The organism is Paenibacillus roseus (assembly GCF_016424485.1).
GTDB classification, from domain to species: domain Bacteria; phylum Bacillota; class Bacilli; order Paenibacillales; family Paenibacillaceae; genus Paenibacillus_D; species Paenibacillus_D roseus.
Genome location: NZ_JAELUP010000052.1, coordinates 1 through 42054, shown reverse-complemented (window position 1 = coordinate 42054; position 42054 = coordinate 1). Strand labels below are relative to the sequence as shown.

The window sequence follows — 42054 nt, the reverse complement described above, 5'->3', positions numbered from 1 at the left end:
TTTGTCAACGTTATTGTCTCCTGTCCCATAGTGACATTATCTCAGAACAGTTATGGGATGACATTATCACAGACGAATAACACAATTTGTAAAAAAAGGTTGACAGCTACTTGAAATGGGCTTATTATCATCACAGGGTGAACAATTATTCACTTGGTGTGAACGACCAGATAACTGGAGTCACAGTAATCGTTACGTTGAATACGGTTATTGTGATTTTTTTTGCTTAAATACCTCATAAAACCTATGAGAAAACTTAGAATAAGGGCGGATGACAGTGGAATTGTTTTGGTTCATACCGACATACGGTGACGGCCGATACATTGGAACTGACAAAGGGGCGCGCATAACAACAACCAGCTATTACAAGCAAGTAGCGATGGCAGCAGAGGATCTTGGGTACAGCGGCGTGTTGCTGCCAACGGGAAGATCCTGCGAGGATTCGTGGGTGATGGCTTCTATGCTGGCCTCGGCCACCCGACGGCTGAAATTTCTGGTCGCGGTCAGGCCAGGACTCATGACCCCGACGCTCGCTGCCAGAATGTGCTCCTCCTTTGACCGGCATTCCGCAGGACGTCTGCTGATTAATGTAGTTGCCGGCGGCGATCCCGCCGAACTGGAAGCGGAAGGGCTGTTCCTCAGTCATGATGAGCGCTATGCGCTGACGGAGGAATTTCTGCATATTTGGCAGCGGCTGCTCCATCAGGAGGAGGTCACCTTTGAGGGACAATATTTGAAGGTGAAGAAAGCACACAATTTCTACCCTGTGCAGCAATTGCCTCATCCGCCTGTCTTTTTTGGAGGCTCTTCCCCGGCAGCTATGGAGGTGGCTGGGCAATACGCCGACGTATTTCTAACCTGGGGAGAACCTCCCGAACAAGTCAAGGAAAAGCTTGCAGCAATGCGGGCTGCAGCGGCCGCGCGCGGCAGGACGCTTCGCTTCGGAATACGGCTGCATATTATCGTCCGCGAAACAGCGGAGGAAGCTTGGCAGGCCGCAAGCAATCTGATTCGCCATCTCGATGACGAGACGATAGCCAAAGCGCAGCAAATCTATGCGAGGATGGACTCGCACGGTCAGCAGCGAATGACAGCATTGCACGGCGGCAAGCGGAGCGAGCTTGAGATTTCGCCGAATCTGTGGGCTGGAATCGGGCTGGTTAGGGGAGGCGCGGGAACCGCCTTGGTTGGAGACCCGGCGACGGTAGCCAAGCGGCTGGAGGAATATCGTCAACTGGGCATTGAGACATTCATCTTGTCCGGCTATCCGCATTTGGAAGAGGCTTATCGCGTAGCGGAACTGTTGTTTCCGCTGCTGCCGCTCTCTGTCAAGCAGGAGCAAAGCAGCGCGTCCCAAGGAGAAATTGTTGCCTACCATTATAAGCCGATATAAGCCGGCGGCAGTAGACGAACAGGAAGAAATCGAACCACATTCATTTCGATGAGGGAGGCTGCTGGAATCATGAACAGGAAGGCTGTGCTTCCGCGCATCGTCTCACTGGCGGCTGTCCTGCTTGCGCTGACGGCATGGTGGATCGTAACCGCGAACGGCTGGGTGAAGCCGCTGTTTCTGCCCTCTCCCCCCGATGTATGGCGGGCATTTACGGATATGGTGACATCCGGCTACAAGGGCAGCCCGCTGGCGCTACATATTTGGGACAGCATGTATCGACTTGGCGCGGCTTTTGCGCTAGCGCTCTTAACCGCGGTGCCGCTCGGCATTCTAAGCGGCTCCAACAAATGGGTGCAAGCGGCGCTCTATCCTTTTATTGAATTCTATCGTCCGCTGCCCCCGCTCGCCTACTACACCGTTCTGGTATTGTGGCTGGGCATTGAGGATGCCTCCAAGATTATGCTTCTCTTTCTGGCAGCTTTTGCCCCGCTCTATATTGCAGTCGTCTCTGGTGTCAAGCGCGTGCCGTCTGATCGCATCAACGGCGCCCGTTCGCTTGGAGCCAGCAAGTGGAAGATATATGTTCACATCATTCTACCCTCCTGCCTGCCGGAAATATTTATTGGCATTCGAACGGCAGTTGGAGTCGCCTATACGACTCTTGCCGCAGCCGAGATGGTTGCCGCAGTCACCGGAATTGGCTGGATGGTGCTGGATGCAAGCAAATTTTTACGCAGCGACATTGTTTTTGCAGGGATTATTATGATGGGCTTAATTGCCATCCTGATTGACATCGCTATCCGCTCACTGGAGCGCAAGATCGTACCGTGGAGCGGCAAGGAATGACCAGGATTGCAACGAGTAAATAGTCATTTAAGGGAGAGGATCATAATGAAGCTGAAGCACAATGATTCCAGACGGCGTTCTCGGATTGGACTTTCTATTGTGGCGATCATGATGGCGCTGCTGTTTTCCGCTTGCTCCGGCAATTCTGCTCCGGCAAGCGATAGCAACGCCAATCGTGCTGGGGGGCAGCAGACAGCAAACAACGGGGGCGAGCAGAACAAAACGGCGAACAAGGAAACTGAAGGAGAGAAACCGACACAGACAAGTTCAAGCGGGGGTACTGAGGCAGAGCTTCCCAAGGAAGTACGAATCGGATTTCAGGTTATTCCCAATGCTGAACTGTTAGCGAAAACATTGGGTCTTGTGGAGAAAAAGTTTCCTGATGTGAAAATTAATTGGGTTCAGTTCGATTCCGGTCGGGATGTCAATACAGCTATCGCCTCCGGCGGCATCGACTTAGGTCTTGCCGGTTCGGTGCCAGTAGCAATCGGTATTGCAAACAAGCTGGAGTATCAGGTTTACTTCCTCCATGATATTATTGGTGACAATGAGGCGCTTGCAGTTAAAGAGGCGGCTGGCGTGAAAGATGTCAGCGGGTTAAAAGGCAAGAAGGTCGCTGCGCCGTTCGGCTCGACCACGCATTTCAGCCTTCTGTCCGCACTGAAAGAGGCCGGACTTGAAGCTTCCGATGTGAAAGTGTTGGATTTGCAGCCTCCGGATATTTTGGCCGCCTGGCAGCGGGGCGACATTGACGCAGCTTTCGTGTGGCAGCCTACGCTTGCGAAGCTGATCGAAAATAAAGGAACGATACTGACAACGGCCAAGAAGCTGGCGGAGAAAGGTATTATTACCGCTGACGTCGGGGTTGTCAGCACCGCTTTTGCCAACAAGTACCCGCAATTTCTGAAACAGTATGTCGGAGTGCTGGATGAGGCGATTGCCTTCTACCGTTCCGAGCCTGAGAAAGCCGCGCAATCCATTGGTGATTTTATTAATCAGTCGGCGCAGGATAGTCTGGCGCAAATGAATGAACTGGTGTGGCTGACATCCGAAGAGCAGCGCAGCGAGCAGTATTTGGGCAACGGTGTGGGCAGTGTATTCGCCAAAGTGTTGAAAGAAACCGGCGATTTTCTGGTGACGCAACAATCCATTCCAAGTGCCCCGGATCTGGCCGCCTTTGAAGCGGGAATTCGCACTGACGCGCTTCAGCCTTAGAATAGCGTACAGGATGGGAAAGGAGCGGGGTGATCAAGATGGCGGCTATCCAAGTCGAGACAATCGAGCAAAGCAAAGAGCATCTATCGTTGCCAACAACGGAGTCTAGCAGCACTACTCCCGGAAAAGAGGTCGTGAGCCTGTCTGCTGTTGGCCTTAGCTACGGGGACGGAAAGCAACAGCGAGAAATTCTACGGGATGTCCATCTTCAAATCGTGGAAGGCGAATTCGTCTGTGTGTTGGGCGCGTCAGGAAGCGGTAAAACCTCTCTGCTGCGCATGATTGCAGGCTATGAGCAGCCGACCGCCGGGCAAATCAAGCTGTTCGGCCGTCCGCATCTTGGCCCTGACCGCCAGGTCGGCGTTGTGTTCCAGCATGCCAACCTGTTTCCTTGGCTGAATGTTCGCGGCAATGTAGAGTTTGGGCTGAGAATGCAGGGAATAAGGAAGGTGCTGCGCAGAGAGAGAGCCGCTGATGCTATTGAGCGGGTCGGGCTGGCCCATGCCGCCAAACTGATGCCGCATCAGCTCTCGGGCGGCATGAAGCAGCGGGTCGCGATCGCGCGGTCGATGGTGACTGAACCGGAGTTGATGCTGATGGATGAACCGTTCGCCGCTCTGGATGCCATTACTCGGGAAGCGCTGCAGGTTCAAGTGCGGGAGCTGTGGCAACAAAGCGGGAAAACGGCTTTGTTCATTACCCATGATGTCGATGAGGCGCTATTTCTGGGCGATCGGATCATCGTAATGGGGGGCTCCCCCGGCGGTATTGCGACCGAAATGCGCAGCCCCCTCGGGCACCGTACCGTTAACTTGTCCGAAACTCGAAGCGCTAATGGCTATGCCAAGGTGCGCGACCAACTTATTCAGCTATTGAAGCAGGAGTCGTGACAAATTGTGCTAACGGCCTCGCCAATCCAAATACTGAGCCTGTAATTTGCTGCCCCGGTCGGGCGTCGCAAATTACAGGCTCGAATGGTTTTCATAACTTAAAACTAAACATGTTCCAGCTCCAGTACCAAATCCCGGCCGATCCTGCTGAGAACAGTCGGATCGGCTGCTTCCTTGTACAGTTCCTCCAGTTGGCTGCGCAGTTCCTTGGCATCTGCAAGCAACGCAATGGACTGCTGCATGGACGACTTGTAGCGCGCACTGACTTCTGCCAACGCTTCAAGATGCTTCTCGTCGGTCCCCTCCGGGATGGCAAGCCCGTAAACATCCAGGATGCTGTCTCCCTCGCGAACAGGAAAATGCTCGTGCGGCGCAGTACTGTCGAAGATCGCGAGGCTCAGTTCCGGGAAAATCAGCATATCCAGGCTGTTCGGGTCAAAACCGCAATGGTATACCTCAACATCGATTCCTCTGCCAGCTGCAGCTGCTGCAAGTTTTTTGAATAGCGTGGACTTACCGGAGCCCGGACGTCCTTTGACAAAGACACGGGTGCGCTGCTCATCGGTCAAATTCAAAACATAATCGACAGCGCCCTTCCAGGTAGCCGCACCCAGAAATCTGTGAGAAACCTTAGCTGTCTTCTCTTTGACAGGAGGCGTCAAATGGCGGTTGGTCCATTCTGCCGCGAGGCTGTTCATGATATCGCGATCAAGGGCCTCGATATAGAAGACCTCCCATTCATCATGAATTTGCAGCGTCCGCTGGAAAAGCGCATAAGCCGCTGCATACGTTCGCTCGATCTCCCGTTCGAGCGCGGTTATCGCCTCCCTGGTGGCTGCGGACAACGTATCCTCCCGCAGCGCCTGACTCAAATCTATCGTCCGAACAGTCGCCCCCTGTGAAGCGCTTTTGCCGTCCCAAGCCTCCCCGTCTACAATGGCAAGCTGGTAATCAGGCAAAATGATGCCCTCCAATAATTCGCTGTCCAGCGGCTGATGAATCCAGTGAATTCGCCACTCCTTCTCGTTCCATGCCTCCGCTACCTGCTGCAGCGCCTCCGAGGTTCCACCCGGGTACCCTTCCAGCACATACACGGTTTTCGCATCTTCATAGACGGATTCATTCAGACTGTACAAGCCTTCAGCTGTGTTGCCGCGGGCAAAAAAATGCAGGCGCTTTGTCATACTCATCCGCTCCTTCCCTTGTCACAGGTCACTTTATACCATACACCCTATGCAAAATTGGGCGGGTGTGTGTTTGACCGCCGCATCCCATCGTGCTCCGATCATCGATTATTGCCGAATGGGTTGCTGATGCTGGTGCAAGGACAGCGGATAGCGCGAACACAGAAGGTTTAACATAGCGGGAATTCGAGGCCGTCAAGGGCCGGCAGGGCTGCCTGGACGGCGAGTACGCCGGGACAAAATCAGTCCATAAGCAGCCGCGACAAATCCTCATAATGACGTGCAATATGATGCGGCTTATGCTCCGATTCCGGGTCCACTCCGCGATGATTGAACCAGATTACGCGCCACCCTGCCCCAAGCCCCCCGACGACATCGTTGCGCCAGGAATCACCGATATACACACTGTTTGCGGGAGTTGTGCCTGTGCGTTCATTGACATGGTTAAAAATCCGAATATCGGGCTTATCCCATCCCACATTCCCGGAGACAAACTGATAGGCGGGTGGGATCAGACGATCCAAATCCATAGCGCGAATTTTGTTCATCTGGTGCTCGCCCGCCCCATTCGTAATCAAGCCGACAGTATGCCCCGCCATTGCCAGCTTCTCCAGCAGTTCTCTTGCTCCCGGGAACATCGTAATTTCATATTGGCAGCCGATATAGGCGGCCTGCATCTGCGCAGCCTGCTCGATGCTCAGCTCCATGTCGAACTCGGCAAGCGCCAGTTGGAAGCGCTGCTTGCGCATCTGCTCTGTCGCACTGCCCGCTTCCATTGCTCCTGCCCCGCCAAGCGACAGCGACAGCTTGTCGCTGTAGTAGCGCAGCCGATGGTAGGCCGCCTCATAGGGAAAGCTCCCCGTCGTATTTGCAACCACTTCAACCGCTTGGCGAAATGGCGTTAAATGATCATACAACGTATCATCTACATCAAAAAAGATGCCCTTGGCTTGTATCCGTTCATTCATGCTGCCGTCACTCCTGTCATCCATCCTGCTGTCTATCTTAGCATCAGCACACTCCTATGAACATCCCTTTTACACAACTGAACTATCATTAATAGTAACAATTAATAGGGCTTGAATGAATAAAAGCCGGGAACCGAATACCAGGTTCCCGGCTGCTGCTTTATATATAAACTTCGGAGTCGGAGTGCGCCGCTTATTTCAGCAGCCGGAACGCCAACGTCTCAACATCCCGGCTGTTCGGTCCTACAAAAACTTGAAAATCTCCCGCATCGCTTTCGTAGCTCAAATCAGAATGGTAGTAACGCAGTCGCTCCTCCTGAAGCGTGAACGTGACGCTTTTCCCCTCTCCCGGCTTGAGGCTAATTTTCTCAAAGGCCTTCAATTCCTTGAGCGGACGCACCACCTCGCCCACAAGGTCTCGCATATAAAGCTGGACGACTTCTTCCCCTGCCCGCTTTCCGTCATTTGCAACTTCCACCGTAACTGTCAGTTGGCCGCCTGGCTGCAGCACATCTGCAGATAGTTTCGCCTTGCCATAAGTGAATGTCGTGTAGCTTAACCCGTAGCCAAACGGCAACAGCGGCGCATTCGGAATGTCCAGATACTTGGACACATAGCGCTGGTCTGCATTCTCTGCCTTAAGCGGACGGCCTGTATTATAATTATTGTAGTACACTGGAATTTGCCCAACCGAATGCGGGAAGGACATGGTAAGACGACCCGATGGATTCACATCTCCGAACAGCACGTCCGCAATTGCGCCACCACCCTCCGTACCCGGATACCACGCCTCCAGCACTGCGTCTGCCTGATCAATGACGCCATGCAAATCAAGCGGCCTACCGTTGAATAGTACAACGGCAATCGGCTTGCCGAACTGTTTGAGACGGGCGATCAGATCCAGCTGTACCTGCGGCAGCCGGATATCCGCCCTGCTCCCTGCCTCCCCGCTCATCTCGGACCGCTCGCCGAGCGCCAGCACGATCACCTCGGCTGACTGCGCCGCCTGGAGGGCTTCTGCCAGCTGCTCCTCCGTACCCGTCTCGATATTGCAGCCTTGGGCCACTGAAATACGCGCTGGCGCTGTCTTCTCGGATATGCCCTCAAAGAGCTGAACAGCCTCTTCCCTGGAACCCCAGATAGACCAAGGGCCAAGAATATCCCCGCTCTGGGCGAATGGCCCTATAAGGGCAATCCGCTGCCCCGGATGCAGCGGCAGCACCTGTTCGTTTTTCAACAGGACGCTTGACTTGGCAGCAATTTCGCGGGCGGCCCGGCGATGCTCGTCGCAAAGGATAACTTCCTTCTCCCGCTGCTCGTCCGCGCCGCGGTACGGATTTTCGAACAGGCCGAGCTTTTCCTTCAGAAGCAGTACCCGCAAAACGCTCTCATCAATCAGAGCCTCGTCAATTTCACCCGATTCTACTAATTGTTTCAGGTTATTCACATAGCAGGAGGACATCATCTCCATATCCACCCCGGCCTGAATTGCTTTCCGGGCAGCTTGTTCTCCGCCTTCTGCCGCGCCGTGCGGAATCATCTCATGCACTGCGCCCCAATCGGAAATCAGCATGCCTTCAAAACCCCATTCTTCGCGAAGCAGCTTGCGCATCAGCCACTTATTGCCGGTAGCGGGAACACCGTCAACAACATTGAAGGCAGTCATCACCATTTCACAGCCTTCTTCCAGCGCTGCCTTGTAAGCGGGCAAATAGGATTCTCGAAGCTGTCTTTCCGACATGTTCACGGTATTATAGTCCCGCCCGCCTTCTGCCGCCCCGTACGCAGCAAAATGCTTCACGCAAGCCGCAAGCCGGTCTGTGTCGCTGCTCAAATTCTCCCCTTGAAAACCGCGGACAAACGCCCGGGCGAACTCGCTGTTCAAATAAGGGTCTTCTCCCGTCGACTCCATAACTCTGCCCCATCTCGGATCGCGCACCAGATCGACCATCGGCGCAAAGGTGACATGAATGCCCGCTACTGCCGACTCCTTCGCGGCAATGGCCGCGCTCCTCTCCGCCAGTTCCATATCCCAGGAACAGCCGATAGCCAATGTCACCGGGAAAATCGTCCGGTATCCGTGGATGATATCCGCCATAAATAGTAGCGGAATGCCCAGGCGGTTATTCGCCATATAGTTCTTTTGCAATTCGATAACCTTCCCGGCTCCGACTGAGCTGAGCACAGAGCCAACGTTGGCCACATTTTCCTCCGTGAGTCCCATCCATTCCATAGGGCCGGTCAGATCAGCTTTGTTATCCGTTAAAAAGTTCGGTGTAATTTGCATCAGCTGGGCAATCTTCTCATCCAGCGTCATTTGCTCCAATAAAGCGGTTACAGAAATGTTTACCATATGAATTCCCCCATCCTTGTCAGCTTCTTCCCTCATTATATCGGGATGCTGCTTTCGCAAATAGTGGAATTCTGGTCAAAAACATCAACAATTTGCCGGAATTGCAGATTCACAGCTTCAACCCGCCGGAATTTTGCTATACTGAGATGGGCTGCTGCTACAGCGCCCTATTTTAAATGATCTGCATATTCAACGTGACTCCAGAGAGGAGCTTTCTTGTGAAAGTCCGATTAATTTACTTTATCTTATTCTATGTGTTCATCTATGCGGGGAATGCGGTGTACGGCACCTTTCTGCCGGTGTATTTTCAGGATATCGGCTTTGACTCGATCCAGATCGGGACAATACTCAGTCTCGGCCCTCTCGTTGCAATTCTGGCCCAGCCGGTATGGGGAGCGCTGGGAGATCGGGCGCGTACGAAGAATATGATTCTGCTCATCCTGCTTGCAGGCAGCGGCATTGTCGCCCTGCTGTACCCGCTCTCTACTGTATTTTTATACCTATTAATGATGATTTGTATCTTCACTTTTTTCCAGACTTCGATCTTCGCGATGAGCGATACGATCACGCTGGAGGTGCTGGACCGGCAGAAGCTGCAAAGCTTTGGCCTCATCCGCATGGGCGGGACGATCGGCTTCGCTGTCATGTCCATTGTGTTTGGCGCCATTGCCCAGAAGCATATTGGCTCCCTGTTTTACGTGTACGCGCTAATCATGGTCATCTGCTTTTTACTCGTACTGAAATTTCCAGTCATTGAGGGCCATCAGTCCAAGGGCAGCGGCAAAGTGTCGATTACCGTGCTGTTCCGCAATAAGCTGCTCATGCTGTACCTGGGCTTCAGCTTCATTCTCCAGATAACGCTCGGCTATTATTACGCGTTCTTCCCGATGTATTTCAATGGTCTGGGTGGCGATAATCTGCTGCTTGGCTGGTCGATGGTAATTTCCTCGCTCAGTGAAGTGCCATTCCTCCTGTTCGCCAATCGTATCTTCCAGCGGGTGAAAATTCACTATATTTTACTGGTCGCAGCCGTGGCAACGGTTATCCGCTGGTATTTGTTCTCCCTGATCGGCTCACCGTATTGGGCGCTCCCGGTGCAGGCGTTGCATGGATTGATCTTTATCGTACTGGCTGTAACGATGGCGCATTATATTAATCAGAATGTGCCAAAGGAACTGAAGGCGAGCGGTCAGACGCTCAACGGTCTGCTGTCGCTCGGCGCCGCACGCATTATCGGCAGCTTCGCCGGGGGAATTGCAACTCACCAGTTCGGCATGCGCAAGGTGTTTATGTATAACTCTATTCTTGTGCTGGCATGTACGCTCGTTTTCGGGTTTATTGTGTGGAGGATGCGGAGACGGGAGGATGCACCAGTCACCGGATAGGAGTCCTGAAGATAAATTCCTGCCCGATCCATCTTCCTCCCGCGCAACCTTGCTTACTGCCGGGCATCCCAGGCATCACGCAGTCCGTCTCCCACAAAGTTAATTGCCAGCACTGTAATCAGAATCATCGCTCCGGGCGGCACCCACAGCCAAGGCTGGTCGGTCAGTACAGTCAGTGATTGGGCATCCGTCAGCATATTGCCCCAACTGGCCGTCGGGGGCTGCACCCCCATGCCGAGAAAGCTGAGACCGGCTTCACTCATAATGGCGGAAGCGATGCCGAAGGTGGCATTTACAATGATAGGCCCGATTGCATTGGGAAACACATGGACGAACAAAATTCTAGGTGTGCTGTAGCCAAGCGCTATGCCGGCCTTCACGTAGTCAAGCTGCTTGATTGCGAGCACGCTTCCCCGCACCAGCCTCGCGACACCTGGCCATGAGAAGAGGGCCAGCACCAGAATTATGGTTGTCATATTCGAACCCAGCACGCTGATCACGACAAGAATAACCATCAGAAAAGGAAACGCCATAAACATATCGGTAACCCGCATGATGACCATATCCACCCACCCGCCAAAATAGGCTGACGCCATCCCCACCAGTGTCCCGAAGGTCACGTACAGCGCCACAGTTACGAATCCAACTAGCAGCGAAACTTGGGTCGCATAGATTAGGCGGCTCAGCACATCCCGTCCGACCTGGTCGGTGCCCAGCCAATGCTCTCCAGACGGAGCCGCAGAAAAGCTGCCCGTCACCATAGCCGGATCAAAGGGAGCGATAAGGGGAGCCAGCAGCGCGACAAGTACGAGCAGCAACGTTACAATCAGGCCGGCAACGGCCAACTTATGCCTGACAAACCGGCTCCAGATTTGTCTGATTACACCCGGCTCGGCAGTATCCTCTAGCTGAATTTCATCTGAGTAAATTTGCTTGACGCCTGGATCATTAAGCTGGTACTGAGGTACGCTCACATCTTTTCCTCCTTTCGTTACCTGTACGTAATACGCGGATCAGCAGCCGAATAGAGAATGTCCGTGAACAGGTTCGTGACCAGCACGATCAGAGCGGCTACGAGATTCAGCCCCATCAGCGTCGGATAATCTCTGGAGAGAATGGACTGAATCGTCAGTTGCCCAATACCCGGCCATTGAAAAATTTGCTCGATCAATACACTTCCTCCCAGCAGCAGCGGAATTTCCATTGCTACCACCGTAATAATCGGTATCAACGCGTTGCGCAGCGCATGTTTATTGGTCACGACAAAAGCATGCAAGCCCTTAGCTTGCGCCGTTCGCAAGTAATCTTGCTTGAGCACATCCAGCATGCTTGCGCGCACATAACGCACCTTCTTGCCCGCCACGACAAAGCCCAGCACGAATACCGGCAAAATCATGTGACTGATCAGGTCCCCTACTCCTCCCGAGCCTCCGAGCGTCGTCATGCCCCCTGTCGGAAGCAGCTTAAGCTGCACCGCAAAGATGTAAATCAGCCCAAGGCCAAGGAAAAATTGCGGGATTGAGGTACCAATGAAGGAAAGACCGGTCATGATGTAGTCAAACCTCGTATTTTGTTTGAGAGCGCTTAATACTCCGACAGGAATAGCGATGGCAAGTCCGACGAAGAGTGAAGCGGAAGCGAGCAGCAAGGTCGGCCCCAGTCGTTCTCGGATCATCTCGGCTACAGGCGCAAAGGTGCTGAACGAATATCCCAATTGGCCTTGCAGCAGATTCGAAAGCCACTGGTAATATTGGAAGAGGAGCGGGGCGTTCAACCCGAGCAGTTCCTTCTTCGCATCCAGCAGCTCCTTGGGGGTATTCGGATCAATGAACATCTCTACCGGATTGCCCGGCGCCAGCTTGATAATCAGAAAATTTATAACTGTGATGCCGAACAGCACAGGGATGGCAATCAGCACACGTCTGATAACATAGGCAAACATATCAGTCCCTCCTCGGGCTCTATGGATGAAGCGGAAAATGACAGGCAACAGCATGGGCTTGCCCTGTCAGCGGCGGCTCCATCTGGCTGCATTTCTCTACCGCGAACGGGCAGCGCGTATGGAATCGGCAGCCTGAAGGCGGACTTACAGGGCTGGGCACATCGCCCTGAATGGTGAGCCGCTTGCTATCGCGCAGCGTCGGGTCGGGCGGAGGATAAGCGTGGAGCAAAATACGCGTATAGGGATGCTTCGGCCGTTCGAACAGCTCGTCTTTGTCGCCGATCTCCACAATCTTGCCCAGATACATGACCGCAATCCGCTTGCTGACGTACCTCACTGCCCCAATGCCATGGGCAATGAACAAATACGTGAGATTCAAGTCTTTCTGCAGATCGGACAGCAAATTCAAAATCTGGGCTTGAATCGAAACATCCAACGCCGATACAGGCTCATCGCAGACGATCAGCTTCGGCTCGAAGGCAAGCGCCCGGGCAATCCCGATCCGCTGCCGCTGTCCGCCGGAGAATTCATGGGGATACCGATCCTTGTACGAGCGGGGGAGTCCTACCCTCTCGAGCAGCAAGTCCACCTTGCCCCTGACCTCATTTGGCGGTGCCAAACGATGTGCCAGGAAAGGCTCGGCCAAAATCTCTCCGATACGCTTGCGCGGATTGAGTGACGAATAGGGGTCTTGGAAAATTATCTGAAGCTTGGTTCTGATCGGCCTAAGTTCTTTCTGTGTGCGGTGAGTAATATCCTCGTTCTGAAATAAAACCCGGCCCTCATGGGGCTCCTCCAGCCGGACGATTGAACGCCCGATCGTTGATTTGCCACAGCCGGATTCGCCCACCAGCCCAAGAGTTTCTCCCTCATAGATGCTGAGGCTGACATCATCCACCGCCTTGATATGCCCGACGGTTCGGGACAGAATGCCTTTTCTGATCGGGTAATAAGCCTTCAAATGCTCAATCTGAAGCAGCGGGACTTTATGCGGTGAATCTTGTACAGACATACTCATACCCTCGCTTCCTTAAGGGGATGCGTGATCGCCGGACCAGAGGCCAGCCAGCATCTCACACGATGATCGGGGCCAGTCTCTATTAAGGGCGGCGTTTCCTTCCGGCAATGCTCCGTAGCCCAGGCGCAGCGATTATGGAAGCGGCACCCCGCAGGCATTCGCTGAATGGACGGCACCGCTCCGGGGATCGCCGCAAGCCGCCGGACATCGCCCGTCACTCTCGGAATCGCTTCGAGCAAGCCTTGCGTGTACGGATGCCTCGGCTCGCGAAACAAGGTAAACACATCCGCTTCCTCGACGATTTGTCCGGCGTACATGACAACCACTCTATCTGCCATCTCTGCCACGACCCCCAAGTCATGGGTAATGAGCATGATTGCTGCGCCGCTTTCCTGCCGAAGTTCCTTCATCAGCTCCAAAATCTGAGCCTGGATGGTAACATCCAGCGCTGTTGTAGGCTCATCGGCAATGAGCAGCTTGGGCTTGCAGGCCAGTGCCATGGCAATCATTACGCGCTGCCGCATGCCGCCGGACAAATTATGGGGGTATGCCTTCATCAGAGTCTCGGCATGGGGCAGCCCCACTTTGCGCAGCATATCCACTGCCCGGGCTCGGGTCTCCTTGCGGGATAAGGTTGTGTGTTGGCGTATCATCTCCGTCAGTTGGCTGCCAATCGTAAATACAGGGTTCAAAGAGGTCATGGGCTCTTGAAAAATCATGGAGATTTCTCTGCCTCGCAGACGACGAAGCTTGTTCTCCGGCCACACGGCCAGATTCTCTCCGTTGAAGCGTATCTCTCCCTGCTTGATCCGTCCGTGCTGCCCAAGCAATCTCAGAATGGAAAGAGAGGTTACGCTTTTGCCGCATCCCGATTCACCGACAATGCCTACCGTTTCGCCTGCCTTCAGGCTAAAGCTGACCTCATCTACCGAGGTCACCTCTTCCTGTCCGGTCCAGAACACGGTCTGCAGCCGCTCCACCTCCAACAAATTAGCCATTTCCTCTTTACCACCTTTCTCAAGACCCATGACGCATGAGCAAAATCAGCTGCAGCCGCATTTACACGAGAACCGGAGCCCTCACCTCAGCTGGAATCGCCGGCACATAAGGCTTGCCGTTCGTAGATTGGGCAAATTCATGACGGGCTTTGGCCAGCTGTTCCCCGCCATCAGTCAACAACTCGTAGGCCGAGAGAGCCAGCAGCTTGGCTGCATACTGCATCCCTTTCAGCCCTATTCCAGAGCCGAAAGAGGCTGTCGCTTGCCAGGTATGTACCTGGACGCCAACGGGCGCGCAGGTCGTTATGATTTGACCGACAGGGGTGATCCAGGACACGTCGCCCACATCCGTCGACCCGCCGCCTGTTTGCCTTCCCGGCGGTCGAACGTTTGTAAATGCACTCGGAAGCAACTCTCCCCCATCAGCCCCTTGCTCCTGACGGAGCTTTTTGGACAGCTCACGCACAGCCGGGTCAAGGGTACTCACCAGGGAAGCGGCCAAACTCCGGTCTTCATCCGTAAACCAGAGCGGCCCGGCATCCTCCTTCTGCTCGTATAACAGTTGATTCAGCGTATGATTCACGTTCAGCTCATAGACTCCCGCCTTAATTTCCCAAGAGACCTCTGTCTCTGTCATGAGTGCTGCTCCTTGAGCAATCTTAAGCAGACGCTCCAACAGCTCGTCCACCTGCGCTCTGTTCGCTCCGCGCAAGTAGTACCAGACGCTCGCCTGGGCAGGCACGATATTCGGCGCCTCGCCTCCGTTCGTGATTGTGTAATGGATGCGTGTGCCGTCAGGTACATGCTCGCGCAAGTAGTTCGCTCCCACATTCATCAGTTCCACCGCATCCAGAGCGCTTCTGCCCAGATGCGGGGTTGCCCCGGCATGAGCAGCACGGCCCTGGAAGTAAAATTCGACGGACGTCAGAGCCGAGGTCGGTATGCTCCAGGTTGAGTTGGAGCTGCCGGGGTGCCAGGTCAGCGCAGCGTCTAACGAATCGAACACACCGACACGAGCCATATAGGTTTTGCCGGACAGCACCTCCTCGGCCGGGCAGCCGTAATATCGGATTGTGCCGCTTAGCCCTTCTGCCTCGATGCTTTGCTTAAGGGCGATTGCAGCCGCGACACCTGCTGTACCGAGCAGATTATGTCCACATCCATGTCCAGGACCGTTCGGCGTCACAGCTTCCCTGACAGAGCTTACCTTCTGGGAAAGTCCCGGCAGCGCATCGTATTCACCCAACAGTCCGATGACCGGTTTACCCGAGCCATATGTTGCGACAAAGGCTGTAGGTACGCTGCCAACCCCCGATTCGATGGCAAAACCAGCTTCGCGAAGCGCCTGAATTTGCAAGCCTGCTGCAAAAGATTCGGCGTACGCAATCTCTGGGCGCTCCCAAATTTGCCGGGCCAGCTTAGCAAAGGACTCTTTGTGTTCATCCAGCCATGCTACGATATGCTTTTTCCCCACATGCATTCTCCTTTTCGCGTAATCTTCCGCAGTGTTAAGGATTCAAGTCCCACTCATTGACATTGTTATACGTTCCAAGATCAAGCGGTTTGCCGACGGCTACTTTCTTGGAAACAGCGAGCAGCCGCTTCTCTGAATAAACAGCCAGTGCAGGCAAATCCTGATGCAAAATTTCCTGCAGGCGGTTATAAATATCATGCCGTTTTGCCGGATCGGCTTCCGTTTCACCCTGGGCAATCAGCTCGTCCACCTGCTGATTTTTATACTTGAGGAAGTTGCCAGGGTTGCTGCTTTTGAACAGCGTAAAGTATGAGCTAGGCTCGATATACAGATCGCGTGTAAAAATAGTCAGGTCGTATTCGCCCTGACGAACCTTTTGGATTAATGTCGCGAAATCGAACTTCTGCACGTCGATCTTGAGCCCGACATCCTTCAAATTTTGTACCAGTATATCTGCAGCCTGTTCGCGGATTTTGTTGCCTACCGGCACCAGGAAGGTGATCGGTTTGCCGTTGTCCCATTTGGCTTCCTGCAGAAGCTGCTTCGCTTTGTCCGGATCGTATGCATAGTTCTTAATTTCACGGTTGAAATAAGGGTGATAGCTGGGGATTCCACCGTGGATGACTTCGCCCTGCCCTTTTAACAACTGTTCCACAATCAGGCCGCGGTTGAGCGCGTAGGCAATAGCCTGACGCACCTTCGGATCGCTGATTTTCTCGACATTAAAGAACAGCTCAGGCGGTACGGACGGATTGCCAGAGGTCAGCTCGATATTGGAAAAGCTTTTGACCTTCTCATAGTCGGTAATGGGGATTAATCCAACAGGAATGGAATTCATATGAATTTCGCCGGTTTGCAGCTGGGCGACAAGATTCGTGGCGGGCAATACCTTGATAAAAATTTTATCCAGCTTGGCGACACTCCGATAATAATTGGGGTTTTTGACCACTTCGGCGTACTGCCCTTTTGCAAAGCTTGCAAACTTGAAAGCGCCTATCGTCACCTCGGGCTTCTGGAAGTAGGGATGGGTGGCAAGCTGCTCAGGATTGATATCCTTCAACACATGTTTGGGCAAAAAGAATACTTTGGTCCCGAAGCGCTCCTTGAAAATAAGCGGATCAATCGGTGTTTTCGTCTTGACCTCGAACGTATGGTCATCGATAATATGCAAGCCGCTAATTTCTGCTGTTCCCTCATCCAGCTTGCCCGTATCATTCAACCCCTCGATAAAGTTCAGCCGGAAATTGCTCTCCACCTTGGGATGGAGCGCCAATTGAAGCGTAAAGGCGACATCAGCGGTTGTGAACGGCTCATTATCGTTCCACTTGGCTGCCGGATCGAGCTTGATGACAAAAGTTTGACTGTCCTTTGTCTCCACGGACTGGGCGAGCTTGGGCAGGAACTCGAATTTTTCATTAATATCGAGCAGCGAATCATTCAGCAGTGCAAGTACGTTATCAGAAGCCGAGTCGCCCTGGTTATTAATCTGATTCAAGGTGATGGGGGCATTGACAATCCCGATATGAACGACTTTCTCGCTTTGCGGCTTCTCCTTGGCTTCTGTCGGAGTCGTACTTCCTTGCGGCGACACCTGAGCAGGAGCAGGTGGAGCTGAACTAGAAGCGCAGGCGGATAACAACAGAACCAGTGAAGCTAAAAACCCAAGCAACGTGATCCGATAATTATTTTTCATTGAGACAACCCTCCAGATAATAATAATTAATCCAATTGGAAAAGTTTGATATGAGTATAAATTTAACTTTTTTTCCTGTAAACTGTCTAATAGATTATTGCTATTAGTATATAAAGAGGTTCTATATAAAAGGGAAATTTGGACAAGCGTAAACGGCTTTGCCGTCCTTTGACGGGCAAAAACTTCGTTTCGCGGAGAAATAGAAGCCATTTATAAAAAGAACGTTTATAAAGGCTCAACCTGAAAATTAGTGGTTGACATCGAGGAGATAGATAGCAGCGAAGGGGCAGAGGAATTCTGGAGAAACGAACGTGGTCGCCTTGAAAGCCCGATTCCCCCTGCTAGCCTCTATCCTATAAGGGAATCGGGCTTTAACAGCGATCGGAAGAATCCTCTGCCACGCAGCGTCCCCTCCACCTAGTGATCAACCACTAATTTTGGTTTTGAGCTTATAAATGCTTATATTTTAAAAAAAGAACTCCCAATCTGCTGTATGCAGATGGAAGTTCTTGATCCTGAACTATTTATTTGCTTAATTCCCGATTGCTAGCTTAATTGGCTTACGCTCTCTAAATATCGTCAATTCGGTGTACCCTCGCTCGGTCACAGCAGCGGCAGCCTCATCTAGCAGGGTGCCAATATCATCAGGGAAATGGGAGTCCGACGATAGTGTAATCGGAACATGGTACTCTGCAATTACGGACAGGAACATGGGACTTGGACAACTCTCCTCAATCGGGTAGCGGTAAGCAAGCCCCGTATTGACTTCAGTGGCTACGCCATTTGCGATCATTTCTTTCGCTACCGAATGATACAGGGAAAGCAGCTCTTGCTCATTCTCCGGGCGGAAGCCAAAGACCTTCAGATTGTCCGGGTGGGCAATAATGTCGAACAGACCTGAGGCACAAGCCTGACGCAGCAACTCGAAATATTTGGCGTACGTGGGGAGCGGGTCCAAATGGTCAAATTCCGACCGCGTCTCCGGATTATCAAAACCCCAACCCTCCAAGAAATGTACAGAACCGATAATATAGTCCCATTCATATCCTGCCAGCAGCTCCCGAAGTTCCTCTTCGCCGCCTTCAAAGAAATCCGCCTCAATCCCGAGCGCCAGGTCGGGACGGGTTTTCTTCGCTTCCGAAATAAAATTCACGAAATCCGCAATCGACGCCACACACACCTGGTCCAGCCACTTTCTCTGCAATTTGCCGATCTCGCTATCATCCAGCAACATATGCTTTTCATAATAGGGACGGCATTCCCGGAAGCGATATAGATGATCCACGACGCCGAACGCCTGAATGCCCCTGGCGCGCCCTGTTGTCAGATAACGATCCAGCCATTCCTCGCTAAAGCAGCCCTGCTGCATTCTACTGCTCAATTGGTTAGAGACATGTTCAATATATTCAAGGCTGCTACGCCCGAATTGATCAGCCAAATCGAATTCCGTGGAGGCCAGCGCCTGGACGGTGCGCGATAGCCATCGCAGTGAATAAGGACCTTCTTCAAGATGAAAATGCATGTCAACCTTCATTGGCCGCCCTCCATTCTAATGTTCTCATTCCCGTAAAGTTACCTGCTTTGCCCAACTGCGGGATCAATCATCGCCGCGGACGGCTCGATACCAAGATAGCGGCACATCAGGGGAGCCATGATCAGCTGAGACAATGCGCCCCATTCATTCGGCGCCGCATCGAATGGCAGGCCGCCCCACACATACAGCGGCACATTGCGTTCCTCCGGCTCTGTGCCCCCATGCTGCCCCATGGCATTCATCCCATGGTCGGAGGTGACAATTACTTGATACCCCTGCGCTGTCCATAAAGGAACAAGTGATGCGAGGATGCCGTCAGCTATGCGTACAGCACCTTCATACTGCTTGCTCTCTCCGCCATGCTTGTGTCCAGCGTCATCAATATTCATCGAGTGGATGTATAAGAAATCCGGGTCATATGTCGTACGCAAGTATTCAGCATCCAGGAACAGATGCGTGTCCGGATAATGATCCTCAAAGTAAAATATTCCGTGCTGAATCGCCTTGTCTGCATCATGCTGATGACGGTCGGCAATCAGGTTAAAGGGCGCGGAGTTGTACAATTCGCTAACCCAATGATAGGCCGCCGCAGCCGTGGTCAGACCTGCCTGTGATGCCAAATGAAATACACTCTGTTCATGGCTTAGCCGCACCACATGGTTAGCGGCAATACCGTTTCGTGCAACCGGGGTGCCTGTGAGGAGGACCTCATATAGGGGGCGGGAGAGGCTGGGAAGCTCGGATTGAACTGGATAACAGCTCGCTATCCCCTGTTCCACCAGATGCTCTACATACCCCAAGTACTTGCGCGCAGCATCATATCTCAATCCATCCAGAACAACGACAATGAGCTTTTGACGTGACTTCCCCATCATACTCCCCCTTATTTAGCTTCGATCCAATGAACATGATGGCTTTTGAGCATGACTGCCCATTCCTTCGGAGCCGGAATATTACTTACAATAAAATTAGCCTTATGCAAAGGGGCAACCTCCGTAAAGGCTTCCTTGTCGAGCTTGGAGTCGTCAGCCAGCACAATCGTCTGGTTTGCGGACTCCATCATCCGTCTGGACATCACGGCCTCATCCAGATCGTAGTCGCTGATGCCTCGTTCCAGGGAAATGCCGCCGACTGAAATAAACGCTTTATCCACACGGAACTGAGAGATTGCACCCTCGGCCAGCGGACCAGAGATCGACTGCTGCTCCGGGTTCAACTCTCCCCCAATGACAATAATTTTGCCGGAAAACTTCCCGCTGCTGACAGCCTCCATCAAATGATAGGCAACCGCTACAGAGTTCGTTAGGATCGTAAGCCGCTCGCGTCCGGCAATCGCCTTGGCCAATTCCAGTGTCGTTGTCCCGACATCAATAGAAATTGTATCGCCGGATTCGATCAACTCCGCCGCAGCGCGCCCGATCCGTGCCTTCTCCTCCGCTCTCACTTGCTGGCGCTGCAAATAGGGCGGTTCATAACTCAATGGCTTAAGGAGCACTGCCCCGCCATACACACGCCTCGCGATACCCTCCCGCTCCAGCACAACCAGATCGCGGCGGACGGTTTCCTCCGAGATGGTCAAACGCAACGACAGTTCAGTGACTTTAACCTGTCCTTCAAGTCTTAATTGCTCTGTGATGACTCGTTTGCGTTCTTCCGATGAAATTGACATTGCGCTTACGCTCCTTCCTTCTCCAAATGCAAGAGCCGGGAAGCATCGAGCGCAATGCTGACCGGACTATTCTGGCCAACTCGCAGCGAACGGCTGTCATTGAGCGCATCAATCGTCAGTCTCACACCTGCAGCTAGAACCGAATAGCGGAGCACGTTGCCAAGTATCGTGGTCGAGTGGACGGTACCGTCCACAATATGCTTTCCTGTACCAATAGCTTCGCTGCGCGTCTCCTCGCTCAGCAGGACGACAGATTCGGGACGAATGGCGAAGCTCTCCGACCCGCTATCCACTTGACCGAACAGGCTGAGCACCTCGGGACGAGTGAGCACATTATAGCTGCCCATGAACCGAGCAACGAATTCTGTGCGCGGCGTCGTATAGATCGCCTCCGGCGTTCCCTCTTGTACGATATTTCCCTTATTCATCAGACATACCCGGTCAGATACAATAAGCGCTTCTTCCTGATCGTGGGTAACGAATATCGTGGTCATGTTAAACCGTTTTTGAATCTCGCGGATTTCCGTCCGCAAGCTTTTGCGAATTTTGGCATCCAGTGCGCTGAGCGGCTCATCCAGCAGCAGCACCTTCGGCTGAACAGCCAGCGAGCGGGCGAGCGCCACGCGCTGCTGCTGACCGCCGGACAACTGCCTTGGGTAATGATGCCGTTTATCCTCAAGATCAACAATGGCAAGAAGTTCATCCGAGCGTTTGCGCCGCTCTTCCTTGGAAGCCCCTCTCATCTTCATGCCGTATTCAATGTTCTCACTGACGGTCATATTCGGAAACAGTCCATACGATTGAAAGACCATCCCGATTTCCCGGTTGCGCGGCGGAACATGGACAATATTTTTTTGCGCCAAAATAATTTGCCCCTCATCAATTTCCGTCAGGCCGGCGACGCAGCGAAGCAATGTGCTCTTCCCGCATCCAGAAGGACCCAGCAGGGTTACCATTTCACCTTCGGCGATTTTCAGATTCACATGATTCAGCACATTGGCATCTCCAAACTGCTTGCGGATGCCTTGCAGTTCCAGATAGGCGCTCATCCTTCAATCCCCCTGTTCATTTTCTGGCCAAGCTTCATCAGGATCATGGACAGCGCGAGGATAAACAGGAAATACGAAATCGCAATGGCGCTCGCCAAATGCCCGCTCTCCCCGAGACGCTGATACAAATACACCTGAATCGTCTGAATATGCCCGCCTACCAGCATGTTAGTCAGTACAAACTCACCAAATAATACGGAGAAGGACAACAGCGTCGAGGTAATAATGCCCGGCCATATGTTCGGCAGAATGACATTGATAAAAGCCCTCGTCTGGGTTGCGCCCAGCAGCTCCGCCGAGTGCAGCAGATCGACCGCAGATACGGTCAGCAAGCTGTTGCGTATCCCCTGATACATATAAGGCAGAATGACGATGAAATACGCGCCAATCAAAATATAGGCTGTTCCTGCGATATTAATCGGTCCTTGGGAATACGCCCGGATGAGTCCTACTGCGGCGACTACGCCGGGGACAGCGTACGGGAGGACGACGATTCCTTTCATAAAGGACTCCCATTTCGGAAAATACACGGTAATGACAAACACCGCCGGCAGCATGACAACTAGACTGAGTGCTACACTGATGGCACATAAGTAAAAGGATTTCCACAACGCATCCAGAAACCGAACATCTCCGAACAATTGACTGAACCACTCCAGCGTCCAGCGCTCTGGCAATATCGTCGCCTGCCACTCCTTGGCAAATGCATAAAGGAAGGTAGCCAGCAGCGGAAGCAGCAAGTATACCATAAGCACGGTTACAACGACGCGATGCGTCCATCCGGCCTTCTTCACATTTTCCATTAGAGCTCCTCCTTCACGACCGGCGCCCATAGCCGCAGTCGCTTCCGGTGTTTGCGCGCCGAAACAGATGCAGGTCCCGACTGGAACAATTGATTGCGCTGAGTCATCTTATGGTTGAGATAGACGGCCAGCAAAGTCGTCAGCGCCAAAATAACAGCCAGAACATTGCCAAGCTGCGGCTCATTGATGACATTGCCTGCTACCAGCGAACCGATCCGGATTGCCAACAGATTATAGTTACCGCCAACGAGCGCATAAGCTGTCGCATAGGCTCCCATAGCGTTCGCGAACAAAATGCCGATCGTCCCGAACACCGCCGGCATCAGAACCGGTATCCCGACTGTTCTCCAGAATTGCCAGTTGCTTGCTCCGAGCAGGGAAGCCGCTTCCTTCCACTGTTCGCGGATACCATAGTAGGAAGGATACAGCAGCAACAGCGCCAGCGGAATCTGAAAGTAAATATAGACCAGAATCAGTCCTGTCCAGCTATACAAGTCAAAGCTGGCGAATACATCCCATCCCCACTGTTTGAACAACAGCGTGAACACGCCATTGCTGCCAAGCAGAATAATATAAGCAAAGGCGAGCGGCACACCTGCAAAATTCGACGTCATATTGGATAGCATCAGCAGACGGTCGCGTACTCTCGGCGCGAATCGCGTAATGGAATAAGCACACAAAAGGCCGATTACAATCCCGGCAATGCTTGAAGTAACGGAAATCATTAAACTGTTCTTGATCGCTTTCAGATAATAATCACTGGTTAACACCCTCGTATAATACTCAAGTGTAAAGCCTGCACCTTTCTCTGCTTTAACACTGCCTGTTAACATCGACAAAATCGGTGCCAATTGAAACGCCGCGATCATAATCGCAAAGGGAATCAGCCCTGCAAAAATCCACCGGTTTCTCCGTTTCATGTCCTTCCCATCCTCCAAGAGCAAGTCCTCAATTAAAAGCAAGGGAGTGTCTCCGGCCTGAAGATGAAGACACTCCCTTGCAAGGCATATGACATGCTTGTTTAGTTCATATGGACAAGTACACGTTCTTGCCACAGCTGAGGTATTTTCTTCGCTGTCTCTTCCCATACTTTGTAGTCGCCTACAGGCTTCACATTCGCATATTGTTCTTTAGGCAGCAGTTTGGCCGCTACATCGTCCGGCAGCTTGACACTTTCACGAATCGGTCTTGCATAGCCTTTGGCCAGATTGATTTGTCCGGCATCGCTCAGAATATATTCACGCGCCAGCTTCGCTGCGTTCGGATGCGGGGCATACTTGTTGATGATTGTCGCATAGCCGCTCACGACGCTGCCCTCTTTCGGGATGGAGACGTTGAACTTTTCCTTGCCAAGCTGATCACTGTAGTTAAGCGCGTTGAAGTCCCACAGCAGAGTTACTTCCACTTCGCCCTTCTCAATGTTCGCCAAGCTGGCTTCGGCATTGGACAGACGGCCTTTCTTGGCAAGGTCCTCGAAATACGCGATACCCGGCTCAATATTAGACTCATTTCCGCCGAATGCGATTGCAGCAGCGAGTACCGCCATTTGTGCTTGCGCCGCTTTTGTAACGTCGCCCACGATAATTTTATAGTTGCCGTTCTTCAGGTCTTCCCAGCTCTTAGGCGCATTGGAAACCAGCTTCGTATTGGTCAGGAAGGAGATGGAGCCCTGGTAACCAACTATCCAATGTCCATCCTTATCCTTGGCCCATGCCGGAATCTCGTCCCAATAGGAGGTTTTATACGGCTGTGTTACACCTTTCTCTACAGCAACCGGACCGAATGCGATACCCACGTCCCCGATGTCTGCGGTCGGTTTGCTTTTTTCCGCTTCGAACTTGGCGATCTCTTCCGCACTAGACATGTCCGTGTCTGTATGCTTCAAAGAATATTTGCTCTCCAAATCCGCCCAAGTATCTTTCCAATTCGCCCAGGAATCCGGCATCCCGACACTTGCGATCGCGCCTTCTTCCTTCGCATTCTTCTCCAGATCGGCAACAGAGATTTTCTCCGTCTGAGCTGGAGCTTCTCCGTTAGCCCCACCCTTGCTGTTTGTACCCCCACATGCTGCCAGCATTAACACGAACACAGACATGATCAGACCGAAAAACAGTTGTTTTTTCACCCAAGGTTTCATGATCCTTCTTTCACTCCCATGTGAATTATTGTGGGTTGTCCAGGCATTGTTGTTGTTTTTGACCCAACTCGAGTATAGATCATGTTTATTTTCCGAAGATTATCCGAATGATCGCGATTTGTTAAACTAATAATAATTTGCGCTAGTCTTACGACAGCGAATAGGGCTGTTTCTTAAACGTAAAGGCATTGTCGTCCTTTAAAGGGGTAAAGCTTCGTTTCTCGGAGGAATAGAAGCCATTTACAAAGGGAAATTTACGGCTCAACCGAAAAATTAGGGCTTGGCAGAGAGGCCCAGCACTAATCTTGGTTTTGAGCCCAATTTATAAATGCTTATAATATAAAAAGCGGCCCGCAAGGGGGACTTTTTGCAAAGTATCCGCCTTGCGGGCCGTTATGATTGTCGGCCTATCTATCGTTCAGGTCAGTGCCAGGCAACATCGGCAGCCGCTATTGTGCTTTCCGACGGAGCATCATACCAAGAAGCAAATACTCTAGTTAAAACGCACCACTGTCCCGTAAGCAAAAATCTCCATCACCTGCTTCTTCCCTGTAAATCCGTCAGCAACAGCAACACGATATTCGAACTGGCAGTTGATGACCGCTGTCCTTTAAGCTGCTCACATTTTAATGGCTATCTGGTTCTGTTCTTTTTCCGAACCGAAACTTTATTGAGTTAGAAAGGGGCCTTTACAGTTAAAGGATGCTCTTCTGCAACCAATTCAGCCGCGGCGGCATTCGCCCTGACTTGCGCTTCGTCCTTGCAACCCGGAATTACACACGTTACCGCATCATGCTTGAGGCACCACGCCAGCGCCCAGCGGGCCATATCTATACCATCCGGCACCTCGTTCTGCTGAATCTCCTGCACCTGCCGCAGGCGCGATGAAGTTTCTTCCTGGTTATGACTTTTGCGGACATCATTGTCGGGGAAGATCGCGCCCGGCTTGTACTTGCCGCTTAAGTAGCCGCTGGCAAGCGGCACACGTGCGAGTACACCAAGGTTGTGCCGGATGCAAGCCGGGAAGACTCCCTCTTCAGGCTGCTGTTCGAGACGATTATAGACGACTTGAATCGTGCTGGCATTAATTTGAGGAGACGAATTTACCTGATGAAGGCTGTTCTTCTTGTTGAGCGAAAGGCCGAGATGACGAATTTTGCCCGCTTGTACTTGCTTGTCCAGCATTGTCCACAATTCGTCACTGTCGAAGGCCTCATCCGGACCGGAATGGAACTGGTACAAATCGAGATAGTCCGTTTGCAGGGCGCGAAGCGAGTCTTCCAACTGCTGCTGAACATCCCCAGCCGAATACTGGTCTGTGCGGTTGAGATGACTATGAAATTTATGGCCAAATTTCGTAGCGATTACCCAGTCCTCCCGCTTGCCGTTGCGCAAATACTCTCCAATCAGAGCCTCGGACAAATGGTCGCCGTAACATTCGGCAGTATCGATCAGATTAATCCCTACTGATTTGGCCGTATCCAGTATGCCGTTGACTTCAGATTGGGAGTAGACTTTCCCCCATTCGCCGCCAAACTGCCAGGTACCCAGACCAATGACAGACACATCCAGATTGGTACGCCCCAATTTACGATATTTCATCCCCATATCACTCCTTTTCAGGTAGCATAATCGATTTGCCCGGTCAGAGCAAGGAGAGGCGAAATGATGTTTTGCCCGTCAAAGAACGGCAAAGCCGTTTACGCTTGGTCATCGCTTGACTGCCAACATCCACTTCATTTTATTTTAGGAAATTACAGACATTTGAGGCGTAAATATAGGTTATTTCAAGGAAATTAAATGATTTGGGAGCGATATGTTAGGTAACCAGCATATTTTGATATTTTGTTTGTTGTTTTATTAAATAGATTAGCTATAATAAAGAACAATTCCAACTTTATCAACAGGGATAATCAGAAATATTTCATATTGTTAACCCACTGGTCAAAGTCGACATCCGGCATGACAGTGGCCTGTCGGATTCACAGCCAAGTTGAATATATGAATCGCTCACCAGATGACTGGCAGCTGATGCAGACCTCAGGTCTCATGAACAAAGTCTTCCGGGCGGGCGATCAGAGCCGTTTCTTCACGGAAGAGACGGCTTTTTCATTTGCAAGCCAAATATTTAACCCCCAAAGGACCGTTAAATGGCAACTTGCCTGCTTCTGCAAAGAGCGAACGGCGGAGCTGAAAAAACAATTATAGAGAGGAAGAAATGAATATGAGTCAGATTATTGCGGAGAAGGACTTTTTAAGTAAGGCGGAGGAGCTTGCCCGATATTTTGAAACGGATGCGTCCGAGCGCGACAAGGAAGGAGGGACACCGAAGGCGCAGCGTGACGCCCTGCGGGAAAGCGGTCTGTTGAATGCGCTAATTCCGCAGAAGTGGGGCGGCCTCGGACTTCCTTGGTCATCCGTGATGGCGATTACGCGCATTCTCTCCACGGCGGACTCATCCCTCGGCCATTTGTTCGGTTATCATCATCTGGCGATTTCCTATACGTTGCTCGGACACGATCAGGAATATGCCAAGCGGCTGCTGGAACAATCAGCGTCGCATCATTGGTTCTGGGGCAACGCCACCAATCCTTTGGATCAAGGTCTGGCCATTGTAAGACGGAATCATCCGGACGAAGGCTTCATTGCGAACGGGTCAAAATCGTTCGGCTCCGGTTCGCCGGATTCTGATGTGCTTACTCTCATATGGGCCGACTCTGACAATCGTGAGAATTATTTCTTCGGCAATATCCCCACAAGACGCGAAGGCATTACGGTTCATGACGACTGGGATCATATCGGCCAGCGGCAAACCGGAAGCGGAACGGTCAGCTTCCATAATGTGATCATTCATCCCGAAGAGACCTCTCCCCTGATCTTTAATGCGGAAATACCGTTTAGCACAATCGGATCGCTTTTATCACAAAGCGTGCTTACGCAAATTTTCGTCGGTTGCGCGCTCGGAGCGCTGAAGGAAGGCAAACGGTACACTCGCGAGAAAACCCGGGCCTGGGGCGCGTCAGGTCTAGATTCTGCTTCCGATGATCCCTATATCCTGCGCAATTACGGCGAATACTGGACGGAGACAGCAGCGGCAGAAAGTTTGGCGGACCGCGCCTTGGCCAAAATCGATGCGATATGGGAAAAGGGCAACGCGCTCACCTGGGAAGAGCGCAGCGAAGCGGCGGCCCTCACTGCAGCCGCTAATGTGTTCGCAGGCAGAGTCGGCCTTGAGGTGACCAGCCGCTTCTTCGAAGCGATGGGAGCGCGTTCGGCTGCACGCGACTTTGGATTTGACCGGTTCTGGCGAAATGTTCGGACGCACACGCTGCACAATCCGGCCGATTACAAGCTTCGCACTGTCGGCAACTGGCATCTGAATGAAAAAGGGCCAATCCCGACCAGCTACTCATGATGATTTCAGCTTGACTCACAACCCCAAACGGTAAATTCATAAGGAGCAATGTACACATGAAAACAAGAGCTGGTCTGATCTCATTGCTTATTCTATCGATGGCGGCGCTCGCTGCTTGCGGCCAGGCCGACTCCGGCACAAAAGCAACAACGACGGCCGCATCGGCGGATCATCCTGTCACGGTCAGAATTGGAATGGTCGATTTCCCTCCCTACAACGAAATCATCAACCTGGTAAAGGACAACTTGAAGAAGGAAAACATCAATCTGGAAATCAAGGCGTTCACGGATGTGACAATCCCGAATCAGGCGCTCAACAACAAGGAAATTGATCTGAATTACTTTCAGTCGGAGAGCTATCTGGAGCAATTCAACAAAAGCAACAACATGGATCTGGTGCCGTTAACCGTCACCTTCTCTGGAATTTTCGGATTGTATTCCAAAACATACAAAAGCATAGATGAGGTTCCGGAGGGCGCGACGATTTCGATTCCGGCAGACCCTGCCAACAGCGGTCGATCACTTGCCCTCCTTAACGAGCACGGGCTCATCAAACTGAAGGATGGCGTCGGTGTTCATGGCTCGAAACAAGACATTTTGGAGAATAAGAAGAAGTACAAAATCGTCGAGATTGATCAAATGCTGCTTCCGCAGGCGTACAACGATTCCGACCTGACGGCGATGCCGAGCACCTATGCGTTGCAGGCAAAGCTGGTTCCGTCCAAGGATACGCTCATTAGGGAAGGCGCCTTCTATGGCAATGATTTCTTTATTGTGCTGGCCGCCCGCAAGGATAGTCAGGATGACGCGAATATTCAAAAGGTAGCCAATGCGTTTCAACATGAGGACGTGAAAAAGCTCATCAGAGAAAAATATGGTGATGCATTTTTCTGGAAGAAGGAGTAATTGCTGCCGATGACTAACCCGCTAAACAAGGAGGTACCCGAATTGAAAAAACAAATTCATCTGAACGCGTTTGAAGTGAATGGTCCGGGCCATCTTAACGATGAACTGTGGGCGCACCCGGAAGATGAGCGCACCCGGTACAAAGACCTGTCCTATTGGCTCGAACTGGCGCAACTGCTTGAGCATGGCAAGTTCGACGCAATTTTCCTTGATGATGTGTTTGGGGTATACGACCCAGACGGGCAGGAGAGCGATCCGGCCTCCCACAACAGCGGACAATTGCCAGCGAATGACCCGATGCCAGTCATCGCCGCGATGGCAACAGTTACACAGCATCTCGGGTTTGCGCTGACTGCCTCAACGACCTATGAGCAGCCTTTTTCTTTTGCGCGCCGCATCTCTACCCTTGACCATCTGACCAAAGGGCGGCTTGCCTGGAATATTGTAACTTCGACGCTGCACAGTACTGCGAACAATCCAGGGCTCGATCAGCCGTTAGGGCGTAATGACCAGCATGAGCTTGGGGAAGAGTTTCTCAAGGTATGCTACAAACTATGGGAACTGAGTTGGCAAGATGACGCGGTCGTCAAAGACTGGGGCAACCGCCTTTACGCCGACCCGGACAAGGTTCATTTTATACATCATAAGGGTGCGCATTTCAATGTTGCGGGACCTCATCTCAGCGAACCGTCGCCACAGCGCACACCCGTGCTTTTCCAGTCTGGAACATCAACACTGGGTCGCGAATTCGCAGCCAAGCATGCTGAGGGCATCTTCATCGTAGGTAATCAGCCGGATACTATCCGGCTTGATGTCGAGGAAATCCGGAGGAAGGCGGCGGCGTTCGGCAGAAAGCCCGAGCATGTGAAGCTGTTCGGTCAGTTAACCGTTGTCACCGGACGAACCAGAGAAGAGGCCGAACGGAAGTTCGTGAATTATTCTCCAGGTTATTATGATAGCTCCGGTCTGCTGATCGTTGGCGACCCCCTGGAGGTAGCTGACCAGATGGAGCAATGGATAGCCGAGACCGGACTTGACGGCTTTAACCTGACGCAGATCGTGTCACCCGGTACGTTGCGGGACTTCGTAAAGCTGGTCGTACCGGAACTGCAGCGAAGAGGCATCTATCGCCAGGAATACGAGCCCCCTTACACCCATACGCTGCGTCAGCGTCTGTTCGGCGAACAACACGGCAAGCTATCTCAGGACCACCCAGTATTAAACTTGATAAGGAGAGAACGTAGCCATGACATCATCCATCAATGAGCGCCGTTTGACTGCGAGAAGAATACAGACTGACGAAGAGGCATTGCAGATCGCCCGCGAATACGCCGCCATTATTAGCAAGGAATCCTCTCAGCGGGATCGCGAGCGGAGACTCCCGTTTGATGAAATCCGCCTGTACGCGGAAAGCGGGCTTTTCGGAGTGTTCGTGCCGAAGGCATACGGGGGTCCGGGCGTCTCTGCGGTTACGCTAACGGAGATATTCCGAATCATCTCGCAGGCCGATTCTTCCATCGGGCAAATTCCACAAAATCATCATATGTGCATTCAAATGCTAGAAATTCTTGGAACAGAAGAACAAAAGTCGTTCTTCTTCTCTCAGGTGCTGGATGGAGCGCAGTTCGGCAATGCGGTGTCAGAGCGTGGCGTAAAAGGCGTCAGTCAAATAAAAGACGTCTTGCGCATGCAAACCCGTCTGGCAAGCAGCGAGAACGGCGGGTATGTACTAAACGGGAAAAAGTACTATTCTACCGGCGCGCTGTTCGCCCAGTGGATACCGGTCATGGCGGCCAATGATGAAGGGCATTTGACCATGGTCTTCGTCCCTCGTCACGCCCCAGGCGTGACGGTAATCGATGATTGGTCAGGTATCGGTCAACGAACGACGGCTAGCGGCACCGTATTGTTTGAGCAAGTTGAGGTTTTAGACGAGTGGGTGCTTTCGAACCGGAAATCCGTCGATCTGGAATATTTCTCCGGAGCATTCACCCAAATTATGCACGCCGCCATAGATGTAGGCATTGCGCGAGCTGCTCTGGAAGATGCGGCGGAATATGTGAGAAACCAAGCGGGCAATGGGTCGGAGCCGATTGACGATGCTTATATTGTGCACCGCTTTGGCGAACTCGGGATTAAGCTGAACGCTGCCGAGGCGCTTCTGGAGCAATGCGCCCGCTCGATCGACCGGGAAAATGAGCTGATCCGCAATGAACTTGAGGAGAAGCGGGAACAAATTACGGAGATGGTCAAGCATACGTCACTGCTTGTCGCCTCACTAAAAGCCGTTGCCACCGATACTGCAATCGAATTAACGAACGCGTTCTTTGAATTGGCGGGCACCTCTTCAATGGATGAAAAATATAATTATGACCGCCATTGGCGCAACGCCCGCATTCATACCCTGCATGATCCGGTCCGCTGGAAACTGTATCATGTTGGCAACTGGTACTTGAACGGCGTGCTGCCTAAACGTCAGCTTAATCTGTAAGGAAAGGAGCAAACTCATGAGCAAGCAACTGCACTTGAATGCATTTGAAATGAATTGCTTGGGCCATTTAGCTCATGGCTTATGGTCGCATCCCGCTGATCAGCGGCGACACTATACCGATCTATCCTTTTGGACTAATCTGGCGAAACTTCTGGAGCGTGGCAAATTCGACGCTGTATTTATTGCTGACGTGCTGGGCATCTATGATGTGTATGGCGAGGGAAAGGAACCGGCCGTGCGCAACGCTGTTCAGATTCCAGCGAACGATCCGTCGCTGGTCATTCCGCCGATGGCAGCCGTGACCAAACATCTGAATTTTGTTGTGACGTCAGCCACGACTTATGAACATCCTTATGCTTTTGCCCGAAGAATATCAACATTAGACCACCTGACCAAAGGACGTATCGCCTGGAATATTGTCACCTCCTACCTCCCGAACGCAGCGCAAAATTTTGGGCTGGATACGATGATCGGCCACGATGAGCGGTACGATATTGCCGACGAGTATTTGGAAGTCGTCTATAAGCTGTGGGAAGGGAGCTGGCAGGAGGACGCTGTCCTGACAGATAAGAAAAATCGCAAGTATTCCGATCCTTCCAAAGTTCATTCGATTCGGCATAAGGGCAATTATTTCAATGTGCAGGGTCCTCATCTGAGCGAGCCGTCTTTGCAGAGAACACCCGTTCTTTATCAAGCAGGCACTTCTCCACGGGGCAAAGTATTCGCAGCTCGTCATGCCGAAGGCATATTTATTGGCGGCACGGATACTGCGCTGATGAAAAAGCAGATCGCCGACATCCGCCGACAGGCTGAGGAACAAGGACGCGATCCGGCGCAGCTGAAATTTTTTACAGGCCTGACACCGATTGTCGGGGCGACAAAGGAGGAGGCGCAGCGCAAGCTGGAGGAGTTCACTTCCTATTATTTGCACGAAGGCGGGCTTGTCCACTTCAGCTCCGGTTCCGGTTACGATCTGGCATCGTATGCCCAGGATTACTTTGACGGTTCAGGCAACAATCACGTACAATCAGCCATGGACCGCTTCTCCAAGAATGCGCTGAATCCAAGGACAGTCAAAGAAATTATTGCGTCGTTAAGCAAAATTGGCAGCATGGGCCTGGTGGCCGTAGGAACACCGGAAGAGGTGGCTGACCGAATGGAGCAATTGGTGGAGGACGTCGGCCTCGACGGGTTCAATATTATGCAAGTAGTCTCACCTGGAACACTGGAAGACTTCGTTGATTTGGTTGTACCCGAATTACAGCGAAGAGGCATTTACAGAAAGGAATACCAGGAGGGTACCCTGCGTGAGCAATTGTTCGGCCAAGGCAACAGGCTTCTCCCTGCTTCCCATCCCGCCGCAAGCTTTAGAGAATTAAGCGTCAACAGCTCGTAATTGGTCCAGAGATTTTAAAAAATAAAACATTCCCTTATTATAACATATTTAGTATAATAATTAGTAGAAGGGTTCATAAAACTCAATAGAACGCTGGCCAGCATTCACTTCCAGATTTCCTTCTACTACTGCCCTTGAAAGGAAGAGTATTATGAAAATAAAGAAGTTAATGGCTCTGATGCTGTCAGCTGTTATGCTCATTACGTTCGCGACTGCCGCCAATGCTAACCCGATCTCCAACACGAATGTGATTACCGGGCAAGGCAATTTGAAAATTACCGGAACTGCGTATTTTGCCCAGGGGTCCCCAGTTGGCCTTATTATTGCATACGTATACCGGCTGGAAAATGGCTCAGAGGTATTTATAGAAAGCAACCGTTCGGATGTTTTCACCAATCCTACAGTCCATAACTACACGATTAATTTTAATACCGTATTTCCACCCGGAACCTACATTATCCGAATCAGTTACGCCGGCTCTCTCAATTATCTCACAAATTACCCATCGTTCTCTTAACAGCATTTCAGCCAAAGTTCTGGCCATGCAATTCTGCATAGTCTTCAATACGCTTAAACTTACGATTAAAAAACAAAGCAGATGACCGCTGACATCATCAGGGATCATCTGCTTTTATAATCAACTTCACTGCTCTACACTTGTATATACAACTGTTATAAAATAAAACCTCGCACATTCACCTGTTTATCTTGGAAAAATTAAGTCACGGCGCTTAGTCGTTGACCTGCAAATGTCACTGAAGCGTATAAGTCTTGCCGGCTTGTGTTTCAAAAGAGATGACGTTCGCCGACAACTGCCATTCAATTGGCGTTCGTTGATCACCATCTACTTCTACGATAGAGAATTCTTTGTTCGGCCATGGATTGAAGATGCGGCAAGTTTTGCCCTTCTCGCTTTTAATATCAACATGCGTGATGTTCTCATCCGCTAGCTTGCTTGATACAACGAAGGCTCCAACCGCTCTTAAGTCCTTAAAGCTGGCATCTTTGTCCTGTGGCCAGACAGGGAACAATCGGATTGCCTGCTCATGACTTTGCAGCAGCATTTCGTTAATGGCCGAAGGCACGCCGCTACAGCACTCAATGCCGCCTCCACCGAAGAAGATGAACAGGTTCGGGAAGCTATGCTCCAAACACTGGTGGCGAAGCTGGCGCAAAATAATCTCAGGGTCATAACCGACGCGTGCCGCAGCGGTAAATATGGTTGGGAATCCGTTATAATCTGTCCAGCGATTAATAACCGTAATGGTATCCTTGGCAATCTCGAGAAGCTTTGGATCTGAATCAAGGCCAATCCCGCCAGCAGGCCATATGTGCTGAATTGCTAACGTATTATCCTCCCACCATTCAGTCCCCTGCTCGGTTAACCGGAATATCGTTTTCCCCTCACGTTCAAACGTCGGATAGGCGCTAATATGCTGTACGATATGGCTCCACTTCTCGCGGCGATTCGCATCGAGATTTAAGTGTTCCGAAATTTCCAGCAGCCCTTTAAATAACAACCGGATAAGCGCTAATGAAAGGATAGGGTTCATATCCTCCATGCCGCGGTCCCAATTATCATCGCTGTGCGACTCCGTATAGGTTCCGACTTCATGAATAGAATCGCGGTAAATCACGTAACGGCCCTCTTCGAAAGTCAGATAATCCTCCCAAAAATCAGCAACCTCAGTCAAAAATGGATACACAAAACCGGCATACTCTAGATCATACGTATAGTAAAACCGCATCAACATATTGACTGTACTCAGAGCTGTGTTGCTTTTTTGCCCCAAAAACATATGGCCGTTCTCGTACGGCGTCGTACACAATGCAGTAGGCAAACCTTTCGGGCCAATACCGACATCGTAATAGAGTCCTTTGCGACCCAAATATTCATCCGCATACCGGCGGCCGTTCGACATATACTCGATCAGCGGTGTATCATACGGTTCGCTCAATTCAACGTGGTTGGATGAATAGACTCCCCACCATGGGGCCTGGTAATTATAATTCAGGTGGTAATCGCCCGCCCAAGCAGGGGTATCCGTCGTGATCCAATTGCCGAATAAGCCTGGAGCAAATTTCTTGTTGCGGCTACAGCAAGCCATGATGTAATGGGAACCATACCAGAATTTCTCCAGCAGTTCATCCCCGATTTCTATGGAAGACTTTGCCCAGAACTGACTCCACCATTGGACATGCTCCAAACGCAATGACTCTATCCGGTTCTCATCGGTTCGTTCTACTTTCCCAACTGACTCTTGTATATCGTTTTCCTCTTCATGATTCGTCGCTACATAGGCAACGATATATTGTTTGGTTCCCGGTTGCAGTTCAAACAAATGGCTGCCCGCGGAACAGCTCATAGCAATAACACCTTCAGTTGGCCATTCGATATCCTGACCGGTAAATTTACGTGTTGCCCATGCAACGTCGCCATATTGCCCATGCTCGGTTGTCGATTCATTCCCTTGATGCACCCACAAGTCCAGCTTCACCGAAACCGCTTGTTTTTCGCAGCTCAACTCCACGATTAACGCATTTTCTGTTGCGGGGACCCAGGAGGTCATGGTGACTGACGCTGCGGCTCCATGAAATGTCGACACGACATTAGCTTCATTCAGCCGCTGCTCGCTGTAATATGAAGCATTGGCCAGATCGGGGATATGAATATCGATTCCGCCTAGCAAGCACGGGCCTCCATTTGGATACATCAGCTTCGCTTTCCAAAAATCCGTTTTGGATATCCATAGACGCTGATGCTCAGGATTTCCGCTAGTGGTAACACCGAGATCGCCGTTTCCAATTACCGGGCCATCGACAACTTTGTCCGTAGGGACTATTTTCGGTGGTTCTGTGAAGACCCCCTTATACTTATCCAATCTCTTTTTCCATTCCACAGCTTCCATACCCTAACACCACCAATTTTGAAAGTTCGAATGTATGTCTGTCTAATAATAAGCAATAGGATTGCAGAACGATTTTCAAATGTTTCCGCTTACAATACACAATACAATTTATTGAACATCTGTGTCAATGTATTATTAAAAAAGTCGATTTTTTTCAAAATTTATAATACAAAAATCCAATAAACCTTAATATTTTCACATTAAAATGTACGCAAGTGCAAACATTCTTTGCCATCCTTAGACAGGTAAAAGCAACATTCTCCTCAACGCTTGGAGTGCATTCAGGTTGGAATCGAGTGAACAGAATCCCCTATGTATATTTTAGAGTTGCACACTTGACCATAAGAATATTGTTCCTCAGTGCTATCTATCAAATTCAGCAACAGTCTAGCGGCACATTGTCCCATTTCATAAAAGGGTTGATTAACCCCTGTTACATTTACTTTATGAATACGGTTTAAATTCTCGGCATCATACGTTACCAGTGATACATCTTCAGGTATCCGATAATTCAAATTTTCGAAAGAACGAAGAGCAGCTTCGGCAATTTGATCATTCGCGGTAAATACGGCCGTGAACCTCATCTCTTTCATTTTTTTTCTTAAAAATTCACAGTATCTATCAAATTCATCGGTAAAATCTTCATATTGGGTTGGAATAAAGACTTCAAATTCATCGTTGTATTCCAGGTTAGAGTCTAAAATCGCCTGTTTAAATCCCAAAAGCCGCTCATTCACCGTACTTATATTCGAATTTTTAATAAATAATATGCGGCGATGCCCGCGCTCAATCAACATCTTGGTCAAGTTATAAGCACCCGCAATATTATCGCTTGTTACATATGGAATATCCGTGTTGTACACCATGCGATCCAGACTTACATGTTTAATTCCATTATGCTCGAGCAAAGAGAAAATTCGATCATTAATTTCTTCGTGTCCTTGGCTCATAAATGGGCTTAAAATAACCCCTTCTACTTTTCTCTCCACCGCACTTCTTACAAGCGACTCCAGCTTTTGCAGATTGCGATCATCGCTTGAACTTAACAAATTATATCCCTTTAAAAACAGGACATCTTCAACGCCTCTCAACGCAGTCGCCCATACTGGATTATCAATACCGAAAACAAAAGCAGCCACAAGACGCGTTCCCACTTGCAAAGACTGCTTCCCTTTATTCATGAAGGTTCCTCTGCGGCTATCCCGAATAAGCCAGCCTTCCTCCGCTAATTCTTTGATAGCCTTTTCAATTGTATTCACGCTAGAATCATAATATAGTGCGAACTCTCGACTGGATGGCAGTCTGTAGCCTTCAGCCCATTCCCCATTTAACAGCCTTCGCTGGATATCTTCCTTTATAACAGCATACTTCGCCACGGAGCTACAATCCCCTCATCTGATCTTATATTTCAATGTACCTTCCGCCTTTGGCTGTGTCAAGTTTTTTGATACACGGCGATGATGAATTTTCGTCCGCAAAGAAAGATAACAAGCTGACATCAGCACAGTCCTGACGTCAGCTTGTTTAATAGTTTTTTTCTTACTGGTCGCCGTGTAGAAGCTTAACCGATTCTTATACCATTACTTTTCGACCGCTTAACCGCTGAACACCATGAACGGTTTGTTCTTCATTTATCTTACCTGCAGGTACAGCTCTTTCTTTCCCCCAAGTGCGAATCGACTCAATTTGTTCAGGACTTGTTTGAGATAAGGGTACAACATTTTTAAAAAAGTTAATGAACGTTTCATCTGTAATTGAATTGTCGCCCTTTACAAATGCTTGCTTCACGACATCTCGAACAGCAGCTTCCAGATCCGCTCCTGCAAAGCCTTCTGATATTTTCACCAGAGACTGTAGCAGCTCATGTGATATCGTTCGCTTCAATCCTTTTTCAATATAAATTTTTATTATTTCTTCACGTTCACTCTCTGTTGGCAAATCTACAAAGAACAATTCATCAAAACGACCTCTACGCAACAGTTCTGGGGGCAGCTTGGATACATCATTGGCAGTTGCAACCACAAAAACACGGGCAAGGCTTTCCTGCAGCCAATAAAGAAATTGACCTACTAGACGAGTGGATGTGCCCCCATCTCCTCCGCCAATGGCTCCAGCCAGCCCCTTCTCAATTTCATCAATCCATAATACGCATGGCGCTACATGATCAGCTGTAGATAAAGCCTCTTTTAAGCGGTTTTCACTTTGTCCTAAATATTGTCCATGTATAGTAGATAAATCCAAACGATATAACGGCAAGTTCCATAAGGAAGCAATAGCTTTAGCGGATAAAGACTTCCCACAACCTGGAACTCCTACCAATAGAACCCCTCTAGGCGGACGGATGCCTCGTTCACGCAAGTCTGCAGTCAATAGCTGACGGTTAGCTTCAAGCCATAATTTGAGCCCATCTAGTCCGCCAATTTGATAATCTTCTCTGACAACCACACGCTCAATTCCAGAAATATCAGCAAAAATTTTATCTTTAGCGTGCATTAATTCCTTTAAGTTCTCATTCATAATACTTCCGTTAGCCAACAAAGTCGCAATTACATTCTCGGCTTCGATTTGACTTATGCCTGCAAGTATAGCTGCCGCTTGCCTCTCCTCCGAATCTCCCCACTCAATAAGCATTTCGCTTCTATAGGGGTGAATTTGGTCCCTAATAATCAACAGCATTTCATCTTCATTAGGTTGGGAAAGGGCGATTGACATACCAAGGCGTTGGAGCGGCCCCCAGATAGGGTTATTTGTAATTACAACAATAGCCCCTCCAGTCTCTGTAGCAAGCATTACTGCGTCTTGCAACTGCCTTGCCATTCTAGTGTCATCTTCAAGCTCTTGAACTTCTGTAAAAACAAAGGTTTGGTTTTGCAACTGACCGATTTTTTGCGTCGCATAATCCAATCCACCAATAACTGAACGATCCTCATTCAGCATCCGGTTTGTGGATATATCTCTCATTCCCTGAGATAACGTATGGTAGCCTATATTTAAATTCAATTTTGTTGATAATTGAGCTATAAAGCTAAGCGCACGCGAGCGTTCCGCAGTACGTATAGAAATAAAGGGAATTCTCGCCTTTAAGTACTGCTCCATGGTTTTCATGCATGTTTGCAAATCACTCATTTAAAATAGCACCCTTCTTCTAGTCTTAAATTGATCATCTCTACGCTCGATCGGCTCATGAGCAGCCGCTGCTTGAGATTGTGCTTGCTGCTGTATCAGGCTGTTATATCTAATTGTATAAGCGAGTTGCCCCGTTCTATCACGCTTTGCGCTCTCTAATAAGGCTTCCTGCGAATCTCCGACATATTTATTCACTACATGTATTAAAGATTCCTTGACTTCTTCAGGAAAAATAGATAATCGGCCTATACGATAAATCAAGTCAAAACGGTAACGTGCATTTATAATCGCTGAAATAATTGCAGTTTCCTCGCCATTAGAACGGTCTAATTCCTGCTGGAATAAATGTGTTGTATTTTTCAATTTGAATTCAATTACCTCATAGGTACAATTCAAAATTTTATCTGCTACACCAGACGTCCATTCCAAGCTTCCTTTTTCTAGAATAGAAATGATCTTCTCATCTTCCTGACCATGGCTTTTCAATTGATGAAAAAGCTGCGTCCATTCGGAATAATAGGTTGGAGGATTCATAGTATTTTTGAGCTCCGTCTACGAACAAGTACAGCTGGAGGATTTAAATCCCATGCCGGGAAGTTTTCCGCTAACGATTGATTTACAGTTTGCCGCTGCAATTCATCAATTTTCGAATCTAGCTTCTCTTGCATTTGAGATGGTTGTGTCAAAGTTTCTTGAAAGACTGGCCTGCTTCTATTTAACATCAAACATTCCTCCTATTAATTCTACGAAATAACAGCTCTGGCAGTATCGTGAGTCGAGTACGTATACTGCTCTGGTGTAATCTGATCAAGCAAATCATCTAATTTACTTGCATTTGCATCTTCAATTTCATATTCACGACGATAATCCACGATATCACTCAACACTGCAACTAAAATCTGTTGATGATTTTCGAGCAGCTCGTCATAATTTTGTTCGATAATACTAACATTCTTCTTTACGTTACGCATCCCATTGAAGAAAACCAAAAAACAGAGTGCTGAAACAATCAACAAAACTATTGTGCTTATACCAAATACGAAAAAAACAATACCAGCAGTTAAGGATAACCAATGTCTAAAACCCAGTTTATTTCTAAGTAAAGCATCCTCTTTTGTCAATTGAATATGTTGCTTTAAGCTTGTAATCAATTCTCCTTCATTGCTGCCGTCCCTGGAACTTCCCGTCCAATCTTCTAATGTAATTTCAACATTAACAGGTACTGCATTTCGATTCTCGGCAGTCAAATCATGATGTGCATGGTTAATCCATTCTTTTGAAAGTGCTATTGCGAGCTTTTGAGTAGCAATAGAAGCATTTGATTCGGCTGGATACATCGAAAAATTAGTTAATAACTGAGTAAAATCAAATCTCTCCTCCAAAATCTTTTCATTTACGAACAGATTTTGGGCCAAGTTCTTATCTCCATCTTGTTTTATAATAAGTTCATTTAATCTTTCTTCTCTGCGCAATGGAAGCTCATCTTCATCAAACTCGCTAACTAAAATGTCGAGCAACTGGTCTACTGCAAAAGCCAAATTTTTAGAAGGAACAATTTCTTGTGTAAGTATAAAATTAAAATATTGAAATACAATATCATGCAACTTCGCACCCTCAAGCACTTCCTGAAGCTGTGGCCAAGTTGGACTATATCTTTGCAAATGGGGAAATTGTGCAGGACTAAGCGTTTCCTTACGTGATAAGAGCGCCTGCTTCCATTTATCTCTCTGTAATTCTATAAAACCTGCTTTTTGAGATAGCTCTTCCAACCAGGTTTTAACCAACAAACCGCATTTTGCTCGAGCTTCCGGGCCAAAAATCCCATTTGAAAAACTATCAATCAAAACAACAATTTCCCTTTTTAATTCAGTGGGGTCCTGCTGCCCCAAATATCTTTCCAGCCAAGCACGACTTGACTGATATCGTCCACCACGGCGTGTAACTAATGCAAAAAACAAAGAAGTCTTCTCATCATCTCTTCGCAATGCCTCTATTACCGCCTTCTCGGCTAGTTCCTTGTTGTCACTTAGCCAAGCAGAGAGAGCAATTAGACATGGCGCAAGCCAATATCTTGGGGCAGCTAATAGTTGCTCTTCAGATGCACTCTCGATTGTACTCTTACGCACCAGGCTACTGTCAACTGCTTGCAAGATTCCAAGAGCTTTCCGTCGAACATCCTCATAGTGGCCGTATTTGTTTTCAAGCTCTTGCCTTACCTTAACTAACCTAGTTTCAGCCAATTGTACGTTTTTAACCAAAGCATCTTGCCGAACATATTCACGAAACTCTACTGCAAGCAGTTCGAGATCACTCTGTGTACTTTCCAATTGTTGTTCAACTGTTGCAACTTGATTATGTATAACCGTAATATTGTTGTTAATTGAACTCAATGAATTTTCAATTCGATTCAAGTTAGCCGTTGAGATTGTTCTTTCCGACATTTCTCATCTACTCCTTAATAAAAGATACCTGTCCAGATTTGGATACTGCGCAAATCTTATCTTTAAATACCTCTATGTATGCATACCCTGGATGCATAGCTAGTTTTCTAGCCTTCTCCATGCCATTCGGCACAATTTCTCCCCGCTTATAATGTTCGAGAATCGCTAATCTTGCATCCAGCGAATGAACCTCATAAGGGTCACCTAAGTAACACTTACTTACAATACCTAAGGGAAGCTGGTCTGCCGCTAATTCAGGAAATTCAATCGCTATTTTGTTAATAAGTTCCTGGACCTTTTCTTTAGTAGCAGCAGTACCACTTACATCTAACTTAGTCATCTCCTCAACAAAAGAACTTGAGCGAACTAACCGTAATCTTTTTTCTAATGCGACCCCATCCAAACGAACTGTAGCCTGCTGTCTGGCAGCGACCTCCAGACTAGTGTCAATACGTGTACTTAGTCCTAATATAGATCTACGCATAGTACCTCCAAGAACTATATTTTATTGGTTTATTTTAGTATATCATGTAACATCATGTAGGTATATGTTGAACTTTATTCAACTTTCGCAGCATTACATGGGCAAACAAGCCTTGATGTAGCCGTGAAAAATATAATACTCCCTTAGCTTAAGACACAGAAAGGGGAATTGGAATTTAAGCTTCTCTCTCGTTACATCTATACGTTCTAGACCCTAGTTTTGCCCTCATAAATAGCAAAAGAACCTCAGTTCGATGTGAACTGCTCCCCGTCAAGTAGACAGTAAATTTATTAAAAATCAGTTAGGCGGCCTTAGTCCTGAATTCCATCGGACTAA

General features: G+C 49.9%; 34 protein-coding genes. 11 read left to right on the top strand and 23 right to left on the bottom strand.

Features of this window, described 5'->3' with window-relative positions; translation table 11 throughout:
- Positions 1-277 precede the first annotated feature (277 nt).
- From ssuD to JFN88_RS11095, 4 genes are all read left to right on the top strand, one after another.
- Positions 278-1393, top strand: a complete 1116-nt coding sequence (ssuD, locus tag JFN88_RS11110; protein WP_199019365.1) for an FMNH2-dependent alkanesulfonate monooxygenase — start codon at positions 278-280, stop codon at positions 1391-1393.
- A gap of 69 nt (positions 1394-1462) precedes the next feature.
- The gene (locus JFN88_RS11105) at positions 1463-2239 is read left to right on the top strand and encodes an ABC transporter permease (protein WP_233167710.1); all 777 of its coding nucleotides are present in this window, start codon (positions 1463-1465) and stop codon (positions 2237-2239) included.
- 45 nt (positions 2240-2284) lie between these two features.
- Positions 2285-3454 carry a taurine ABC transporter substrate-binding protein gene (locus JFN88_RS11100; RefSeq protein ID WP_233167708.1) on the top strand — a complete coding sequence of 390 codons (1170 nt, stop codon included), beginning with the start codon at positions 2285-2287 and terminating at the stop codon, positions 3452-3454.
- Between the two features lie 38 nt (positions 3455-3492).
- Positions 3493-4344 carry an ABC transporter ATP-binding protein gene (locus JFN88_RS11095; RefSeq protein ID WP_199019363.1) on the top strand — a complete coding sequence of 284 codons (852 nt, stop codon included), beginning with the start codon at positions 3493-3495 and terminating at the stop codon, positions 4342-4344.
- A 104-nt stretch (positions 4345-4448) separates the two neighbouring features.
- Here the strand turns inward: JFN88_RS11095 and JFN88_RS11090 are convergent, their stop codons facing one another.
- From JFN88_RS11090 to JFN88_RS11080, 3 genes are all read right to left on the bottom strand, one after another.
- Entirely contained in the window at positions 4449-5528 is a 1080-nt protein-coding gene (locus JFN88_RS11090; RefSeq protein ID WP_199019362.1) for a hypothetical protein, read from the bottom strand.
- Between the two features lie 242 nt (positions 5529-5770).
- Entirely contained in the window at positions 5771-6496 is a 726-nt protein-coding gene (locus JFN88_RS11085; RefSeq protein WP_199019361.1) for an HAD family hydrolase, read from the bottom strand.
- 193 nt (positions 6497-6689) lie between these two features.
- Positions 6690-8849 carry a glycoside hydrolase family 3 N-terminal domain-containing protein gene (locus JFN88_RS11080; RefSeq protein ID WP_199019360.1) on the bottom strand — a complete coding sequence of 720 codons (2160 nt, stop codon included), beginning with the start codon at positions 8847-8849 and terminating at the stop codon, positions 6690-6692.
- Between the two features lie 218 nt (positions 8850-9067).
- On the opposite strand from JFN88_RS11080, the gene JFN88_RS11075 reads away from it, so the two are divergent.
- A complete protein-coding gene (locus JFN88_RS11075; protein WP_332908463.1) occupies positions 9068-10234 on the top strand; it encodes an MFS transporter in 1167 nt (388 codons plus the stop codon).
- A gap of 53 nt (positions 10235-10287) precedes the next feature.
- Here JFN88_RS11075 and opp4C read toward each other — a convergent pair whose 3' ends face one another.
- The 14 genes from opp4C to JFN88_RS11005 form a co-directional block, all read right to left on the bottom strand.
- The gene (opp4C, locus tag JFN88_RS11070; protein ID WP_332908464.1) at positions 10288-11148 is read right to left on the bottom strand and encodes an oligopeptide ABC transporter permease; all 861 of its coding nucleotides are present in this window, start codon (positions 11146-11148) and stop codon (positions 10288-10290) included.
- A 77-nt stretch (positions 11149-11225) separates the two neighbouring features.
- A complete protein-coding gene (locus tag JFN88_RS11065) occupies positions 11226-12176 on the bottom strand; it encodes an ABC transporter permease (RefSeq protein WP_199019358.1) in 951 nt (316 codons plus the stop codon).
- Positions 12177-12195: 19 nt separating this feature from the next.
- Positions 12196-13188, bottom strand: coding sequence for an ABC transporter ATP-binding protein (locus JFN88_RS11060; protein WP_199019366.1), 993 nt, complete (start codon positions 13186-13188; stop codon positions 12196-12198).
- Between the two features lie 2 nt (positions 13189-13190).
- The gene (locus tag JFN88_RS11055) at positions 13191-14192 is read right to left on the bottom strand and encodes an ABC transporter ATP-binding protein (RefSeq protein WP_199019357.1); all 1002 of its coding nucleotides are present in this window, start codon (positions 14190-14192) and stop codon (positions 13191-13193) included.
- A 61-nt stretch (positions 14193-14253) separates the two neighbouring features.
- Complete coding sequence (locus JFN88_RS11050) at positions 14254-15672, bottom strand: amidohydrolase (protein WP_233167706.1); 1419 nt, start codon at positions 15670-15672, stop codon at positions 14254-14256.
- Between the two features lie 28 nt (positions 15673-15700).
- Complete coding sequence (locus tag JFN88_RS11045; RefSeq protein WP_199019355.1) at positions 15701-17359, bottom strand: ABC transporter substrate-binding protein; 1659 nt, start codon at positions 17357-17359, stop codon at positions 15701-15703.
- Between the two features lie 532 nt (positions 17360-17891).
- Entirely contained in the window at positions 17892-18893 is a 1002-nt protein-coding gene (locus tag JFN88_RS11040; protein WP_199019354.1) for a PHP domain-containing protein, read from the bottom strand.
- Positions 18894-18931: 38 nt separating this feature from the next.
- Complete coding sequence (locus JFN88_RS11035; RefSeq protein ID WP_199019353.1) at positions 18932-19765, bottom strand: alkaline phosphatase family protein; 834 nt, start codon at positions 19763-19765, stop codon at positions 18932-18934.
- Between the two features lie 11 nt (positions 19766-19776).
- Complete coding sequence (locus tag JFN88_RS11030; RefSeq protein ID WP_199019352.1) at positions 19777-20562, bottom strand: DeoR/GlpR family DNA-binding transcription regulator; 786 nt, start codon at positions 20560-20562, stop codon at positions 19777-19779.
- A 5-nt stretch (positions 20563-20567) separates the two neighbouring features.
- Complete coding sequence (locus tag JFN88_RS11025; protein ID WP_199019351.1) at positions 20568-21611, bottom strand: ABC transporter ATP-binding protein; 1044 nt, start codon at positions 21609-21611, stop codon at positions 20568-20570.
- A complete protein-coding gene (locus tag JFN88_RS11020) occupies positions 21608-22414 on the bottom strand; it encodes an ABC transporter permease (RefSeq protein ID WP_199019350.1) in 807 nt (268 codons plus the stop codon). The genes JFN88_RS11025 and JFN88_RS11020 overlap by 4 nt, the downstream gene beginning before the upstream one ends.
- Positions 22414-23334, bottom strand: coding sequence for an ABC transporter permease (locus tag JFN88_RS11015; protein WP_199019349.1), 921 nt, complete (start codon positions 23332-23334; stop codon positions 22414-22416). Before JFN88_RS11015 ends, JFN88_RS11020 begins: the two co-directional genes overlap by 1 nt.
- Before the next feature lie 101 nt (positions 23335-23435).
- On the bottom strand, positions 23436-24551 hold the full coding sequence (locus tag JFN88_RS11010) for an ABC transporter substrate-binding protein (RefSeq protein ID WP_199019348.1): 1116 nt from the start codon (positions 24549-24551) through the stop codon (positions 23436-23438).
- A 675-nt stretch (positions 24552-25226) separates the two neighbouring features.
- A complete protein-coding gene (locus tag JFN88_RS11005) occupies positions 25227-26153 on the bottom strand; it encodes an aldo/keto reductase (protein ID WP_199019347.1) in 927 nt (308 codons plus the stop codon).
- A gap of 622 nt (positions 26154-26775) precedes the next feature.
- Here JFN88_RS11005 and JFN88_RS11000 point away from each other — a divergent pair.
- The 6 genes from JFN88_RS11000 to JFN88_RS10975 all read left to right on the top strand — a co-directional run bounded on the left by JFN88_RS11000 (position 26776) and on the right by JFN88_RS10975 (position 33275).
- Entirely contained in the window at positions 26776-27966 is a 1191-nt protein-coding gene (locus tag JFN88_RS11000; protein WP_233167704.1) for an acyl-CoA dehydrogenase family protein, read from the top strand.
- Positions 27967-28022: 56 nt separating this feature from the next.
- On the top strand, positions 28023-28871 hold the full coding sequence (locus tag JFN88_RS10995) for a MetQ/NlpA family ABC transporter substrate-binding protein (protein ID WP_199019345.1): 849 nt from the start codon (positions 28023-28025) through the stop codon (positions 28869-28871).
- A 42-nt stretch (positions 28872-28913) separates the two neighbouring features.
- On the top strand, positions 28914-30137 hold the full coding sequence (locus tag JFN88_RS10990) for an NtaA/DmoA family FMN-dependent monooxygenase (RefSeq protein ID WP_199019344.1): 1224 nt from the start codon (positions 28914-28916) through the stop codon (positions 30135-30137).
- Positions 30118-31362 (top strand): SfnB family sulfur acquisition oxidoreductase, encoded by a 1245-nt coding sequence (locus tag JFN88_RS10985; RefSeq protein ID WP_199019343.1) that lies wholly within the window; start codon positions 30118-30120, stop codon positions 31360-31362. The genes JFN88_RS10990 and JFN88_RS10985 overlap by 20 nt, the downstream gene beginning before the upstream one ends.
- A gap of 16 nt (positions 31363-31378) precedes the next feature.
- Positions 31379-32758 (top strand): LLM class flavin-dependent oxidoreductase, encoded by a 1380-nt coding sequence (locus JFN88_RS10980; protein ID WP_199019342.1) that lies wholly within the window; start codon positions 31379-31381, stop codon positions 32756-32758.
- A gap of 151 nt (positions 32759-32909) precedes the next feature.
- Positions 32910-33275, top strand: coding sequence for a hypothetical protein (locus JFN88_RS10975; protein WP_199019341.1), 366 nt, complete (start codon positions 32910-32912; stop codon positions 33273-33275).
- 235 nt (positions 33276-33510) lie between these two features.
- Here the strand turns inward: JFN88_RS10975 and JFN88_RS10970 are convergent, their stop codons facing one another.
- The 6 genes from JFN88_RS10970 to JFN88_RS10945 form a co-directional block, all read right to left on the bottom strand.
- Positions 33511-35667, bottom strand: a complete 2157-nt coding sequence (locus tag JFN88_RS10970) for a glycosyl hydrolase family 95 catalytic domain-containing protein (protein WP_199019340.1) — start codon at positions 35665-35667, stop codon at positions 33511-33513.
- 281 nt (positions 35668-35948) lie between these two features.
- Positions 35949-37043 (bottom strand): GntR family transcriptional regulator, encoded by a 1095-nt coding sequence (locus JFN88_RS10965; RefSeq protein ID WP_199019339.1) that lies wholly within the window; start codon positions 37041-37043, stop codon positions 35949-35951.
- Between the two features lie 196 nt (positions 37044-37239).
- Complete coding sequence (locus JFN88_RS10960) at positions 37240-38793, bottom strand: AAA family ATPase (RefSeq protein WP_199019338.1); 1554 nt, start codon at positions 38791-38793, stop codon at positions 37240-37242.
- Positions 38794-39327: a hypothetical protein gene (locus JFN88_RS10955; protein ID WP_199019337.1), complete on the bottom strand. Its 534-nt coding sequence runs from the start codon at positions 39325-39327 to the stop codon at positions 38794-38796. It abuts the gene before it with no gap.
- Positions 39328-39536: 209 nt separating this feature from the next.
- Positions 39537-41234 carry a hypothetical protein gene (locus JFN88_RS10950; protein ID WP_199019336.1) on the bottom strand — a complete coding sequence of 566 codons (1698 nt, stop codon included), beginning with the start codon at positions 41232-41234 and terminating at the stop codon, positions 39537-39539.
- Positions 41235-41241: 7 nt separating this feature from the next.
- Positions 41242-41718 carry a hypothetical protein gene (locus JFN88_RS10945; protein ID WP_199019335.1) on the bottom strand — a complete coding sequence of 159 codons (477 nt, stop codon included), beginning with the start codon at positions 41716-41718 and terminating at the stop codon, positions 41242-41244.
- Positions 41719-42054 lie beyond the last annotated feature (336 nt).

Excerpts from the sequence above, each read along its gene's own strand:
- JFN88_RS11020 (WP_199019350.1), bottom strand. The coding sequence starts at position 22,414 with ATGGAAAATGTGAAGAAGGCCGGATGGACGCATCGCGTCGTTGTAACC.
- JFN88_RS11015 (WP_199019349.1), bottom strand. The coding sequence starts at position 23,334 with ATGAAACGGAGAAACCGGTGGATTTTTGCAGGGCTGATTCCCTTTGCG.
- JFN88_RS10975 (WP_199019341.1), top strand. The coding sequence starts at position 32,910 with ATGAAAATAAAGAAGTTAATGGCTCTGATGCTGTCAGCTGTTATGCTC.
- JFN88_RS11030 (WP_199019352.1), bottom strand. The coding sequence starts at position 20,562 with ATGTCAATTTCATCGGAAGAACGCAAACGAGTCATCACAGAGCAATTA.
- JFN88_RS10980 (WP_199019342.1), top strand. The coding sequence starts at position 31,379 with ATGAGCAAGCAACTGCACTTGAATGCATTTGAAATGAATTGCTTGGGC.
- JFN88_RS11055 (WP_199019357.1), bottom strand. The coding sequence starts at position 14,192 with ATGGCTAATTTGTTGGAGGTGGAGCGGCTGCAGACCGTGTTCTGGACC.
- JFN88_RS11080 (WP_199019360.1), bottom strand. The coding sequence starts at position 8,849 with ATGGTAAACATTTCTGTAACCGCTTTATTGGAGCAAATGACGCTGGAT.
- JFN88_RS10985 (WP_199019343.1), top strand. The coding sequence starts at position 30,118 with ATGACATCATCCATCAATGAGCGCCGTTTGACTGCGAGAAGAATACAG.
- JFN88_RS11060 (WP_199019366.1), bottom strand. The coding sequence starts at position 13,188 with ATGTCTGTACAAGATTCACCGCATAAAGTCCCGCTGCTTCAGATTGAG.
- JFN88_RS10955 (WP_199019337.1), bottom strand. The coding sequence starts at position 39,327 with ATGAATCCTCCAACCTATTATTCCGAATGGACGCAGCTTTTTCATCAA.
- JFN88_RS11100 (WP_233167708.1), top strand. The coding sequence starts at position 2,285 with ATGAAGCTGAAGCACAATGATTCCAGACGGCGTTCTCGGATTGGACTT.
- JFN88_RS11005 (WP_199019347.1), bottom strand. The coding sequence starts at position 26,153 with ATGAAATATCGTAAATTGGGGCGTACCAATCTGGATGTGTCTGTCATT.
- JFN88_RS11000 (WP_233167704.1), top strand. The coding sequence starts at position 26,776 with ATGAGTCAGATTATTGCGGAGAAGGACTTTTTAAGTAAGGCGGAGGAG.
- JFN88_RS10960 (WP_199019338.1), bottom strand. The coding sequence starts at position 38,793 with ATGAGTGATTTGCAAACATGCATGAAAACCATGGAGCAGTACTTAAAG.
- JFN88_RS11040 (WP_199019354.1), bottom strand. The coding sequence starts at position 18,893 with ATGAAGGTTGACATGCATTTTCATCTTGAAGAAGGTCCTTATTCACTG.
- JFN88_RS11025 (WP_199019351.1), bottom strand. The coding sequence starts at position 21,611 with ATGAGCGCCTATCTGGAACTGCAAGGCATCCGCAAGCAGTTTGGAGAT.
- JFN88_RS10995 (WP_199019345.1), top strand. The coding sequence starts at position 28,023 with ATGAAAACAAGAGCTGGTCTGATCTCATTGCTTATTCTATCGATGGCG.
- JFN88_RS11045 (WP_199019355.1), bottom strand. The coding sequence starts at position 17,359 with ATGAAAAATAATTATCGGATCACGTTGCTTGGGTTTTTAGCTTCACTG.
- JFN88_RS11095 (WP_199019363.1), top strand. The coding sequence starts at position 3,493 with ATGGCGGCTATCCAAGTCGAGACAATCGAGCAAAGCAAAGAGCATCTA.
- JFN88_RS11010 (WP_199019348.1), bottom strand. The coding sequence starts at position 24,551 with ATGAAACCTTGGGTGAAAAAACAACTGTTTTTCGGTCTGATCATGTCT.
- JFN88_RS10950 (WP_199019336.1), bottom strand. The coding sequence starts at position 41,234 with ATGTCGGAAAGAACAATCTCAACGGCTAACTTGAATCGAATTGAAAAT.
- JFN88_RS11105 (WP_233167710.1), top strand. The coding sequence starts at position 1,463 with ATGAACAGGAAGGCTGTGCTTCCGCGCATCGTCTCACTGGCGGCTGTC.
- JFN88_RS10970 (WP_199019340.1), bottom strand. The coding sequence starts at position 35,667 with ATGGAAGCTGTGGAATGGAAAAAGAGATTGGATAAGTATAAGGGGGTC.
- JFN88_RS11090 (WP_199019362.1), bottom strand. The coding sequence starts at position 5,528 with ATGACAAAGCGCCTGCATTTTTTTGCCCGCGGCAACACAGCTGAAGGC.
- JFN88_RS11065 (WP_199019358.1), bottom strand. The coding sequence starts at position 12,176 with ATGTTTGCCTATGTTATCAGACGTGTGCTGATTGCCATCCCTGTGCTG.
- JFN88_RS11085 (WP_199019361.1), bottom strand. The coding sequence starts at position 6,496 with ATGAATGAACGGATACAAGCCAAGGGCATCTTTTTTGATGTAGATGAT.
- JFN88_RS11035 (WP_199019353.1), bottom strand. The coding sequence starts at position 19,765 with ATGGGGAAGTCACGTCAAAAGCTCATTGTCGTTGTTCTGGATGGATTG.
- JFN88_RS10945 (WP_199019335.1), bottom strand. The coding sequence starts at position 41,718 with ATGCGTAGATCTATATTAGGACTAAGTACACGTATTGACACTAGTCTG.
- JFN88_RS11050 (WP_233167706.1), bottom strand. The coding sequence starts at position 15,672 with ATGCATGTGGGGAAAAAGCATATCGTAGCATGGCTGGATGAACACAAA.